We start from the raw sequence: 48,402 nt of genomic DNA, 5'->3' as shown, positions 1-48,402 counted from the left end.
CCGCTCCGGAGCGGTGTCGGGGGTGAGGTGGAGGCGAAGGGCAGGAGGCGGGGGAATGCCCTCGATGTCGGAGAGGGTGCCCGTCAGGCTCTCGACGTGCATGGTCACGTGGTCGCTCCGCAGCGTGGACGTCGAGCCGGACGCTCCATCGATGTGCTGGATCTGCGGGCCGACGGGTACGGCCCGTCTTCAGGTCGCGGATCGTGACACCCGCCGCGGAGGACTTGAGTACCCGCTTGGGTTCGGCGGCCGTGTCCACGGTCACCACGCTGCGGAAGGCGAGGTCGCGCAGTTCGAGGCGGCTGCCCTTCATGGTCCACGACTCGACGGCCGGACGAAGTGGGCCGCAGGGCGGCCATCGAGCCCGCGATGGAGAGCATGCCGACGCGCAGCGGGAGGAAGGCCGCGGCCAGACCGCCGAACGCGACCAGCAGGAACAGGAAGACCACGGGGGCGGAGAGGACCCAGGTGGGCAAGGGGCTGCACCGCATCCCGGTGGGGACGACGCCAGGGAAGACGACGGTCCCGGCATGGCGAAGGCCACCCCTACATCCCGCAGGACGGGGCCATTGCTCGGAGTGGTCCCGGTGTGTGTCTCGGCGACGGCCTTTCCTCAGGCCGTCGCCAGCCTCCGCCCGGACTCCACGCTGGAAACCGATCGGTTTTCATCCTGTTGGAATCGAGTTAACCTCGCAGCATGACCACCCATGTGAAACCAAGCCCCAGGGAGCGGCTGCTGGAGGCAGCGGCCACGCTCACCTACCGGGAAGGCGTCGGCATCGGCGTCGAAGCGCTGTGCAGGGCGGCGGGAGTGTCGAAGCGCTCCATGTACCAGCTGTTCGACAGCAAGGATGAACTGCTCGCGGCGAGTCTGGAGCAGCGCATTTCCGCCTATGCGACAGCACTCCTGCCCGCGGCGGACGACGGCCGGTCGCCCCGCGAGCGGATCCTGTACGTCTTCGAGCAGGCGGAATCGCAGTCGCGCGCGCCCGAGTTCCGCGGCTGTCCCTACCTGGCCGCGCAGATCGAGCTCAAGGACCGGAGTCACCCCGCGAGCCGGGTCGCCCATGAGGCCAAGGAGAAGCTGACCGCCTTCTTCCGCGCCGAGGGCGAGCACGGCGGGGCGAGCGATCCCGATCTGCTGGCCCGGCAGCTCAGCATGGTCTTCGACGGTGCCAGTGCCCGCGCGGGCATCGGAGCGGACAAACTGGCGGGGCTCATCGCACCCACGGTGATCACCCTGCTCGACGCGGCACGTATGCGCTGACGCATCGCCCCTCCAGAACGCTTCCCTACCGCCCGGCGTTAGAGGGGAGCCCCATAGCCGCAAGAGTGTTGCCGAGCATGCCGCAGGCGAAGAAGCCTGCGGTCCGGTCGGCATGGGCGCCCAGCGCCGGGTTGCGCTCTCGCGCCTCTCCTGCGCACTGATCCTGCCCATGCCGTCCTTCTCCCTGCTTGAACTTGCATGCGGAAACCGATCAGTTTACAGTTCTGGAAACCGATCGGTTTTTCAATGAGTGCGGGAGTGCATGATGACGACAGATCGGCCGGTGGCACTCGTGACGGGTGCGTCCTCCGGCATCGGGAGGGAAACCGCGCTCGCACTGGCCGCGGCGGGTTTCGGCGTGGTCGGCACAAGCCGCGACGCCTCACGCGTCACCCTGCTCGACGGCGTGACGTTCCTCGGCCTCGACGTGGCCAGTGACGCCTCGGTCACCGGCGCGGTCCAGGAGGTGATCGCGCTGTTCGGGCGGATCGACGTCCTGGTGAACAACGCCGGTGTCGGCTCGATGGGTGCGGCGGAGGAAACCTCCGTCGAGCAAGCCCAGGCCGTCTTCGACACCAACGTCTTCGGGGTCATGCGCATGGTGACGGAGGTCCTGCCGTACATGCGCGCCCAGAAACGCGGCCGCGTCATCAACATCTCGTCCGTACTCGGATTCATGCCCCAGCCGTACATGGCCGTCTACGCCGCCTCCAAGCATGCGATCGAGGGCTACTCCGAGTCCTTGGACCACGAGGTCCGGGAGTACGGCATCCGGTCGCTTCTCGTCGAGCCCGCCTACACCAGGACCGGATTCGAGGCCAACAGTGCGAAGCCGGAGGCACCCCTGCACGCCTACGCGAAGCAGCGCCAGACCGTCGACCGCGTGCTGGCGCAGGCGATCAGGGACGGCGACGACCCCGCCGTCGTCGCCAAGGCGATCGTCGCGGCGGCGACCGACGCCAGGCCGAAGCTGCGCTACACCGCCGGCCCCACGGCCGGACGCGTGAGCACGCTGCGCCGTCTCGTTCCCGCCCGCGCCTTCGACAAGCAGATCCGCAAGATCAACCGCCTGGCCGGCTGACGCACGGGCTCACACGGAGACGGCCACCCGGCACGACGTTCGCCGCCCACCTCCTCGGCCTTCCGAACAACTGACCCACCCCCACCAGACAGAGGACACCTTGATGCCAGAGCGCAATCCCATCCTGATCACCGGTGCCGCCGGCGAAATCGGTGGTGTGAGCCGGACGATGGTCGACATGCTGCTCGAACAAGGGCACCCCGTCCGCGCGTTCGTACGGCAGGACGACGAACGCGCCCACTCGCTCCGCCAGGCCGGGGCGGAGGTCTTCGTCGGTGACCTGCTCACCATCGCCGACGTGACCGCCGCGCTGAAGGGCGTCCGGCGCATCTACTTCAGCATGAGCCTGTCGCCGTATTACACCGACGCCGTCAGCCTGATGGCCGCGGCGGCGCGGGCCCAGGGTGACATCGAGGTGTTCGTCAACATCTCCGAGTACGAGCAGTCCTTCATGACGTTCGACAGGATGACCGCGCCGGAGGAGGAACGGCGCGTGGCTCGGCGGACTCGTCGCCAACTGGTCGCCGCAGCAACGGGCCCACTGGGTCGCCGAGCAGGTGCTGGAGTGGTCCGGCGTCCCGACCGTCAACGTGCAGGCGGCCTTCTTCGTCGAGAACCCCATCATGACCTGGCTGGCCCTGGGCTCACTGGCCGACGGTGAACTGCGTCTGCCCTTCGGCGATCACCGGCTCGCACCCATCGCCGGTTACGACGTCGCGGAACTGTGCGCGAAGATCCTGGCCGACCCGGCGCCGCACATCTCCAAGTCCTACGCGCTCACCGGCCCGGAGTTGAAGGACATGCACGGGTTCGCGGAGGACTTCGCGGCCGTGCTGGGACATCCGGTCACGTATGTTCCCGAAGACATCGAGACCTGGAACGAGACCTACGTGGACACCAACATGTCCGCGTACCCGCACATTGCGGAGCACCTGAAGACCCTGACCCGGATCATCGGCCGCGGAGGATACGGCGGCATCACCGACGAGCTGGAAACCCTGCTTGGACGCCCGCCGAAGACCGTGCGGTGGGCTCTGGAGAACCACCCGCGCATCCGGAAGCTGGCGGCCGCCTGAGCCGCTGAGCGGCCCGGAACAGAACAACGATGCCACGCCGGAGTCTTCGAGCCGAAGACTCCGGCGTGGCGGGGGCTTCGCCCGGCGTGGTCCGCCCGGCCGAAGCCCTGAAGGCCCCCGGAAGGTCCCGGCGCAGCCCGAACGAACGCCCTCACCGGCGGCGAAGCGGAGACGTGCCGCACGTCTGCCTCGCCGATGGCGAAGGACGCCGGCCGGCTTCTGCACGACGGTCCACAGGCGGCGCCGGCGAGCGGCGTCGTGCGACTGGGCGCTCGGCAACGACCGAGGGATGCCCCCTGAGACTTCCCGTGATCGCGTCCGCAGGAGGCATTCCACTCCCGAGGCCACACCAGCGAGGGCTGCGGCCGATCGTCTCCAGAACGCCGCCCCTGCTGATCACGCAGCTGTCCCGGCGACTGAACACAACCAGGACGGCGAAGATGGCCGTCGGCAGGCGGCGCCGGTTCCGCTAGACGCCCTCGACCGGCAATTCACCGTCCTGCTGGCAACCTCTATGCGGCATCCGACCATGATCGATCTCCGCTGACGCGGGAGTAATTGTCAAGACCTGTGGATTGCTCGACTTGTCTGCTGCGATGAGGACTCGCCAGTCCCAGGCTGCGACGTGAGGGCCTCGGCAAGGCGGTCGACGCCGAATCCGCTGATCAGTAGGCGTTCTTTGCGGTTACCGGTGAGCAGTTGGCTCCATTGGACGAAGCCGCCGTCGCCGACTTCCAGCTGGTGGCCTCCGATGCTGGTGTAGATCTTGAAGCAGATGCCGGTGTAGTAGCCGCGTCCGGTGGTCCGGTCGGGGTCCTGGGAAACCTGTATTCCTGGCAGCCCGGCGAGGTCGTGGCGCATCTGCTCGAGGGTCGGACCAGTCGCGTCCTCCAGAAAGGTCAGTCTGATCTTTGTGTCCTGTGCCCCGACGTCGGCCATGACCCGGGCGGCGTACCGTAGGTGCTCGGCCAAGTGCCGGTGCTCAAAGAGTCGGTTGCCGGTGTCTCGGCCGGCGGTCACCAGACCGAAGAGCTGGAAGTGGGCGAGGTTCTTCGGACCGTTGAAGCTCTGGGCGCGAGCCACTCGCTGGCTGGCCGCCAGCCGGACCGGCGCGTTCGAACGCGGATCGGCGGCCAGCGCCAGGGAGCGCCGGTGCGATGCCTCTAGCGCCAGTGCGTTCGTCGGGTCGGCAGCCACCTCGCTGCCTCGAACAGTCGCGATCACCTTGCGTGGATCGACGGTCGCCACGGCCGAATGCGTGGCCAGCGGCACGACCGGGGCGAGAACGAGGACCTCGAAGCCGTCGGGCAACGCCGACACCAACGCGTCCTCGGTGCGGCGCAGTGCGGTGAACTCGACCGGCGCTGGGGCTACGAACCGATCGCTGCGATAGCGCCGCATCACCTCGGCCGGCGAGAGCCGGTCCGCCCGGCGCCGGAACACCTCCAGCAGCAGCGTGGTCAGATCCGCGCCCGACATCCCGCTGGCCAGCAGTTCCAACAGTTCCGGGCCGTCGGCCGTGGCCAGAACCCGACGCAACGCCGGGTTGACTGGGATATCTCCGGTGAGGTCATCGCGCGTCATAAACATCGAGTATCACGGTTCGGAAATCGGCCGGACCAGTGAGTTTCTGACACTTCGACGGTCATGCCACCGCAGGCTCAGGGCGCTCGACCAGGACGCCGTTCTCGAACCGGGCGCCCGCACGGACCAGGGGCACCAGGTGGGCTCCGGTGATTGCCCGCCAGCGGGCCTGGGCGGACTCGACCAGCTTGAACACCATCGCGAGGGCTGCGGCCGGGCTTCCGGCGCCGCGGGTGACCTTGGTGCGGAGCTTGACCGTGGAGAACGTCGACTCGATGGGGTTCGTGGTCCGTAGGTGGATCCAGTGCTCGGCCGGGAAGTCGTAGAACGCCAGCAGTTCCTCGGCGTCATCAGTGACTGACTACTTCAACTCCTACGTGTGGAAGCCCGCGCTGGCCACGGCGGGCGTGATTGCCCCGCTGGATGAGAGCGCCTCGGCGGGCGCCCGTGTGTGGGAGCCGTCCCGGGAGCACGGATTCCACGCCCTCCGCCACTTCTACGCCTCCGAGGAGCTGGAGGCTGGCGAATCGGTCGTCTCCCTGGCACGCTGGCTGGGGCACTCCGACCCTGGCTTCACGCTGCGGAAGTACTCCCACTTCCTGCCGCGAGCGGGCGCACGGGGCAGCGTCGCTATCGACGCGATCTTCGGGTAGCGGCGGCCGGACGCCGCCGCTCGTGATGCACGGCCCGCGGAAGTCCGCGGCAGGCGCAAAGTCCCAGAGAAGTCCCACGCATGCCGCCGCGCCCCTCCCTGCCCCGCTTCATTGCAGGTCAGAGGGGGTGCGGTGGCATCGTCGTATCAGATATCCCGGAAGATCTCGATCTGTGCCCCGATGGAGTTGAGGCGCTCGGCCAGGTCCTCGTAACCGCGGTTGATGACATAGACGTTGCGCAGCACGGACGTGCCCTCCGCCGCCATCATCGCCAGCAGGACGACCACCGCGGGCCGCAGGGCCGGCGGGCACATCATCTCGGCGGCGCGCCAGCGGGTGGGACCCTCCACCAGGACCCGGTGCGGGTCGAGGAGCTGGAGCCGGCCGCCGAGGCGGTTGAGGTCGGTCAGGTAGATCGCGCGGTTGTCGTAGACCCAGTCGTGGATGAGGGTCTTGCCCTGGGCGACGGCGGCGATCGCCGCGAAGAACGGCACGTTGTCGATGTTCAGGCCGGGGAACGGCATCGGGTGGATCTTGTCGATCGGCGCCTCCAGCTTCGACGGCCGGACGGTGAGGTCCACCAGGCGGGTACGGCCGTTGTCGGCGACGTACTCCGGCGTACGGTCGTGATCGAGGCCCATCTCCTCCAGCACGGCCAGCTCGATCTCCAGGAACTCGATCGGCACCCGGCGCACCGTCAGCTCCGACTCCGTGACGACGGCGGCGGCCAGCAGGCTCATCGCCTCGACCGGGTCCTCGGAGGGGGAGTAGTCCACGTCCACGTCGATGTCCGGCACGCCGTGCACGGTGAGCGTCGTCGTGCCGATGCCCTCGACCTTGACGCCGAGCGCCTCCAGGAAGAAGCAGAGGTCCTGGACCATGTAGTTGGAGGAGGCGTTGCGGATGACGGTCACCCCGTCGTGCCGGGCGGCGGCCAGCAGCGCGTTCTCCGTGACGGTGTCCCCGCGCTCGGTCAGCACGATCGGGCGGTCCGGGCGCACGCCACGGTCGACGACGGCGTGGTACTGCCCCTCCGTCGCCGCGATGTCCAGCCCGAACCGGCGCAGCGCGATCATGTGCGGCTCGATGGTCCGCGTCCCGAGGTCGCAGCCGCCGGCGTACGGCAGCTTGAACTGGTCCATGCGGTGCAGCAGCGGGCCGAAGAACATGATGATCGAGCGGGTGCGTACGGCTGCCTCGGCGTCGATCGCCGCCATGTCCAGCTCGGCCGGCGGCACGATCTCCAGGTCGACGCCGTCGTTGATCCAGCGTGCCCGTACGCCGATCGAGCTGAGCACCTCCAGGAGGCGGTAGACCTCCTCGATGCGGGCGACCCGGCGCAGCACCGTGCGCCCCCGGTTGAGCAGCGAGGCGCACAGCAGCGCCACACACGCGTTCTTGCTGGTTTTCACGTCGATGGCGCCGGACAGCCGTCGGCCACCCACGACGCGCAGATGCATCGGGCCCGCGTAGCCCAGTGAGACGATTTCACTGTCCAGGGCTTCACCGATTCGAGCGATCATCTCAAGGCTGATGTTTTGGTTCCCGCGCTCGATGCGGTTGACTGCGCTCTGGCTTGTTCCGAGCGCCTCGGCCAGCTGCGCCTGTGTCCAGCCCCTGTGCTGCCGGGCGTCACGGATGAGCCTGCCGATGCGTACGAGGTAGTCGTCTGCCATGGGGTTGAGGTTATCTCAGATATGAGATCGCGCCTCTTGGGGGGTCCGATCGAGTGATGCCCCGTCAACGCCGCCTGGCGGTACGGGTGCGACGCCACCCGAAAGGTCCGGGCAAATCCACCGATGTCGTACGACGCCCCGTGCTGCTGCGGGTGTGGCGCGGGCCGTGCGAGCCGCCGGTGGTGATGGACCACGAACGCCGGTTGATGTTCAGCCGCACCCCCGGAAGGATGCGGAAACTCTTGCGGAACGTGAGGGGCACGGGGGTCTCCTTCTCGGTCGGCGCGTTGCGGGCGCCGTGGGGAAACGGCGGGGAAACGCTCCGCTTTCGTCTACCCCCGCTCGGCCGAGCCATGGGCGGTACGCGGCGGGGCGTGGCCGCGCTCCATGGGCAGGGCCGACGGCTGACGTACCAGCAGGTGACGCCATGTCGGAAAAATCCCGAAACGGATTCCACGCCATCCGCGCCATCCGCCGGCCGCGCGCCGCGCGCCGGGTGCCGCACGCCGGGGATCCGGGCGCCGCGAGTCCGCGGTGGCGCGGCGCGGCGGGCCCTGGGCATGACCAACCAGCGCCCATGTACTAGAGTTATCTCGACATCGAGATATCTGCCGAGGCGCACCGCAGCCGCACGCACCGCCGGTCTCGCAGTAAGGGTTACCTAACTTAGCCTGACCTTAGAGGATCGGCCAAGCCAGCGTGACGGCAGGATGCGGTGGAACGCGCACATCAATGAAGGAGACTGTCGTGTCGGCGAACAGCTTCGACGCCCGCAGCACGCTGCCGGTGGGCGACGAGTCGTACGAGATCTTCCGGCTGGACAAGGTCGAGGGCTCCGCGCGCCTTCCCTACAGCCTGAAGGTGCTGCTGGAGAACCTGCTCCGCACGGAGGACGGCGCGAACATCACCGCCGACCACATCCGCGCCCTCGGTAACTGGGACTCGCAGGCTCAGCCCTCCCAGGAGATCCAGTTCACGCCGGCCCGCGTGATCATGCAGGACTTCACCGGCGTGCCCTGTGTCGTCGACCTCGCCACCATGCGTGAGGCCGTCAAGGAGCTGGGCGGTGACCCGGCGAAGGTCAACCCGCTCTCCCCGGCCGAGCTGGTCATCGACCACTCGGTCATCGCCGACAAGTTCGGCACGAACGAGGCCTTCGCGCAGAACGTCGAGCTGGAGTACGGCCGCAACAAGGAGCGCTACCAGTTCCTGCGCTGGGGCCAGACCGCCTTCGACGACTTCAAGGTCGTCCCGCCGGGCACCGGCATCGTCCACCAGGTGAACATCGAGCACCTGGCGCGCACGGTCATGGTCCGTAACGGCCAGGCCTACCCCGACACCCTGGTCGGCACCGACTCGCACACCACCATGGTCAACGGCCTCGGCGTCCTCGGCTGGGGCGTCGGCGGCATCGAGGCCGAGGCCGCGATGCTCGGCCAGCCGGTCTCCATGCTGATCCCGCGCGTCGTCGGCTTCAAGCTCACCGGCGAGCTGCCCGCCGGCACCACCGCCACCGACCTCGTCCTCACGATCACCGAGATGCTGCGCAAGCACGGCGTCGTCGGCAAGTTCGTCGAGTTCTACGGCGAGGGCGTCTCCGCCACCTCCCTCGCGAACCGCGCCACCATCGGCAACATGTCGCCGGAGTTCGGCTCCACCGCCGCGATCTTCCCGATCGACGACGAGACGCTGAAGTACCTGCGCCTGACCGGCCGTGACGAGCAGCAGGTCGCGCTCGTCGAGGCGTACGCCAAGGCGCAGGGCCTCTGGCTGGACCCGAAGGCCGAGCCGGACTTCTCCGAGAAGCTCGAGCTGGACCTGTCGACCGTCGTCCCCTCGATCGCCGGCCCGAAGCGCCCGCAGGACCGCATCGTCCTCGCGAACGCCGCCGAGCAGTTCAAGACGGACGTCCGCAACTACGTCGACTCGGTGGACGAGGCCGGCCAGGAGTCCTTCCCGGCCTCCGACGCCCCGGCCGTCAGCCCGAACGGTGCCCCGTCCAACCCGGTCACGGTGACCGCTCCCGACGGCTCGACGTACGAGATCGACCACGGTGCGGTGACGGTCGCGGCCATCACCTCCTGCACCAACACCTCCAACCCGTACGTCATGGTCGCCGCCGCGCTCGTCGCGAAGAAGGCCGTGGAGAAGGGCCTGACCCGCAAGCCGTGGGTCAAGACCACCCTCGCCCCGGGTTCGAAGGTCGTCACCGACTACTTCGACAAGGCGGGCCTGACCCCGTACCTCGACAAGGTCGGCTTCAACCTCGTCGGCTACGGCTGCACCACCTGCATCGGCAACTCCGGCCCGCTGCCGGAGGAGGTCTCCAAGGCCGTCAACGACCACGACCTCGCGGTCACCTCGGTCCTCTCCGGCAACCGCAACTTCGAGGGCCGGATCAACCCCGACGTCAAGATGAACTACCTGGCCTCCCCGCCGCTGGTCGTCGCGTACGCCCTCGCGGGATCCATGAAGGTGGACATCACGCGCGACGCCCTGGGCGCCGACCAGGACGGCAACCCGGTCTACCTCAAGGACATCTGGCCCACCGAGGCCGAGGTCAACGACGTCGTGGCCAACGCCATCGGCGAGGACATGTTCAACAAGTCCTACCAGGACGTCTTCGCGGGCGACGCCCAGTGGCAGGCGCTGCCGATCCCGACCGGCAACACCTTCGAGTGGGACCCGCAGTCGACCTACGTGCGCAAGCCCCCGTACTTCGACGGCATGACGATGGAGACCACCCCGGTCTCCGACATCACGGGCGCGCGCGTCCTGGCCAAGCTGGGCGACTCGGTCACCACCGACCACATCTCCCCGGCCGGCGCCATCAAGGCCGACACCCCGGCCGGCAAGTACCTCACCGAGCACGGTGTGGAGCGTCGTGACTTCAACTCCTACGGCTCGCGCCGAGGCAACCACGAGGTCATGATCCGCGGCACCTTCGCCAACATCCGCCTGCGCAACCAGATCGCGCCGGGTACGGAAGGCGGTTACACCCGCGACTTCACCCAGGACGGCGGTCCGGTGTCGTTCATCTACGACGCCTCGCGCAACTACATCGAGCAGGGCACCCCGCTGGCCATCCTGGCCGGCAAGGAGTACGGCTCCGGCTCGTCCCGCGACTGGGCCGCCAAGGGCACCGCGCTGCTCGGCGTCAAGGCCGTCATCGCCGAGTCGTACGAGCGCATCCACCGCTCGAACCTCATCGGCATGGGCGTCCTGCCGCTCCAGTTCCCGGAGGGCCAGTCCGCCGCCTCCCTCGGCCTGACCGGCGAGGAGACCTTCTCCTTCACCGGCGTCGAGGAGCTGAACAACGGCACCACGCCGCGCACGGTCAAGGTCACCACCGACACGGGCGTCGAGTTCGACGCGGTCGTCCGCATCGACACCCCCGGTGAGGCCGACTACTACCGCAACGGCGGCATCATGCAGTACGTGCTGCGCAGCCTGATCCGCAAGTAACCAGCAAGCGGTTCGGTGACACAGGCGAGGGCCGTTCCCCCGGTGACGGGGGTGCGGCCCTTCGCCGTGCGCGGTGGCCCGCGAGGGCCCTTCGCCGCTGTGGCCTCAGGGGCCGCCACCGGCGACTGCCGGAGGGGCCGTTGATACGGTCCGGCCATGCCTGAAACACCTGCAGCAAGCGGTCCTGCAAGCGGTTCCGCAACGAGTGGTCCCGTCACCGCGGACGATGTCGCGTACGCCGTCCGGCTGGGCGTGACCGCCCTGCACGGGGCGGACGTGTCGCGCTGGGACGCCAAGGCCGGCTCCCTGGAGTGGACCTGCTGGGAGACCGTCGAGCACCTTGCCGACGACTTGTTCGCCTATGCCGCCCAACTCGGCCCGCGGAACCCGCCGTCGGACACCGAGGTGCCGTTCGTGTGGAGCCGGAGTAAGCCGGGCGGTCCGGCGAACGTCATCTTCGCCGACCGCGCGGCCGGCCCGGCAGGCCTGTTGCTGGTCCTGGAGGCGTGCGGCACCCTGCTCACGGCCGTCGTGCGGACCACGTCGCCGGCCGTACGGTCGCACCACGTCTTCGGCCTGGCCGACCCGGAGGGCTTCGCCGCGATGGGCGTCGTCGAGACGCTGGTGCACCTGCACGACGTCACCGAGGGACTCGGCCTCGACTGGGAGCCCGACGCCGACCTCTGCGGCCGGGTGCTGACCAGGCTCTTCCCGGACGCCCCGACCGGCACCCCCCGGTGGCCCACCCTTCTCTGGGCCACAGGCCGCGCGGAACTCCCCGGTCACCACCGCCTCACCTCATGGCGCTGGTACGGCGCGCCCGCCGGGGAGCGGCAGCGGTAACGGACCCGGAAACCGAAGCGCCGATGTTTCCTCGGCCGGGACTCACACCTCGCCGAGGAACCCCGGGTCCGCAGGGCCCATCTGGAGGGCGAAGTCGGCGGCGACTCCGAGGATCTCGCGCATCGGCACCGCCCGACGGCTGGTGGCAGCGAGATCGGCGTGCGCCTCCTCGGTCCACAGGAAGGGGAACACGGAGATTCCCTCCGAGAGGCTCAGGGCAGCGGCCTCCTCGCGCCAGCCGGGCGGGCGCAGTCCGTCGTAGAACGTGTCGAGCCGCCCGGACAGCAGCCAGGCGACCCATCCGGAGTGGCCCATGTCCATGGCCTCCCACGCCAGTGTGTCGGGGGCGAAGTACGTCATCTGCCCCGGATCCCCGGGCCGGCCCGCGGCGGCCGGATCATGGCCGTTCAACGCGAACACCCCGCCCAGGACGTCCTGGCCCACGACGAGGCCGGTCGCGGGATGCCAGGCGTGGTCGGCAACAGCGGGAAAGCGGTTGACCCGGGCCAGGCTCGGCAGCCCCCCGTGCGCCGGTGAGCCGCCGCCGAACACCCGCACCCACCCTCCGTCCAGCACCAGCCCGCCACAGTTCAGGGCCAGCGCGCCGAGCGTCGAACGGGCGGTGACCTGCAACTGCGCGAGGCACCGGCGCCCTTCCTCGGGTTCGGGGGCCAACACCCGCACGGACACACCGCTGCCGGTGAACGCCTCCTGCAGTTGCGGCCAGGCCGGGTCGTCCACCTGAGTCAATTCGTCGATCTCCCGCATGGGGACATGTTCCCAGCACCGCCACACCGGGATGCGCGCACCCGTGAGCGCCGTACGTGGCCGCTCACCATCGAGGGCCGGCGCTTCTGCAGCATGTCGATCCGCGGCTCGGTCTGCGCGAAGGCGATGTCCGAGACCTTGCCGACTTCAGCCGTGTCCATAGGCATTTCGCCGACCGCCGGATGAGCCCAGCGCCCCTGTCGGGCGCTCGATTCCGGGCAACAACGCTGATTCCGTTTACAAGTCGGCCCGACAGCGCTATCTTCCGGCACAGGTGAGGTGGGAGCGCTCCCATACGGTGGACCGGAACCCGCCGGGTGTCGCTCCCGCCTCAACCCCTCCCTTTCGCAGTCGCGTCGCGCCCGCACCCGCATCGCACCCGCACCGTTCCATGCCCGCACGGTCCGTACGTGGAAGGACGGACTCCCATGCGAGACGTCAAGACTGTCATGATCACGACAAGAGTGAGGGCGAAGTTACGTACCAGGGCCCTCCTCCTTGTCCTCCTCTCCCTCTTCGCCACCCTCCCCGCTGTCGGACTCATCGTCACGACCGGCGGTAAAGCCGAGGCGCACGGCACCCCCATGAAGCCCGGCAGCCGGACCTTCCTGTGCTGGCAGGACGGGCTGACCGACACCGGTGAGATCAAACCGATCAACCCCGCTTGCAGAAACGCGCAGCAGGTCAGCGGGACCACGCCGTTCTACAACTGGTTCTCCGTGCTTCGCTCCGACGGCGCCGGCCGCACCCGGGGCTTCGTACCCGACGGCCAGCTGTGCAGCGGCGGAAACACCAACTTCACCGGTTTCGACGCACCCCGCAACGACTGGCCGCTCACCCACCTCACCTCGGGTGCGAACGTCGACTTCTCCTACAACGCCTGGGCCGCCCATCCGGGTTGGTTCTACGTCTACATCACCAAGGACGGCTTCGACCCCGCCCAAGCTCTCACCTGGGACGCGATCGAGGACCAGCCGTTCCTGAGCGTCGACCACCCGCCACTCAACGGCAGCCCGGGTACGGTCGAGGCCAACTACGCCTGGAACGGCAAGCTTCCCGAAGGCAAGTCGGGGCGGCACATCGTCTACATGGTCTGGCAGCGCTCGGACAGTGCCGAGACCTTCTACTCCTGCTCCGATGTCGTCTTCGACGGCGGCAACGGCGAGGTGACCGGTATCCATGAGCCCGGCAACCCGACCGAGCCCGTCCCCGGCACCTGCACGGCGACCCGCAGGACGACGGGAAGCTGGAACGGCGGTTACCAGTCCGAGGTCACCGTCACCAACTCGGGCGACGTCCCGATGCTCGGCTGGATGGTCGACTGGACACTGACCACCGGCCAGAAGATCGACAGCCTCTGGAACGGCAACGCCACCTACAACGGCCAGGCGGTGATGGTCCACAACGCCAACTGGAACGGCTCCTTGAGTCCGGGGCAGAGTGCCTCGTTCGGCTACGTCGTCGCGGGACCCGGCGGTGACAGTACGACGACCCTTCCCTGTCGGGTCGGCTGAGTCGTCCCGCCCCTCGTGCTGGAAGCGGGGCCCCGGAGCGCTTGCCCGGAGTCACCGCAGTCACCGCAGTCACCGGAGTCACCGGAGTCACCGGAGTCACCGGAGTCACCGGAGTCACCGGAGTCACCGGAGTCACCGGAGTCACCGGAGTCACCGGAGTCACCGGAGTCACCGGAGTCACCGGAGTCTTCGGAGTGCGCAGGGAAACGAAGAGAAACGCGCCAGGCCGTAGCGGGTCCACCCGCCACGGCCTGGCGCCTCCAGCGTCGGCGGGAAGGTACTGGGCCCTCGCCGCCACGGACGCGTGACTCATCAGCCGTCCCCGACAGCCCCGGCCCCCGCCCTGCTCTCTGCCTCTGCCTCGTCCCCGGCCTCCCAGCGCAGAAGGTCGCCGGGCTGGCACTCCAGCACCTCGCAGAGGGCGGCGAGCGTCGAGAAGCGCACCGCCTTGGCGCGGCCGTTCTTGAGGACCGCCAGGTTGGCGGGTGTGATCCCGACGCGTTCCGCGAGTTCGCCCACGGACATCTTGCGCCTGGCCAGCATCACGTCGATGTCGACGACGATCGGCATCAGATCACCTCGGCGAGTTCGGCCCGCATCCGCGTCGCCTCGACATCGCGGGCCACCGCCTGGGCGAGCAGCATGCGCAGCACGAGCACGATGAGCGCCACGCCCAGGATCGCCATGACGGCGCCACCGACCAGCAGGACGACTCCGGGGGCGACGGCCTCGCCCGGCGCCAGCAGGACCCCGAGCGTGAACATCAGGAGGGCAGCCGTCACGAACGCGCCGATCACGATGTGGACGTACCGGAAAGCGGCGTCGGAGAAAACGGTTCCTCGCCGCACCATCGTCACCAGGCGCCACACGCAGACCAGGACGACCTGTGCGGTCACGATGCCCAGGATGACGGTCACCAGGAACGCGGCGGGCGGGTAGGCGAGTTCGGTGTCGGCCTCGTCCAGATCCCTGCCCAACAGCGGGACCATCACCGCCTGGACGAACACCGAGCCGGTGAGCAACGCCACGATCACGCCACGCAGCGCGAGCACGGTCAGTCTTCCCATGATCTTTCCTTCCATCGGCCCAGGGTCGACCCACAGCCCATCCGCGATCGATCCACGATGGAAATCTATCGAAACTCGATAGGTAGAGCAAGTGGATGGCTGTGCCGGGCCACGCTCGGTCCCTCAGTCCGAGAACACCTCGCGCAGCCACACCAGTTGGCGCCCCACCTGTTCCGCCTCGCCCCCCTCGTGACCGTTGTACGGAAACGCGTGCATCGCCTTGCGCACCTCCCCTCCGCGCAACTCCCCGTAGCGGTTGAACGCCGCGTACGCGCCGCTCGGCGGGCAGACCGTGTCGCGCAGGCCCGTGCCGAAGTGTGCGGGTGCGTGGGCGCGGCGGGCGAAGGAGATGCCCTCGACGTGGGCGAGCGTGCGGTACGCGGACCGTTCCGCGCCCCGGTGGACGGAGAGATACGTGGCGATCTCGCCGTAGGGGCCCGCGTCGGTGAGGTCGAGCGCGCGGCGGATTCCGCACAGCAGAGGCGCGGTGACCAGAACGGCGGCCAGGTCGGGGACCAGGCCCGCGACGGCCAGGGCGAGTCCGCCGCCCTGGCTGTTGCCGACGGCGGCCACGCGCGCCCCGTCGACGCCGGGCAGCGCACGGACGGCCGTCACCGCGCGCACCGCGTCCGTGATCAGCCGCCGGTAGTGGTAGTCGCGCGCGTCGAGCAGGCCGCGCACGGCGGGGCCGGGACCGCCTGGCGCGGTGGCGTGCGGGTCGGGGGTCGCGCCGCCGTTCCCGTACTGGTCGCCCTGGCCGCGGTTGTCCATCAGCAGGTGCGCGTATCCGGCGTTCACCCAGGTCAGCCGCTCGTGGGGGAGACCGCGACCGCGGCCGTAGCCGACGAACTCGACCACCGCGGGCAGCGGGTCGCGGACACCTGCCGGGCGGCTGAACCAGGCCCGCACGGGGTCCCCGGCGAAGCCGCGGAACGTCACGTCCCAGGTCTGCGTCAGACGCAGGCCGGTATCGACAGGCCGCACCGACACCAGCGGCTCCCGTTGTCCGGCCTCCTTCAGGGTGTCGGCCCAGAACGCGTCGAAGCCGGCGGGCTCGTCGATGTCGGGCCGGTGTCGCTCCAGCTCCGGCAGGGGCAGGTCGAACGCGGGCACGGGCGGCCACCTCGCAGATCGTCAGCGATCGTTGCGTACATCCGCCAGAAAATTGCGGAGGACGTGGACGGTCAACTATCCGGTTCTACCCCGGCCATTGCCTGTTGCAACGTCTCGTCATCCCCTCCATTCCGCGGTGCCCCACCCATTGACAGCGCTTTCCGTGTGCCCTTACGTTGCCGCAGAGTTACCGGTAAGGGCACGAAAGTTTCGAGACCGTTTGGTTCGAATGACGTCCCCTGGGAGGCCGAGCATGAGCACCTCCGCCCCATCGGCACCACTTCCCGAAGCCCAGGAACCGCCGCCTAAGACGAGGCACGGTCCCATGCGACGCCCCGTGCGACGCGGTTGGCGGCGGGCGCTGCGCCGTGACTGGCAGCTGTACTCGCTGGCCGTGCTGCCGTTGCTCTTCTTCCTGGTCTTCCGCTATCTGCCGATGATCGGCAACGTGATCGCCTTCCGCCGCTTCGAGCCGGGCGGGTCCCTCCTCGGCGAGCACTGGGTCGGGCTGCGGTACGTGGAGATGTTCCTGTCCGACCCCACCTTCTGGCAGGTCTTCCGCAACACGTTGTGGCTCGGCGCGCTCACGCTCGTCTTCTGTTTCCCGATCCCGATCGTGCTCGCCCTGCTGCTCAACGAGGTCCGCCGCACGTCCCTGAAACGGTTCGTGCAGTCGGTTTCCTACCTTCCGCACTTCCTGTCGGTCGTGATCGTCGCCGGCATCACCATGCAGATGCTCGCCACCGACGGACCGGTCAACCACATGCTGGGCTGGTTCGGCCAGGAACCGACCCGGTTCATCCAGGAGCCCGAGTGGTTCCGCACGATCTACGTCGGCTCCGAGATCTGGCAGACCGCGGGCTGGGGCACGATCCTCTACCTCGCCGCACTCACCACAATCGACGACGACCTGTACGAGGCCGCGCGCATCGACGGCGCCAACCGCTGGCAGCAGATCTGGCACGTCACACTGCCCGGCATCCGCCCCACCATGATCACGCTGCTGATCCTCAACATCGGCACGTTTCTCGCCGTCGGGTTCGAGAAGATCCTGCTGCTCTACAACCCGCTGACCTATCCGACCGCCGACGTGGTCTCCACGTACCTCTACCGCACCGGCGTCGAGTCCAACAGCTTCAGCTACGCCGCCGCGATCGGCCTGTTCGAGGCGATCGTCGGACTGGTGCTGATCACCTCCGCCAACCAGTTGTCGCGCCGCACGGTGGGGACGAGCCTGTGGTGAGCCTCCTGACCCCGCGCCCACGCACCTCGGTCGACCAGCCGACGCGCGGTTACCGGGTCTTCCAGGGGATCAACGGCGTGATCCTCACGGCCGTGGTCGTCGTGACCCTCTATCCCTTCGTCAACATCATCGCCCGCTCCTTCAGCGGGGAACGGCAGATCCGCGCCGGTGAAGTGACGCTGTGGCCCAAGGGCTTCGATCTCACGACGTACCGCATCGTCTTCACCGACGACGTCTTCTGGCGCGGTTACGGAAACACGCTGTTCTACACCGTCGTGTCGACCGTGGTGGCGATGGTCCTGACGACCTGTTACGCGTACGTCCTCTCGAAAAAGCACCTCAAGGGGCGCAACGTCCTCGTCGGCATCGCCGTGTTCACCATGTTCTTCTCCGGCGGGCTCATCCCGAACTACGTCCTGATCACCAGCCTCGGGCTGAAGAACTCGGTCTGGGCGATCGCCCTGCCGAACGCGATCAGCGTCTTCAACCTGCTGGTGATGAAGGCCTTCTTCGAGAGTCTGCCCACCGAACTGGAGGAGGCCGCGGAGATCGACGGTCTCAGCACCTACGGCACCCTGCTGCGGATCGTGCTGCCACTGTCCAAGGCGGTCATCGCGACCATGGTGCTCTTCTACTCGGTGTCCTACTGGAACTCCTGGTTCCAGGCCTTCCTCTACATGGACCGGGCCGAGCTGATGCCCGTCACCGTCTACCTGCGCAACCTCATCGCCGGCGCGACCGGCGCCACCAACGCGGGCGCCACCACCGAGCAGGGCAGTCAGGTGGCCGCCAACATCCAGGCGGTCACGATCGTGCTCACCTCGCTGCCGATCCTCTGCGTGTACCCGTTCGTCCAGCGCTACTTCGTCTCGGGCGTGATGCTCGGCGCCGTCAAGGGCTGACCGCACCACTCCTGCGGGAACCGCTTTCGCCAAAGGCCTACGGAAACAAAGGAGTATCCGTGAAGAACCAAGGGCAACTGTCGCGGCGCCAGATCCTGTCCGCGGCGGGATTCATCGGCCTCGCCACCCTGACGGGCTGCGGCAGCGGCGACGACGGGGGCGACAACAAGGACCTGTCGAAGAAACAGGACGGCGCGATGAAGCAGTACCGCGTCGGCGACCAGTTCAAGGCCGGCAAGGCCCTGACGTTCTCCCTCCTCCACAACAGCATGCCCAACTACCCGCTGAAGCAGAGCTGGCTCTTCTGGAAGGAACTGACCAGGAGGACGGGCATCACGCTCAAGGCCACCACCGTCCCCGCGAGCGACTACGACAAGAAGCGCAGCCTCCTCATCGGCGCGGGCGACGCTCCACTGCTGATACCCAAGACCTACCCCGGCCAGGAGACACCGTTCGTCTCCTCCGGCTCGGTCCTCGCGGTCAGCGACTACGTGCACCTGATGCCCAACTTCCAGGACAAGGTCAAGAAGTGGGGGCTGCGACCCGAGGTCGACTCCCTGCGCCAGTCGGACGGCAAGTACTACCTGCTGCCCGGCCTGCACGAGAAGGTCAAGTCGGGCTACTCCCTGGCGCTGCGCACGGACGTCCTCGACCGGCTCGGCCTGGCCCTGCCCACCACCTGGGACGAGGTGTACACGGTCTTCCGGGCGCTCAAGGACGAGTACCCCGACCGCTACCCCTTCTCCGACCGCTGGAGCGCCCCGCCGAACTCGGCGGGGGCCCTGCTGGGCTACCTCGGCCAGGCCTACGGCGTCCGGGCCGGCTGGTCGTACCTCAACGCGAGCTGGGACCAGGCCGGGAGCCGGTACGTCTTCACCGGCGCCACGGACGCCTATCGCCAGGTCGTCACCTACCTGCACAAGCTGGTCGACGAGAAGCTGATGGACCCGGAGAGCTTCACCCAGACCGACGACGACGCGGTGAAGAAGCTCCTCGCGGAGAAGTCCTTCGCCATCAGCGCCAATCCTCAGGAGCTGGTACAGAACTACCGCTACAACCTCCAGCGGCAGGTGAAGGGTTCGGCGATAGAGATGGTGCCGGTGCCGCTCGGCCCGGCCGGCCCGGTGGTGCTGGGCGGCGCCCGCCTGGAGAACGGCCTGATGATCTCCAGCGAGGCCCTCAAGAGCGACAACTTCGTCGCCCTGGTGCAGTTCGTGGACTGGCTCTGGTACTCCGACGAGGGCCAGCGGTTCTCCAAGTGGGGTGTGCGGGACGTGACCTACACCGAGTCCGGCGGTCGCTACCGGACCAAGGACGGCATCACCCTCATGGGCTCCGACCCGGACGCCCCGAAGGACCTCCAGCGCGACTTCGGCTTCTTCAACGGCGTCTTCTCCTACGGCGGCAGCTGGGCCCTCGTCTCCTCCTCCTTCGGCCCGGACGAGCAGAGGTTCCAGGACGCCATGGCCCGACGCGAGCAGCTGCCCGTCGACCCCGCCCACCCCCTCCAGTCGGTGGAGCAGGAACAGGCCACCCTCTGGGACACCCCGCTCAAGGACCACGTCTTCCAGAACACGCTCCAGTTCGTTCTCGGCAAGCGTTCCCTCGACGAATGGGACGACTACGTCTCCGAGTTGAAGGCCAAGAACATGGACCGCTACCTGGACCTCCACAACAAGGCGTACGAGCGTTTCAAGAAGGAGCACGCGTGATCCGCGTCCCCGAGACGGCGAGCGCCCGCTTCTCCGACACCTGGCGCCACTGCGTCGGCACCGGCCGGATCGAACTCGCCCTGCGCCGCGACTACCAGGACTCCCTCGCCCAGCTCCAGCGCGACATCGGATTCCGGCACATCCGCGGCCACGGCCTGCTCAGCGACGGCATGGGCGTCCACCGCCCGTACGACCACGGGGGCGCCCGCCACGTCCACCACTCCTTCACCTACGTCGACCAGGTCGTCGACGCCTACCTCGCCGCCGGGATCCGCCCCTTCCTCGAACTCGGCTTCATGCCCGCCGACCTGGCCTCCGGGGAGCAGACGGTGTTCTGGTGGCGGGGCAACGTCACCCCGCCCCGCTCCCACCGCGAGTGGGCCGGCCTGGTCCGCGCCACGCTGTCCCACCTCGTCGACCGCTACGGCATCGACGAGGTGCGCACCTGGCCGATCGAGGTGTGGAACGAGCCCAACCTGGCCGACTTCTGGCAGGGCGCCGACGAGAAGGCGTACCACGAGCTGTACGAGGTGACCGCGCGGGCCGTGAAGGAGGTGGACGCCGATCTCCAGGTGGGCGGCCCCGCGATCTCCCCGGGCGCCGACGACTGGCTGGTCCGGTTCGCCGAGTTCGCCGAGGCCCGCGAGGTTCCCGTCGACTTCGTCTCCCGGCACGCCTACACCTCGGGGCCGGCCCGTCACCTGCCCTTCGGGGTCCACCAGACCCTGGACCCGGCGACCGCACTGCTGGAACAGTTCGCCGCCCCGCGACAACGGCTCGCGGGCACGCGGCATGCCGAACTCCCCGTGCACATCACCGAGTTCAACTCGTCCTACCGCCCCGACAACCCCATCCACGACACGGCTTTCCACGCCGCCTACCTGGCACCGGTGCTGGCCGCCGGGGGCGACCTCGTCGACTCCTTCTCCTACTGGACGTTCAGCGACATGTTCGAGGAGACCGGCGTCCCCACCGCCCTCTTCCACGGCGGCTTCGGGCTGCTCACCCATCGCCAGGTGCGGAAACCGACGTACCACCTGTACGCCTTCATGGCCCGGACGGGGTCCGAGCTGCTGGCGCGCGGCGACGACCACCTCGTCACCCGCCACCCCGACGGCCGGGTCACCGTCCTGGCCTGGGCGCCCGTCGACGAGACCGGCGAGACCCCCGGCCCGGACCGGCACGAGCTGCACCTGTCCGTCCCCCTCGGCGCCAGGGGGGAGGCTTTCCTACGACGGTCGACGGTCGACGAGGAGCACGGCAACGCCTACACGGCCTGGCGGCACATGGGCAGCCCACGCTCGCCGAGACCGCGGCAACTGGACATCCTGCACGAGGCCGCCGAGCCCGCCCGCCGGCACGGCCGCCTGCCCCTGGAGGACGGCCGCGCCGACCTGCGCCTCACCCTGGCCCGCCACGAGATCACCCTCCTGGAACTCACCCCGCTCACCGACGAGACCCCACCCTGGTGGGACGAACGCCGGCTCCTCGGCGGGGAGGCCGAGTGACCACGGTGCGCACGGACCTCGGCAGGCAGCTCCAGGCGAGCCTCATGACCCCCACCGGTACCGGCACCGTCGCCACCACCGCCCGCACCACCACCAGCCGCCCCCACGATTTCGGAACCGGTCACCTCTCCCGCGCCGCCGCCCTCCTGCACACCCTCCTCACCGTCGAGGCGCTCCTCCTCGTCACCACCGCCCCCGGCCTCCTCGGGCTCCTCATCCTCGGCCCGTGCCCCGCCAACCTGCCCCTCGCCGCACTCTGCCTGCTGCCGCTGGGCCCGGCCGCGTCCGCCGCCGTGTACGCCCTGCACCACCGCAGCCGCGACCTCACGGACCTGCACCCGGCCCGCGTCTACCGGCGCGGCCTGCGCCTCAACTCACTCCCCGCACTGCGGCTTTGGGCACCTCTGCTGGCGTGGCTGACCGTGATCGCCTTCACGCTCACCCACTTCACCGCCACCGGGCTGCCCCGCTGGTGGGCGGCGCTGCTCGCGGTGATCGGCGTGGCCTCCCTCCTCTGGGGCGCCCACGCGCTGCTCCTCACCTCCCTCTTCACCTTCCGCTCCCGCGACACCGCCCGCCTCGCCGCGTACTTCCTGCTCCGGCGCGGCCGTACGACTCTCGCCGCCGCCTCCCTGCTCGTGCTGACCGGTGCCATGACCGCCCTGCTGACCGAGGCACTGCCCGCCCTGCTGGCCGCCCCGTCGCTGCTCTCCCTGCTGTACGCCGGCCGCCCGGTGATCGCCGAGGCCGAGGAGGACTTCACCCCATGAGCCCGACGGGCCCCAAGATCCCCTACGGCGGTGACTACAACCCCGAGCAGTGGCCGCAGGAGGTCTGGGACGACGACCACCGCCTGTTCACCCGCGCCGGGATCGACACCCTCACCGTCGGCGTCTTCACCTGGTCGGTCACCCAACCCGCCGAGGACGTCCACGACTTCACTGTCCTGGACCGTGTGCTGGACCGGGCCGGGGCCGCCCATGCCGCCGCCACCGACCTCCTGACCGGCGAACGGGTCGACGAAGGCGGTTCCCTGACCCTCGGCCCGCTGGACGTGGCGGTCCTGCGCCTTCACCAGATCGTCCGCCCCCGCGCGTCCGGCACCCCCGACTTGCGCAGGAAGTAACTGTTGATCTGATCGCGCCACTCGCGGGCACCACGCACCTGCTCCTCGTACCGCTCCGCCACCCGCGCATGACGCTCCGCCCCGACGAGATCCGCGAGCGAGGCCCACACCCGGCGGGCCTCCTTGACCTCCTCCACACCCTCGAAGTGTGTGTCGTAGATGTGCTGGATCACCGTTTTCCCGGAGTGCAGGACATGCGCGTAGGGCACATGGTGGAAGAACAGCAACAGCTCGTCCGGGCAGGTGGCCGGTGACTCGTACACCCCGGCCCACGGGGCCGCGTACTGCGCCGCGTAACCGGTTCCCGTCGCCGCGCTCCGGTCGACACCGATCCCGTCCCGGTCAGCGAAGTGGTACGTCCCCCACGGGCTGTACTCGTAGCCGTCCACGCTCGGCCCGTAGTGGTGACCCGGCTGCACCATGAACCCCACCCCGAGTGGCGCCGTGTACTTCTCGTACGTCCGCCACGAGCCCCGCAGCAGCGAGCGCAGGCCCTCGGTCAGCCGCTCGGGGGCCGACGGGAAGGTGAGCGCGATCCACTCGTCCAGCACCCGGAGCGGGTCCGCGGAGGGCTGCCAGGCGAGCCGCCCGAAGGTGTAGAGGTTGGCCTGCGCCAGCGGATGCCCGGTCCAGTACGGGTCGTCACCCACGTTCGACACCGCCACCAGCCCACCACCCGTCAACTCGCCCACCGAGGGGCCCCGTTCGCCCGCCGGCCGGATCCGCAGCACCTCGCTCCACATCGGCCCGAGCCAGCACACGTGCCGCTGCTGCCCCGTGTACTCCTGCGTGGCCTGCACCTCCACCGCCAGCCGGGTACGCGGCATCGCCCCGAAGACAGGAGAAACCGGTTCCCGGACCTGGAAGTCCATCGGCCCGTGCTTCACCTGGAGCACCGCGTTGTCCGCGAACTCCCCGTCCAGCGGCGCGAAGTGGTCGTACGCGGCACGCGCCCGGTCCGTCGAACGGTCCCGCCAGTCCTGCCGGTGGTCATAGACGAACGCCCGCCAGTGCACCGTCCCGCCGTGCGGAGCGAGCACCGAGGCCAGCATGTTCGCGCCGTCCGCGTGCGAGCGGCCGTAGGTGAACGGACCCGGCTGGCCCTCCGAGTCCGCCTTCACCACGAACCCGCCGAAGTCGGGGATCGCCGCGTAGACCCGTGCCGCCGCCCCCGTCCACCACTGCCGCACCGCCTCGTCCAGCGGATCGGCGGTCGGCAGCCCGCCGAGGACGACCGGCGCCGCGAAGGTGACCGACAGATGCGTACGGACGCAGTACGGCCTCAACGCCGATGCCAGATCGGCCACTTCACCGAGACGGTCGGTCAGCAGCCGCGCCTCGCTCGCGTGCACGTTGACGTTGTTGACGCAGACGGCGTTGATCCCGCACGCCGCGAGCAGCCGGCCGTACGCCCGGACGCGCTCCAGTTCGCCGCGCGCCCGCCCGTCACGCCAGAACAGTGAGCCGCCCGCGTACCCGCGCTCCACCTGGCCCATGACCGGATGCACGTCCACGTTGTCCCAGTGGTCCAGCATCCGCAGCGCCACCGCCGGACGGTGCTCCTCGCGCGGACGATCCCCCCGAAAGGCGGTTCCGCCGAGCCGCACCACTTGGAACAGGCCGTACAGCAGGCCGCGTTGGCCGGACGCCGACACGGTCGTCCGACCGCCCTCACGCCCGTACGCGAACCCTTCGTCCCCCCACTCGGCGTCCGCCACCACGTCCAGCACGAGGTCGTACCCGGCGTCGTCGGAGCCATCCCGGACGACCTCGCCCCCGAACACCCCACAAGCCCAGGCCACTTCACCGTGCACCGTCTCCACGAGCGGCCCCGATCCCCGGATCAGCGTCCGCCGCTCACCCAGCGGCCGGAACGCCTCCATCGGCAGCCAGGCCGGGTCGACCCCGTCGGGCAGAACGGGCACGGGAAGCGGCATGAACCCCTCCGGGTCAGGCGATGGCGGATCCGGTACCGCGCGCGGCTCCGATCAGGTCGGTCAGACCCGCGTCGTCGTAGACGGAGATGTCCACCGTCGCACCCTCGGGCAGGTCGAAGTCATGGATGGAGTAGTCCACCACAGCGGAGGTGCCGGGGGCGGCGAAGGTCCCCAGGTTGTGGTACGTGCCGCCGGACGAGTATCCGACCTTGACGTAGAAGGTGTCGCCGTCGTTGCTGGTGTCGTACACCCACAGCTTCTCGTCGTTCGGGTGGAACTCCACCTTCCCGACGAAGGCGCCGGACTGCACCAGCTCCATCTTCACGGCGTACCCGCCGGCGTCGTTCTGGAAGTACGTGCCGTCGAACGGGTCGGCGAGATTGCCGCCACTGCACGGGCAGTTGTCGGTGTCGTAGTAGTACGAGCTGAACGTCGGGTTCGGGCTGTACGCCTGTGCCGGAGCCGCCGTGGCGACCAGGGCCCCCGCCCCGAGCGCCGCACCTGCGAGCAGACCCGCGAATCTTCTGATGACGCCCATTCTTTCTGCTCCCCCTCGTGATGACAGGCCGCCCATGTTTCCGCGGGCGGCCTGATCATTGTGGGTCAGGGATCTCGCTCCGTGTACCCACCAAGCGCTGTCAGTTACGGGATCATGACAACAACTCAAGCTCCGCCAGGACGGATTGCCCGTCGAAGACCAACCGGTGGTGCCGATACGCGCCCGACTTGGCTGCACCCTGGCCGCGCGGCGACAGCGCGAAGCCGTACGGGTCGGTCGCCCCGAGCGTGCTCGGAGAGGTTCCGTCCGTGGACGCCAGGTCCACCGACACGTTCGTCGCCGCGTAGTCCAGGTCCTCCTCGGCCACCCCTCACGGTTGGCCCTGCGCCCTCCGGCAGCTCGTGTCCGGCGATTTTCCGGCGAGCAGGTCGCGGTGTGCTCATATTTCCGCCAGGTCTCAACTCGGAAAAGACCCATGGCCAACCTTGCATTCGATCTTGTCCGGTGGCGGGAAGTGGACTATACCTGTCGGCGATTCACCCGATCCGCACGACCCTGCTTGACCTGACCGCGGTGCCGGGAAGGATCCGGTTCACCGCCTGAGTCCTGGAGAAGGCGAGGACTTGAGCATGGGATCCACTTCTGCGCCCGATTCGGCCGAGAACCGTGGTGCGAACGGTGTCGGCCGCCGCGATCTGATCAGGAGATCGGCCGCGCTCGGACTGATCTCCGTCCCCACGGTCGGTTTCCTCTCCGCCTGCGCCAGCAGCGGGGGCGGCGGCGACGAGGGCAAGGCCAAAACCGGCAAGAAGACCGAGAAGAACCCGCTCGGCGTGAATGACACCGCCCAGATGGAATTCGTCCTGTTCGACGGCGGTTTCGGCAAGGAGTACGCCGAGGACGCCGTGAAGATCTACGAGCAGAACTTCCCCAGCGCCAAGGTGAAGTTCGCGGCCACCCAGAAGATCCAGTCCACCCTGCAGCCCCGCTTCAACCAGGGCACCCCGCCCGACCTCATCGACAACTCCGGCGCCGAGCAGATGGACATGGGCGTCCTGGTCGGCAAGAGCCAGCTGGCCGACCTCACCCCGCTGCTGGACGCCCCGTCCTACGACGACCCGGCCAAGAAGGTCCGCGACACCCTGCGCCCCGGCATCGTGGAGATGGGCCAGTTCGACGGCGACCCGGTCTGGATCATGTACTACGCGTACACCGTGTACGGCGTCTGGTACTCGCAGAAGGCCCTGGACTCCCTCGACGCCACGTATCCCGAGACCTGGGACGAGATGCTCGCGGTCTGCGCGAAGGCCAAGAAGAAGGGCATGGCGGGCTGGACGTACGCGGGCAAGTACCCGTACTACATCCCGTTCTCGCTGTACCCGATGATCGGCAAGGTCGGCGGCCGCGAAGTCCTTGACGCCATCGACAACCTGGAGCCGAACGCCTGGAAGCACCCGGCGGTCAAGGCGTGTTTCGACGCCTACTACGAGCTGTACGCGAAGGGCTACATCCTGCGCGGCACCCCCGGCCTGGACCACATCCAGTCGCAGACCGCGTGGGCCAAGGGCAAGGCCCTGTTCATCCCCAACGGCTCCTGGGTGGAGAACGAGTCGGCGAACGTCATCCCCGCCGACTTCGGCCTCGCCGTCTCCGCGCCGACCGGACTCGACGGTTCCGACAAACTGCCGTTCGGCACGATCTGGGCCTCCGGCGGTGAGCCGTTCGTCGTCCCGGCCAAGGCGAAGAACCCGGCCGGCGGCATGGAACAACTGCGCATCATGCTCAGCGAGGCGTCGTCGAAGAACTTCACCTCGAAGGTCAAGTCGCTGACGGCGTACAACGGTGGCACCGACGGCATCACGCTCACCCCCGGCCTCAAGTCGGGTGTCGCCGCACTGGACAAGGCCGGCCAGAACGTGGTGAATCCCCGGCTCCAGGACTGGTACGTGCAGTTGCAGAAGGAGAAGATCGGCGTGTCCGGACTCGGCGAGATGATGGCCGGCCGGCTCACCCCGGCGGAGGCGATCAAAAAGATCCAGGATTACGCCGACGAGGCCGCCAAGGACAGCTCGATCAAGCACTACAAGCACCAGTAACCGGCATTATCACGACACCGGAGTGGCGATGCAGCACGGCAAGTACCGGTTCATCGTGGGGTTCCTGGCGCTGCCCCTGGGACTGTACGCGCTCTTCGTGGTGTGGCCGTTCATCCAGTCCATCTACTACTCGTTCACGGACTGGACCGGTCTGAGCCCCGAATTCAAGATGGTCGGCCTGGACAATTACCGGAGGATGCTGGACGACGAGATCTTCTGGAAGTCCTTGCAGCACAGCTTGATGTTCGCGGTCGTGCTGCCCCTGGTGACGATCGGTCTGGCACTGTTCTTCGCCTTCATGATCAATGTCGGCGGACGGAAGAGAAGGGGCGGCCCGGTCATCTCCGGCGTCAGGGGCTCGTCCTTCTACAAGATCGTGTATTTCTTTCCGCAGGTGCTCTCGATCGCCATCGTGGCGTTGTTGTTCGCCTTCGCCTACAACCCCGACAGCGGCGCCATCAACTCGTTCCTGCGGGGGATCGGCCTGGACGGCGTGCAGCCGCTGTGGCTGGGCGATCCGGATCTGGCGCTGTGGTGCGTCATGGCGGTGCTCGTCTGGTCCACGGTCGGCTTCTTCGTGGTGCTGTTCTCCGCGGGCATGGCGTCGATCCCGGCGGACCTCTACGAGGCGGCACTGCTCGACGGCGCCGGCCGCGCCACCACGTTCTTCCGCATCACCCTGCCGCTGCTGTGGGACACCGTGCAGTCCGGCTGGGTCTACATGGGCATCCTCGCGCTCGGCGCCGAGTCGTTCGCCGTGGTCCAGATCATGACGACCGGGCCCGGCGGCCCCGACTACTCGACCACCGTCATGGTCCTCTACGTCTACCAGAAGGCGTTCCGCGACGGTCAGGCCGCCTACGCCACCACCATCGGAGTCGCCCTGCTCGTCGTGACGCTGGCCTTCGCCGCGCTGGTGATGCGGCTGGGCCGGCGCGAGCGGCTGGAGTACTGATCATGAGCATCGAGAAGACCACAGAGCCCCCGGCGCCCGTTCCCGTCACCAAGACGGACGTTCCGCGAAGCGGCGGACCGCCCCGGCCGAAGAAGGAGGGGCAGGTCCTCAACGCCTTCTCGCACGGCATCCTCGTCCTGTGGGCCGTGATGGTCGTCCTGCCGCTGCTGTGGGCGGTGATGACCTCCTTCAAGGACGACGGCGCCATCTTCGGCTCCCCCTGGTCGCTGCCGGACAAGCTGCACTTCGACAACTGGTCGCGGGCCTGGACCGAGGCCAACATGAGCGACTACTTCCTCAACACCGTGCTGGTGGTGGGGGGTTCGCTCATCGGCACCCTGGTGCTCGGCTCGATGGCGGCGTACGTGCTGGCCCGGTTCGACTTTCCCGGAAACCGCTTCATCTACTACCTGTTCGTCGGCGGCATGAGCTTCCCGATCATGCTCGCGCTGGTCCCGCTGTTCTACGTGGTGAACAACATGGGCCTGCTGAACACGATTCACGGCCTGATCCTGGTCTACATCGCGTACTCGCTGCCGTTCACCGTCTTCTTCCTGACGGCGTTCTTCCGCACGCTGCCCTCGTCGGTGGCGGAGGCGGCGTTCGTCGACGGCGCCTCGCACAGCCGTACGTTCTTCCAGATCATGGTGCCGATGGCCAAACCCGGCCTGATCAGCGTGGGGATCTTCAACTTCCTGGGCCAGTGGAACCAGTACATGCTCCCCACCGTTCTCAACACCGACCCCGACAAGCGCGTCCTCACCCAGGGGCTGGTCCAGCTGGCCGTCAGCCAGGGCTACAAGGGTGACTGGTCGGGACTTTTCGCGGGCCTGGTGATGGCGATGCTGCCGGTGCTCGCGGCGTACATCGTCTTCCAGCGGCAGGTGGTGCAGGGACTGACCGCGGGGGCGCTGAAGTAGCTCCCGCCTTGATTCCTTGATCCCTTGGACGCCTGCGTAGCGCTCCGCAGCCACCCGTACGCGTGCCGTTCCCGACTCCGGGAACGGCACCGCTCGGTGTGTGCTCGAACGCGATTAGTGTTCAACCTCTTGACGGGAGGCAACCCGAACAGCTCAGCTTAGAGTTCACTAGTTGGACATAGACGGGGCCTCATCGAAGCGGTCCCGCGCGCAGGAGGTCGTCGTGGAGACTCCAGGGTCGCAGTCGTCGCTGCACCGAGCCAACCTGGAGCGGGTCGTACGTGCCGTGCGTCTGGCCGGGTCCCTGACGCAGGCGGAGATCGCCCGGTCGACCGGCTTGTCCGCGGCGACCGTATCCAACATCGTGCGCGAGCTGAAGGACGCCGGGACCGTCGAGGTCACCCCCACGTCGGCGGGCGGCCGCAGGGCCCGCAGCGTCAGCCTGAGCGGGGACGCCGGCATCGTCATCGGGGTGGATTTCGGCCATACGCACCTACGGGTCGCCGTAGGCAATCTCGCCCATCAGGTGCTGGCCGAGGAGTCCGAGCCGCTGGATGTGGACGCCTCCTCGACACAGGGCTTCGACCGGGCGGAACAGCTGGTCAGCCGCCTGATCGAGGCCACCGGGGTGGACCGTTCGAAGATCGCCGGAGTGGGCCTCGGCGTCCCCGGCCCGATCGACGTCGTGTCCGGCACGCTCGGCTCGTCGGCGATCCTGCCCGGCTGGATCGGCACCAAGCCCGCCGAGGAGCTGCGGGAGCGGCTCGGCGTGACGGTCCATGTGGACAACGACGCCAATCTCGGTGCCCTCGGCGAGATGGTCTGGGGCAGCGGCAGAGGCGTTCGTGATCTTGCTTACATCAAGGTCGCGAGCGGTGTCGGCGCCGGTCTGGTGATCGAGGGGAAGATCTACCGGGGTCCCGGCGGCACCGCCGGAGAAATCGGACATATTACACTCGATGAGTCCGGCCCCGTCTGCCGCTGCGGAAACCGGGGCTGCCTGGAGACCTTCGCGGCCGCGCGCTATGTGCTCCCGCTCCTCCAGTCCAGCCACGGCACGGACCTGACGATGGAGGGAGTCGTGCGGCTGGCCAGGGACGGAGACCCGGGCTGCCGTCGCGTGATCGCCGACGTCGGCCGACACATCGGCAGTGGAGTTGCCAATCTCTGCAATCTGCTGAACCCGAGCCGGGTGGTCCTGGGCGGTGATCTCGCCGAGGCCGGTGAGCTGGTGCTCGGGCCTATCAGGGAGTCCGTCGGCCGCTATGCGATCCCGAGTGCGGCGCGTCAACTCACCATTCTCCCAGGGGCACTTGGCGGCCGGGCCGAGGTGCTCGGAGCACTCGCCCTCGCGCTCAGCGAGATGGGTGATTCGACCCTTTTGGACGGCACCCTCTCCGCCGCCACGCCTGCCTTCACTTAGAGAACGCATGACGCCGTTGCCATCTCGTTAAGTATTTACTTCTTGACGTCGAACTTGCGGCCGAGTTGACTTCGAGCCACCTCGGCCGCAGCGTTGCGGCCCTGTCAGGGAGGCACAACCCAATGAACGCAACGATGCGTAGAGTCGTCATCGGCGCCACCGCCGTGTCCATGGCCCTGTCGATTGCCGCGTGTGGCAAGGCGGGCGACGACGACTCGGACAGCAGCAGCTCCGACAGCAAGTCCATCGGCCTGCTGCTCCCCGACAGCGTCACCGCGCGCTACGAGAAGTTCGACAAGCCGCTCTTCGAGGCCAAGGTCAAGGAGCTGTGCTCCGACTGCGACGTGCAGTACGCGAACGCCGCCGCCGACCCGGCCAAGCAGGCCCAGCAGATGAGCAGCATGGTCACCAAGGGCGTCAAGGTGATCGTCGTCTCCGCCCAGGACTCCGCCGCCATCAAGTCCTCCATCCAGTCCGCGGTGGACAAGGGCGTCAAGGTCGTCGCCTACGACCGCCTCGCGCAGGGCCCCGTCTCCGCGTACGTCTCCTTCGACAACGTCAAGGTCGGCGAGCTCCAGGGCCAGGCCCTCCTCGACGCCCTCGGCGCCAAGGCCACCCCCTCGGCGAACGTCGTCATGATCAACGGTGACGACGCCGACCCGAACGCCGGCCAGTTCAAGGAGGGTGCGCACAACGCCCTCGACGGCAAGGTCAAGATCGCCTACGAGCAGTCCGGCCTGTGGAAGGACACCGTCGCCGCGCAGAAGATGTCCGCCGCGATCACCCAGCTGGGCGCGAAGAACATCGCGGGCGTCTACGCCGCCAACGACGGCATGGCCGGTGGCATCGCCAACACCCTCAAGGGTGCGAAGATCAGCGGCATCCCGCTGACCGGCCAGGACGCGGAACTGGCGGGCATCCAGCGCATCGTCGCCGGCACCCAGTCCTCCACCGTCTACAAGGCCTTCAAGCCGGAGGCCGACGCCGCCGCCCAGCTCGCGGTCAACCTGCTGGAGGGCAAGGACATCAAGTCCCTCGCCACCACGACCCTGACCAGCGGCTCCGGCGACAAGGTCCCCTCCCAGCTGCTGACCCCGGTGTCGGTCACCAAGGCCAACATCAAGGACACGGTGATCGCGGACAAGCTGTACACGGTCGAGGAGATCTGCACCGCCGAGTTCGCCGCCGCCTGCAAGGCCGCCGGCCTCCAGTAGCCGCCCCGCGCCCCGCGCGCACCCCGCCCGGGTTCCCGGACCGGGACGCGGGCCACCGGCCGCCCAGCGGCCACGTGAGACCCCTCCGACGCCCGCCCCACCTTCACACCCCGCTGCCGGGGCGGGCGTCGGACGGAACCGTTGCCAAGTGCGACGGACTCGCGCATGTTCATCTTGTAAACCTCGTGCGTCAACGCCCCGTACCGTCGGCGTTGCGCACACCCTTCCGCGCCTGTCCCACGGCGCGGCATCCCCGCCGGTCAGGCGGCGAAGGAGATGGTTCACGTGTCCGCTACGCCCGTGCTGGCGTTGCGCGGAGTCTCCAAGCGATTCGGTGCGGTGCAGGCACTCACCGACGTCGAGCTGGAGGTCCACGCCGGAGAAGTGGTCGCCCTGGTGGGCGACAACGGCGCAGGAAAGTCCACCCTGGTCAAGACGATCGCGGGTGTCCACCCCATCGATGACGGCGTCATCGAGTGGGAGGGCAAGCCGGTCAGCATCAACAGGCCCCACGACGCCCAGGGCCTCGGCGTCGCGACGGTCTACCAGGACCTCGCCCTCTGCGACAACCTCGACGTGGTCGGCAACCTCTACCTCGGCCGCGAGCTGCTGCGCCGAGGCGTCATCGACGAGGTGACGATGGAGAAGAACGCCCGCGAGCTGCTGTCCACCCTCTCCATCCGCATCCCGAGCGTGCGCATCCCGATCGCGAGCCTCTCCGGCGGTCAGCGCCAGGTCGTCGCCATCGCCCGCGCGCTGATCGGCGACCCCAAGGTCGTCATTCTCGACGAGCCCACCGCCGCGCTCGGCGTCGAGCAGACCGCGCAGGTCCTCGACCTCGTCGAGCGACTGCGCGAGCGCAACCTCGGCGTCATCCTCATCAGCCACAACATGGCCGACGTCAAGGCGGTCGCGGACACCGTCGCCGTCCTGCGCCTCGGCAAGAACAACGGCTCCTTCCCCGTGAAGGACACCAGCCACGAAGAGATCATCGCCGCGATCACGGGTGCCACGGAGAACGCCGTGACCCGCCGTGCGGGGCGTCGCACCGCGGAGGCGGCAAAGTGAGCGACACGTCCAAGACCGTGAAGAGCGACACCACCAAGGCCGAGAAGACCGAGGGAGTGGTGGAGGCGCAGAACACCGTCGCCCCCGCCGACGACCCCACGGCCGCCCCGGTCAGCGTCGTCGACCCCCGCCTGCTGGTCCGCGAAGAGGGCTTCAAGGGCTACATCACCGAGTTCAAGCGCAAGGTCAAGGGCGGCGAGCTGGGCTCGCTGCCGGTGGTCATCGGCCTGATCGTCATCTGGACGATCTTCCAGCTCAAGAACGACCTCTTCCTGAGCGCCGACAACCTCTCGAACATCAGCTACTTCCTCTCGGCCACCGGCATGCTCGCCATCGGCCTGGTGTTCGTCCTGCTGCTCGGCGAGATCGACCTGTCCGTCGGCTCCGTCAGCGGTCTGGCGTCCGCGGTGTTCGCCGTGTTCGTGGTGGACCACTCCATGAACCCGTGGCTGGCGCTGGTGCTGACCATCGTCACCGGCACCGCCATCGGTGCCCTGCACGGATGGTTCTTCGCGAAGATCGGCGTACCGGCCTTCGTGGTGACCCTGGCCGGCCTCCTCGCCTGGAACGGTCTGATGCTGTGGCTGCTCGGCTCCAGCGGCACGATCAACCTGCCGTCGGACTCCGGGCCCATCAAGCTGTTCGGCCAGAACTCGTTCTTCATGGACCAGGCCATCATCGGTGCGTACCTCCTGGCCGGTATCGCCGTCGTCCTGTCCTTCATCGGCAACTTCGGTGAGCAGCGTCGCCGCCGGGCGGCGGGCGTGCCGTTCCGCACGAACGGCGAGATCCTGCTGCGCGTGGGCCTGCTCGCGCTCGCGGCCTTCGTGTCCGCCTACGTGCTGAACAACGCCTCCGGTGTCTCCAACGCGCTGGTGATCTTCCTGACGGCCCTGGTGATCGTGGACTTCGTGCTCCGGCGCACCACGTACGGCCGCAAGGTGTTCGCGGTCGGCGGCGGCATCGAGGCCGCCCGTCGTGCCGGCATCAACGTTCCGATGGTCCGGATCACCGTGTTCGCCATCTCCGGTGGCTTCGCGGCGGTCGGTGGCATGTTCTTCGCGGGTCAGACCGCGGGCGCGTCGCTGAGCGCCGGCGCCGGTGACACCCTGATGCTCGCCATCGCGGCGGCCGTCATCGGTGGCACCAGCCTCTTCGGCGGCCGTGGCACCGTCTGGTCCGCCCTGCTGGGCATGCTGGTCATCCAGTCCATCCGGACCGGCCTCGACCTCCTGAACATGAACACCTCGATCCAGTACATGATCACCGGCGGTGTTCTGCTCGGCGCGGTCGTCATCGACTCCGTCTCCCGCAGGAGCCAGATGGCCGCCGGCCGCGGCTGACGGCTCACGGACGCGTCGCAGGGCGCGCCCACCGCAGGACCCCACTGTGCCCGGCACTGTGACAGTGCCGGGCACAGCCATGTCGAACAGCCATGTCGAACAGTCACGCCCCTCGGACAGCCATGTCATGGAAGGCCCCCGTCCTGGGTACGGCCGACCCGTGACGCACGACGCACGGGGCGGGCGCCGCCCGCCGGGGCGGAACATTAGACTCGACGAGCCCGGCAACAGCTCGATCAGCTCTACTGCAAGGAGGCACGGGTGCCGCTGCTGACCCGCATCAGGGGACCGCGCGATCTGGACCGGCTCAGCCTGGAGGAGCTGGACCAGCTGGCAGGGGAGATCCGGAACTTCCTCGTCGACGCCGTGTCCAAGACCGGCGGCCACCTCGGCCCCAACCTCGGTGTGGTCGAGCTCACCATCGCCCTGCACCGGGTCTTCGAGTCCCCGAAGGACAAGGTGCTCTGGGACACCGGCCACCAGTCCTACGTGCACAAACTCCTCACCGGCCGGCAGGACTTCTCCCGGCTGAAGATGAAGGACGGCCTGTCCGGCTACCCCTCGCAGGCCGAGTCCGAGCACGACGTCATCGAGAACAGCCACGCCTCCACGGTGCTCGGCTGGGCCGACGGCATCGCCAAGGGCAACGAGATCCTCAAACGCGACAGCCATGTCGTGGCCGTCATCGGCGACGGTGCCCTGACCGGCGGCATGGCCTGGGAGGCGCTGAACAACATCGCCGAGGCCAAGGACCGCCCCCTCGTCATCGTCGTCAACGACAACGAGCGTTCCTACGCCCCCACCATCGGCGGCCTCGCCAACCACCTGGCGACCCTGCGCACGACCGACGGCTACGAGCGTTTCCTCGCCCGCACCAAGGACATCCTCGACCGCACCCCGGTCGTCGGAAAGCCCCTGTTCGACACCCTGCACGGCGCCAAGAAGGGCCTCAAGGACTTCATCGCCCCGCAGGGCATGTTCGAGGACCTCGGCCTGAAGTACGTCGGCCCGATCGACGGCCACGACCTCGAAGCCCTGGAATCGGCGCTGGCCCGCGCCAAGCGCTTCGGCGGCCCCGTCATCGTGCACTGCCTCACCGAGAAGGGCCGTGGCTACCAGCCCGCCCTCCAGGACGAGGCCGACCGCTTCCACGCCGTCGGCAAGATCCACCCCGACACGGGCCTGCCGATCGCCAGCAGCGGCGCCGACTGGACCTCCGTCTTCGGCGAGGAGATGGTGAAGCTCGGCACCGAGCGCGAGGACGTCGTCGCCATCACCGCGGCCATGCTCCAGCCCGTCGGCCTCGACAAGTTCGCCAAGGCCTTCCCCGACCGCGTCTACGACGTCGGCATCGCCGAACAGCACGGCGCGGTCTCCGCGGCGGGCCTCGCCCACGCCGGCGTGCACCCCGTCTTCGCCGTGTACGCCACCTTCCTCAACCGCGCCTTCGACCAGGTCCTCATGGACGTCGCCCTGCACAAGTGCGGCGTCACCTTCGTGCTCGACCGGGCCGGCGTCACCGGCACCGACGGCGCCTCCCACAACGGCATGTGGGACATGTCGATCCTCCAGGTCGTACCCGGCCTCAGACTCGCCGCGCCACGCGACGCCGATCAGGTGCGCGCCCAGCTGCGAGAGGCCGTGCAGGTCGACGACGCGCCGACCGTGGTGCGCTTCTCCAAGGGCGCCGTCGGCCCCGCCGTACCGGCCGTGGGACGCGTCGGCGGCATGGACGTGCTGCGCGAGCCGGGCACCGACCGGCCCGACGTGCTGCTCGTCTCCGTGGGCGCCCTCGCCCCGATGTGCCTGGAGATCGCCGGCCTCCTCGACCGGCAGGGCATCTCCACCACCGTCGTCGACCCGCGCTGGGTCAAGCCCGTCGACGAGGCCATGGCACCGCTCGCCGAACGCCACCGCGTCGTCGTCACCGTCGAGGACAACTCCCGCGTCGGCGGCGTGGGCTCCACCATCGCCCAGGCCCTGCGCGACGCCGGAGTCGACGTACCGCTGCGCGACTTCGGCATCCCGCCCCGCTTCCTCGACCACGCCACCCGCGCCGAGGTCATGGCCGAGATCGGCCTGACCGCCCCCGACATCGCCCGCCAGGTCACGGGCCTCGTCTCCAGGCTCGACGGGCGATACGACAGCGCCGCCGCCGAAGCCGAACCCGCACGCGACTGACGGCGCGCACCCGACAGAACCCGCGCCGACACGCCCGTACCGGGCCGGTTCCACCGCTGACAGAGTGGTGGAACCGGCCCATTTGCGTGAATGAGCCCGTGCCGGGGCATACGCACTACGCCCCCTCTCGATCATGTCGGGGACGACACAGCGTGGGAGGTAAACCCGTGAGCAACGCCCTCTTCCGGACGAAGAAGGTCGAGCAGTCCATCCTCGACACCGAGGAACCCGAGCACGCGCTCAAGAAATCCTTGTCCGCCCTGGACCTGACCGTGTTCGGCGTCGGCGTCATCATCGGCACCGGCATCTTCGTCCTCACCGGCACGGTCGCCAGGAACAACGCCGGCCCCGCGGTCGCCCTGGCCTTCGTCGCGGCCGGCGTCGTCTGCGCCCTCGCCGCGCTCTGCTACGCCGAGTTCGCCTCCACCGTCCCGGTGGCCGGCTCCGCGTACACCTTCTCCTACGCCTCCCTCGGCGAACTGCCCGCCTGGACCATCGGCTGGGACCTCGTCCTGGAGTTCGCGCTGGGCACGGCGGTGGTCGCCGTCGGCTGGTCCGGGTACGTCGCCTCACTGCTGGACAACGCCGGCTGGCACCTCCCCGAGGCGCTCAGCGGCCGGGACGGCGCCGACGGCTTCGGCTTCGACATCCTCGCCGCCGCCCTCGTCCTCGTCCTCACCGCCATCCTCGTGCTGGGCACCAAGCTGTCCGCCCGGGTCACCTCGGTCGTCGTCGCCATCAAGGTGACCGTCGTCCTGGTCGTGATCATCGCCGGCCTCTTCTTCATCAACGGCGACAACTACGACCCGTTCATCCCCAAGGCCCAGGACGTGCCGGCGGGCGACAGCCTCCAGTCCCCGCTCATCCAGCTGATGTTCGGCTGGGCACCGTCCAACTTCGGCGTCATGGGCATCTTCACCGCCGCGTCCGTGGTCTTCTTCGCGTTCATCGGCTTCGACGTCGTCGCCACGGCCGCCGAGGAGACGAAGAACCCGCAGCGCGACATGCCGCGCGGCATCCTCGGCTCCCTGATGATCTGCACCGCCCTCTACGTGGCGGTGTCGATCGTCGTGACCGGCATGCAGCACTACACCGAACTGTCCATCACCGCACCCCTCGCCGACGCCTTCAAAGCCACCGGACACCCGTGGTTCGCGGGCTTCATCAGCTTCGGCGCCGCCGTCGGCCTCACCACCGTCTGCATGATCCTGCTGCTCGGCCAGACCCGCGTGTTCTTCGCGATGAGCCGCGACGGACTGCTGCCGAGGTTCTTCTCCCACGTCCACCCGCGGTTCAAGACCCCGCACCGGCCGACCATCCTGCTCGGCGTCCTCATCGCGGTCCTCGCCGGCTTCACACCCCTGAGCGAACTCGCCGAACTGGTGAACATCGGCACCCTCTTCGCCTTCGTGGTCGTCGCGATCGGTGTGATCGTCCTGCGCAAGAGCCGCCCCGACCTGCACCGTGCCTTCCGCACCCCGTGGGTGCCGGTGTTGCCGATCGTGTCGGTGCTGGCCTCACTGTGGCTGATGCTCAACCTGCCCGCCGAGACGTGGCTGCGCTTCGCGATCTGGATGGCGGTCGGTTTCGCCGTCTACTTCCTGTACGGCCGCTCCCACAGCCGTCTCGGCCGCGGCCAGGAGACGGCCGTCGGCCAGGTGATCAAGCCCGACTCCGGCGAAGGCCGCTGAACGATCCCCGCTCCACGGCCCCGCGCGCCCCGCTTCCGCCGGGGGTGCGGGGCCGAGCCGTGTGCGGCTCGGGGCGGGTGTCGCTCCACAACCGTCCCGGTCGGCGCTCGTCTACGGCCGGACGGTCCGCGGCCCCGTCACCTCGGCACCCAGGGCGGTCACCCGGCGGCGCAGCTCGCGATCGGCCGTGACGACGAGGCGGGAGCGGTCACCCGACCGGGCCACCAGGTCCACGATGTGGTCGTCACCGCTGCCGGGCGCCGACTCCACCCGTACGCCGGGAACCGGTTCCACACCGCGTGCCGCGCCCTCGACGACCAGGACGACCTCCACGGCCCCCGAGCGCCCCGGCAGCCCGTCGGAGGCCAGCCGGTCCCGCAGCCGCTCCGCGGCCCCCCGCCGGTCGCGCCACCATCCGTCGGGCACCGACCCCACCACGTTGGCGGCGTCGACGATCACGAGCAGCGGGCTGTCGGTGTCGTCCATGACGCCCAGGGTGCCACGCGGACAGGCCCGGACGACCCGCCCCGCGCGAGGGCGTCCCGAGGGGGCCGTCATACAGTGATCGGGTGAACGGCGAATGGCTCGTACGCGGCCGCGACGGGCGGCTCTGTGTCTACCTGACGTCGGACGACGCCGTCCTGTGCCGCGCGGAACACACCCCGGGCGGCGCCTGGGACCCGCCTCGCGAGGTGGGCGGCGATCAGAAGGTGCATCCGGTCCTGGCGGTCGGCCGGGGCGCCGACACCTACGCCCATCTGGTGTCCTGGCGGCCCACCGTGCCGGGCCAGGCGGTCCTGGTGCACTCCACCCACTTCCGGCCCCTGCTCGCCGCCCTCGACTGGGCCCCGGCCGGCCACCCGGACACCAAGGGCGACCGCACCGGCGTCCCCGCCGTCGCCGTGGACGCCCAGGGGCGGGCACACGTCTTCGTGGCCCGCGCCGGCACCGGACTCGCCATGGTGGCGCAGAAGGAGAAGGGCGGCTGGGACCCGTGGCGCGACCTCGGAGGCCCCGACGTCCAGGGAACGCCGGTCGCGGTCGCGGGGGAGTCCGGCCGCGTCGAGGCGTACGCGGCCGTCCCCGGCGGACTCCAGCACTGGCGGCAGGACCGGCCGGGCACCCCGCCCGTCCTCGGGGAGGTACTGGAGACACCGGTCCGCGCCGGCACCCTGCGCGCCCTGGCCACCTCGCCGGAGCACACCACGCTCTACTACACCGACGACTCGGGCGACCTGTGCGCCTGGCGTCCCGGCGGCAAGCCCGTCGCCCTGCTCGCCGCGGCCGGCCCCGGCCCGGTGGCGGCCGTCCGCTGCGAACTCGACGGCCACGACTGCACGTTGCTCGCCCAGCGCTCCTCGAGCGGCCGGGTCGCCTTCGCGGCGTACCCCACCGAGGAGGAGGGGGCGGGTGCCTGGTGGACCGAGTCCGGACCCCAACTGCCCGCCGACGCCGAGGTGTCGCTCGCCCGGGACCACGAGGACCGGGTGGTCGCGGTGAGCCTGTCCGCGTCGTCCGGCCGGCTCCTCGTCACCCGCCGCAAGGACGAACCGGGTCTGGCGCTCACGGCGTGGCGGGAGGTCTGACCGGCCGGGGCCACGCCGCGACCGACGACGAGAAGAGGGCCCGCGCCGACCGGCGGAGGCCCTCTCCCCACGCGCGCGTGTGCGCGTACGTGTCCGTGCTACGCCGGGATCGACGCCACGCCCGGAGCCAGGAACTTCTTGCCGTTCACCCGCTCCGACACACCCTCACGGTCCAGGTACGGCGTGATGCCGCCCAGGTGGAAGGGCCAGCCGGCACCGGTGATCAGGCACAGGTCGATGTCCTGCGCCTCGGCTACGACGCCCTCGTCGAGCATGAGCCCGATCTCCTGCGCCACCGCGTCCAGGACACGCGCGCGCACCTGCTCCTCGGTGAGGACGGTGTCGCCCTGCTTCAGCAGCGCGGCGACCTCCGGGTCCAGCTCGGGCTTGCCGCTGTCGTAGACGTAGAAGCCGCGCTTGCCGGCTTCCACGACCGCCTTGAGGTTCGGCGAGACCGTGAAACGGTCCGGGAACGCCCGGTTGAGCGTCTCCGAGACGTGCAGACCGATGGCCGGGCCGACCAGCTCCAGGAGGACCAGCGGGGACATCGGCAGGCCGAGCGGTTCCACCGCCTTCTCCGCGACCTCGACCGGGGTGCCCTCGTCGATGACGTTCTGCACCTCGCCCATGAAACGGGTCAGGATGCGGTTCACGACGAACGCCGGGGCGTCCTTCACCAGGACCGCGGTCTTCTTCAGCTTCCGGGCGACGGCGAAGGCGGTGGCCAGCGACGCGTCGTCGGTCGCCTCGCCCCGCACGATCTCCAGCAGCGGCAGGATCGCGACCGGGTTGAAGAAGTGGAAGCCCACGACCCGCTCGGGGTTCTTCAGCTTCGACGCCATCTCGGTGACCGAGAGGGACGAGGTGTTGGTGGCGAGGATGGCGTGCGCCGGGGCGACCGCCTCGACCTCCGCGAACACCTGCTGCTTGACGCCGATCTCCTCGAAGACGGCTTCGATGATGAAGTCCGCGTCGGAGAAGCCCTCGGCCTTGTCCAGCACACCGCTCACCAGAGCCTTGAGGCGGTTGGCCTTGTCCTGGTTGATACGGCCCTTGCCGAGCAGCTTGTCGATCTCGGCCTGGACGTAGCCCACGCCCTTGTCGACGCGCTCCTGGTCGATGTCGGTCAGCACGACCGGCACCTCCAGGCGGCGCAGGAACAGCAGGGCGAGCTGCGAGGCCATCAGGCCCGCGCCCACGACGCCGACCTTGGTGACCGGGCGGGCCAGGTTCTTGTCCGGGGCACCGGCGGGACGCTTGCCGCGCTTCTGCACCAGGTTGAACGCGTAGATGCCGGCGCGCAGTTCGCCACCCATGATCAGGTCGGCGAGAGCCTTGTCCTCGGCGTCGTAGCCCTGCTGGAGGTCGCCGTTCTTGGCGGCGGCGATGATGTCGAGGGCGCGGTAGGCGGCCGGGGCCGCGCCGTGCACCTTGCTGTCCGCGATGAAGCGGCCCTTGGCGACGGCCTGGTCCCAGGCCTCGCCGCGGTCGATCACCGGACGGTCGACGACGATCTCGCCCCTGAGGACGGACGCCGTCCAGATCAGCGACTGCTCCAGGAAGTCCGCACCCTCGAACAGGGCGTCGGCGATGCCCAGTTCGTGTACCTGCGCGCCCTTGAGCTGCTTGTTCTGGTTGAGCGAGTTCTCGATGATCACCTGGACGGCACGCTCGGCGCCGATCAGGTTCGGCAGCAGGGTGCAGCCGCCCCAGCCGGGGACCAGCCCGAGGAAGACCTCGGGGAGCGAGAAGGCGGGCAGGGCCGCGGACACCGTGCGGTAGGTGCAGTGCAGACCGACCTCGACGCCGCCGCCCATGGCCGCGCCGTTGTAGTACGCGAAGGTCGGCACGGCCAGGCCCGAAAGGCGCTTGAAGACCTCGTGGCCGCCCTTGCCGATGGCGAGCGCGTGCTCGTGCTCCTTCAGCAGCTCGACGCCCTTGAGGTCGGCGCCGACCGCGAAGATGAACGGCTTGCCGGTGACGCCGGCACCGACGATCTCGCCGGCCGCGGCCTCCTTCTCGACCTGGTCGACGGCGGTGTTCAGGTTCGCCAGCGACTGCGGGCCGAAGGTGGTCGGCTTGGTGTGGTCCAGGCCGTTGTCGAGAGTGATCAGGGCGAAGCGCCCGGCACCCTGCGGCAGGTCGAGATGGCGTACGTGCGCCGACGTGACGACCTCGTCCGGGAACAGCTCGGCCGCACCCTTCAACAGCTCAGCGGTGGTGCTCACTTGTCCCCCTCGAAGTGCGGGTTCTCCCAGATGACCGTCGCGCCCATGCCGAAGCCGACGCACATGGTGGTCAGGCCGTAGCGGACGTGCGGCTGCTCCTCGAACTGGCGGGCCAGCTGCGTCATCAGACGGACGCCGGAGGAGGCCAGCGGGTGGCCGAAGGCGATGGCGCCGCCGTACTGGTTGACGCGCTCGTCGTCGTCGGCGATGCCGTAGTGGTCCAGGAAGGCCAGGACCTGGACGGCGAAGGCCTCGTTGATCTCGAAGAGACCGATGTCCGAGATGGACAGACCCGCCTGGGCGAGGGCCTTCTCCGTGGCCGGGATCGGGCCGTAGCCCATGACCTCCGGCTCGACGCCCGCGAAGGAGTAGGCGACCAGGCGCATCTTGACCGGCAGGCCGTTCTCGCGCGCGAAGTCCTCGGAAGCGATGAGGGAAGCGGTCGCGCCGTCGTTCAGACCGGCCGCGTTGCCGGCGGTGACCCGGCCGTGCACGCGGAACGGGGTCTTCAGCCCGGAAAGGTTCTCCAGGGTCGTGCCCGGACGCATCGGCTCGTCGGCGGTGACCAGGCCCCAGCCCGTCTCACCGGCCTCGGGGTTCGTACGCCGCACGGAGACCGGCACCAGGTCGGCCTGGATCTTGCCGTCGGCGTAGGCCTTGGCGGCCTTCTCCTGCGAGCGGACCGCGTACTCGTCGGCGCGCAGCTTGGTGATCTGCGGGTAACGGTCGTGCAGGTTCTCCGCGGTCATGCCCATGAAGAGGGCGGACTCGTCGACCAGCTTCTCGCTGACGAACCGCGGGTTCGGGTCGACGCCCTCGCCCATCGGGTGGCGGCCCATGTGCTCGACGCCGCCGGCGATGGCGATGTCGTACGCGCCGAAGGCGACGGAGCCGGCGACCGCGGTGACGGCGGTCAGGGCACCCGCGCACATGCGGTCGATGGAGTAACCGGGCACCGAGGTCGGCAGGCCGGCCAGGATGCCGGCGGTGCGGCCGAGCGTGAGGCCCTGGTCGCCGATCTGCGTGGTCGCGGCGATGGCGACCTCGTCGATCTTCTTCGGGTCGAGGCCGGGGTTGCGGCGCAGCAGCTCCCGGATCGCCTTCACGACGAGGTCGTCGGCACGGGTCTCGTGGTAGATGCCCTTCGGGCCCGCCTTGCCGAACGGGGTACGGACGCCGTCTACGAAGACGACGTCCCTGACGGTACGAGGCACGATGGCTCTCCTCCAGGTGCGGGATGGCACTGCTGCTTGCGCAAGCGCTGAGCGCGCGCTCAGAAACCATGCTACTTGTGGGTAATGTAGCTGCACAGTCCTACCCGGTGGAGCGGCGAATGTCACACGCCCGGCGGAGCCGTCACGGCCCGCGGCGTCGCTGCCGGCGTGAGCGCCCGGAGTACGCGCTCCGCGCTCCCGGTATGCGCACTCCCTAAACCGGTCGATCGGTGGGTGGGGAGACATTTCAGCATCCTTGGCCGGATGCGGACTTTACCGGTTGAGAAAGCGCTGTCAGAGTGCCGAATCAGCCAACTCGTACGGACTCCACCGACCCGTACGTCCCCGACCGGCCCGTACGCGTTCCCTCACCCCGCACGTGCTCGTCCGTCCCGTGAACGGAGTTGACGCACATGAACCGCCGTACAGTCCTCGCCCTGGTCGCCGGAGCCGCCCTGCTGCTCCCCGGCTGCACCGGTACCGGAGGAACCTCGAAGGGTGCCGACGCCAAGGCGCCCGACGACCCCTCGAAGGTGAGCGGAGACATCACCGTTCTCACCGTCCGCACCGATCTCGTGCAGGACGGCACGATGAAAAAGTACGCCGCCGAGTTCAACAAGATCTACCCGAAGGTGAAGGTCGAGTTCCAGGCGCTCACCAACTACGAGGCAGAGATCAAGATCCGGATGAACACCGAGGACTACGGCGACGTCCTCCTGATCCCGGCCGTGATCAAGAAGAACGACTACCCGAAGTTCTTCGCCTCCCTGGGCACCGAGGCCGAGCGCGCCGCCAAGTACCGCTTCACCGATTTCACCACCGTCGACGGCAAGGTCTACGGCCAGAGCCCGGTCGGCGTGATGCCCGGCTTCGTCTACAACAAGCGGGTGTGGCGGGAGGCGGGCATCACCGAATGGCCCACCACCACGGCCGGGTTCCTCGCCGGCCTGAAGGCCATCAAGCAGAAGACGGACGCGGTCCCCTACTACACCAACTTCGCCGCCCAGTGGCCCCTGACCTCGTGGACGTACGTCAACGGCTCGGTCGGCTGCGACCCGCGGGCCACCACGAAACTCGCCCAGGGCGATCCGTGGGCGCGGGGCTCCGACCTGCGCGTCGGCGACGGACTGCTTTACGACATCGTGCGCCAGGGACTGGCCGAGAAGGATCCGACCACCACCAACTGGGAGCTTTCCAAGCCGCAGTTGGCGAAGGGCGAGATCGCCACCCAGTGGCTCGGCACCTGGGCGATCATCCAGTTCCAGGATGCCGCGAAGAAGGCCGGCGTGAACCCCGAGGACATCGGTTTCATGCCGTTCCCGGCCCAGTCCGACGGAGCCTTCTGCGCCACCGTCGGCCCGGACTACAACCAGGCCGTCAACGTCCACTCCCCGCACAAGGAGGCGGCCCGCGCCTGGATCGACTGGTTCACCGACAAGTCGGGCTACGACCGGGACAACCTGGCCATCTCCCCGCTCAAGGACGCCCCGATGCCCCAGGTGCTCAAGCCCTACGACGACGCCGGCGTGAAGCTGATCGAGCTGGACGACTCGGCGGGCGCCGAGGTCAAACTGATCGACGACGAGTCCGAGGTCGGCATCTACAAGCCCGAGTACCGCCAGGACCTGGTCGACCTTGCGCGCGGCGCGAAGAAGGGCAGCCTGGACGACTTCCTCGCGGACCTCGGCAAGAAGTGGACCGCGACGCAGAAGAGCGTGACCGGCCGATGACGCACACCACCGAGAAGGTGCCCTCCGAGGCCGCGGCGCCGGCCTCGGAGGGCACCACTCCCCTGCCCGCTCCGCGCCGCACCCGGACCTGGCGAGTGCTCACCCCGTGGCTGTTCCTGCTCGCGCCCCTCGCGCTGCTGATCACCTTCACCTACGCGCCGATCGCCAACATGGTCGCGTACAGCTTCACCGACTGGGACGGCGTGAGCCCGGAGCTGCACTACACGGGCGCCGAGAACTACACGGAGATCTTCACCAGGGAGGACCTCTTCCAGGTGTTCTTCGTGAGTGGCTACTACCTGATCGCCTCGGTGATCCAGATCGTGGCCGCGCTGTACTTCGCGACGATCCTGAGTTTCCAGGTCCGTTTCCGCAACTTCTACAAAGGCGTGCTGTTCTTCCCGTCCCTGGTCAACGGCGTCGCCATCGGTTTCGTCTTCCTCTACTTCTTCCAGGACGGCGGCACCTTCGACACGGTCCTCGGCCTCTTCGGGGTCCACACCGATCACGCCTGGCTGGGGACGCCCTTCTCCGCGAACACCTCGCTCGCCGGGGTCTCGGTCTGGCGCTACCTGGGCATGAACTTCGTCCTGTTCCTCGGCGCGATCCAGTCGATCCCGGGAGAGCTGTACGAGGCGTCCGAGCTGGACGGCGCGACCCGCTGGCACCAGTTCCGGTACATCATCCTGCCCGGCATCAAACCGGTGCTGACCCTCACCGTGATCCTGTCGGTCTCGGGGTCCCTCTCGGCCTTCGAGATCCCGTACATCATGACGGGCGGGGCGACCGGCACCGAGACCTTCGTGATCCAGACCGTGAAGCTGGCCTTCCAGTTCAACAAGACGGGGCTCGCCTCGGCGGCGGCCGTCGTGCTGCTGCTGATCATCCTGCTGGTGACCTGGGTCCAGCGGCGCCTCGTCCCCGACGACAGGGTGGACCTCGTATGACGCGCCGAGCCGTTGCCCGCACCCTCGTCCATCTGTCGCTGATCCTCGCGACGGTGGTCGTCCTGCTCCCGCTCGGGGTCGTCCTGCTGACGTCCCTGAAGACCGAGAACGAGACGGCGAACGACGGCGGGGCGCTCACCCTGCCGAACAATCCGCTCAACTTCGACAACTACGTGACGGCGTTCCAGGACGGCGGGATGCTCACCGCTTTCGGCAACACCGCCTTCATCCTGCTGATCTCCGTCGGCGGCACGGTCCTCATCGGCTCGATGACGGCGTACGCCATCGACCGGTTCACGTTCCGGTTCCGGAAACTGGTCGTCGCCCTGTTCCTGGTCGCCGCACTGGTCCCCGGCGTGACCACCCAGGTGGCCACCTTCCAGATCGTCCACAGCTTCGGCCTCTTCGACACCCGCTGGGCGCCGATCGCCCTCTACATGGGCACCGACATCGTGTCGATCTACGTCTTTCTGCAGTTCGTCCGCTCGATCCCGATCTCGCTGGACGAGGCGGCCCGCCTGGACGGCGCCAACGCCTTCACCATCTACCGCAAGATCATTTTCCCGCTGCTGAAGCCGGCGATCGCGACGGTCGTGATCGTGAAGGGGATCGCCGTCTACAACGACTTCTACATCCCGTTCCTCTACATGCCCTCTCAAGATCTTGGCGTGATCTCGACGTCGCTGTTCCGCTTCAAGGGCCCCTACGCGGCCCATTGGGAGACGATCTCGGCAGGAGTGGTCCTGGTCATCCTGCCGACACTGATCGTTTTCCTGGCCCTCCAGAAATACATCTACAACGGTTTCATGCGCGGGGCGACCAGATGAGCCCCCGAGCACGGACACGACACGCGTAGCCGCTTACCGCCAGCCGCCGTACGACAGCGATGTCTACGGCGGCCGGGCGGTCCGGTCCCTTACGCCTCGGGCTGCCGTACTCCGGCTTCCTGCGCGCCGAGTCCCGGCGTACCGGCTTCCGGCGTACCGGCCGTCCGCGGCGTGCCCGTGTCCTTCGCCGACAGGGCCGCCACCAGCACGGGGGTCACCTGCTCCACCTGCCAGGGGCGTGCGCCCAGGGCCGTGAGCGCCGAGGTGATCGACTGCGTGTCGACCGGCTGGGGCGGCTCCCAGCAGACCCGCCGGACGGTGTCCGGGGCGATCAGGTTCTCCTGCGGCATGTTCACTTCCTCGGCAACCGCCGAGACGGCCGCCCTCGCGGCCGAGAGACGGGCCGCTGCCTCGGGGTCCTTGTCCGCCCAGGCGCGCGGCGGGGGAGGCCCCACGACCGACTGCCCCGGCTGAGGCAGCTGTGACTCGCTCATCGCCCTGGCCCGGTCGACGGCCGCCTGCCACTGCTCCAGCTGGCGCCGGCTCATCCTGTTGCCGAAGCCGTTCAGCGCGGCCAGCGCGTGGGCGTTGACGGGGAGGGCGAGCGCGGCCTCCACGATGGCCGCGTCGGACAGCACCTTGCCGGGCGACACGTCCCGCCGCTGGGCGATCCGGTCCCGGGTCTGCCACAGCTCCCGCACCACGCCGAGCTGACGGCGCCGCCGCACCTTGTGCATTCCGGACGTACGGCGCCAGGGGTCCTTGCGGGGCTCGGGCGGCGGCGCCGATGCGATCGCGTCGAACTCCTGCCGGGCCCACTCCAGCTTGCCCTGCCGGTCCAGGTCCTTCTCCAGGGCGTCGCGCAGGTCGACGAGGAGTTCGACGTCCAGGGCGGCGTAGCGCAGCCACGGCTCGGGGAGCGGGCGGGTGGACCAGTCGACGGCGGAGTGTCCCTTCTCCAGGACGAATCCGAGGACGCCCTCGACCATGGCGCCGAGGCCGACGCGCGGGAACCCGGCGAGCCGCCCGGCCAGCTCGGTGTCGAAGAGTCTGGTGGGCACCATGCCTATTTCCCGCAGGCAGGGCAGGTCCTGGGTGGCCGCGTGCAGGACCCACTCCACGCTGGAGAGCGCTTCGCCGAGGGCGGAGAGGTCGGGGCAGGCGACGGGGTCGATCAGTGCGGTGCCGGCGCCCTCGCGGCGCAGCTGCACCAGATAGGCGCGCTGGCCGTAGCGGTAGCCGGAGGCCCGTTCGGCGTCCACGGCGACGGGGCCGGAGCCGGCGGCGAAGGCGGCGATCATCTCGGCGAGGGCGGCGTCGTCGGCGATCACGGGGGGAACGCCCTCGCGAGGTTCGAGCAACGGTGTCGGCGCCCCGGCAGCAGTCGGTCCGTCGTCTTCCGGAGGGGCGCCTCCGGTGGTTCGCAGTGAGCTGGCTGCTGCGGTTTCTTGGGCGTCGGTCACCTGTCAAGGGTATCCGTGTGTGGGCGGCGCCCGTCGACGGAACGTTCCGTCGACGGGCGCCGCAGGGTCGCAAACCGGTCAGGTCGCTGAAGGATCAAGCAAGGGGGAACGAGGTGGGTCGGGGAGACGGAGGCGAGTCGGAGGTGATCGCGTCGGATCGAGGGTGGGGCGAGGGCGGGGCTAGGGCGGATCGGGAGTGGAGCGGGAGTGGATCGAGGAGGACGGGGACGGCGGGCCGTCGGCCCGGCGTCCTCAGTGGATGATGCCGGTGCGCAGCGCCACCGCGACCATCCCGGCGCGGTCGCCCGTGCCGAGCTTGCGGGCGATGCGGGCCAGGTGGCTCTTGACGGTCAGCGCGGACAGGCCCATCGAGACGCCGATCGCCTTGTTGGACTGGCCTTCGGCGACGAGGCGCAACACCTCCACCTCGCGGCCTGACAGCTCGCGATAGCCGCCCGGGTGGCTCGGGGCACCCGGGCGGC

Annotated in this window: 42 protein-coding genes and 1 pseudogene; 27 read left to right on the top strand and 16 right to left on the bottom strand. The window is 68.9% G+C overall.

Annotated features, from left to right (window positions below; translation table 11 throughout):
• Positions 1-697 precede the first annotated feature (697 nt).
• The 4 genes from BZL64_RS09720 (at position 698) to BZL64_RS41025 (ending at position 3,424) form a co-directional block, all read left to right on the top strand.
• Complete coding sequence (locus tag BZL64_RS09720) at positions 698-1,267, top strand: TetR/AcrR family transcriptional regulator (protein ID WP_086768086.1); 570 nt, start codon at positions 698-700, stop codon at positions 1,265-1,267.
• 265 nt (positions 1,268-1,532) lie between these two features.
• The gene (locus BZL64_RS09715; RefSeq protein WP_208639407.1) at positions 1,533-2,348 is read left to right on the top strand and encodes an oxidoreductase; all 816 of its coding nucleotides are present in this window, start codon (positions 1,533-1,535) and stop codon (positions 2,346-2,348) included.
• A 103-nt stretch (positions 2,349-2,451) separates the two neighbouring features.
• Positions 2,452-3,009, top strand: a complete 558-nt coding sequence (locus BZL64_RS41030) for an NmrA family NAD(P)-binding protein (protein ID WP_244205279.1) — start codon at positions 2,452-2,454, stop codon at positions 3,007-3,009.
• Entirely contained in the window at positions 2,972-3,424 is a 453-nt protein-coding gene (locus BZL64_RS41025; protein ID WP_244205278.1) for a Rossmann-fold NAD(P)-binding domain-containing protein, read from the top strand. Before BZL64_RS41030 ends, BZL64_RS41025 begins: the two co-directional genes overlap by 38 nt.
• A gap of 561 nt (positions 3,425-3,985) precedes the next feature.
• Here the strand turns inward: BZL64_RS41025 and BZL64_RS09705 are convergent.
• Together BZL64_RS09705 and BZL64_RS09700 are read right to left on the bottom strand one after the other, a co-directional pair.
• Positions 3,986-5,008, bottom strand: coding sequence for a hypothetical protein (locus BZL64_RS09705; RefSeq protein WP_208639406.1), 1,023 nt, complete (start codon positions 5,006-5,008; stop codon positions 3,986-3,988).
• 61 nt (positions 5,009-5,069) lie between these two features.
• Positions 5,070-5,366: pseudogene (locus BZL64_RS09700) on the bottom strand (transposase); the annotation flags it as partial.
• Between BZL64_RS09700 and BZL64_RS09695 the strand changes: the two are divergent.
• Positions 5,362-5,661 carry a site-specific integrase gene (locus BZL64_RS09695; RefSeq protein ID WP_244205277.1) on the top strand — a complete coding sequence of 100 codons (300 nt, stop codon included), beginning with the start codon at positions 5,362-5,364 and terminating at the stop codon, positions 5,659-5,661. The pseudogene BZL64_RS09700 and the gene BZL64_RS09695 sit on opposite strands and share 5 nt — an antisense overlap.
• Positions 5,662-5,807: 146 nt before the next feature.
• Here BZL64_RS09695 and BZL64_RS09690 read toward each other — a convergent pair whose 3' ends face one another.
• Entirely contained in the window at positions 5,808-7,337 is a 1,530-nt protein-coding gene (locus BZL64_RS09690) for a helix-turn-helix domain-containing protein (protein ID WP_086768082.1), read from the bottom strand.
• Between the two features lie 64 nt (positions 7,338-7,401).
• A complete protein-coding gene (locus tag BZL64_RS09685) occupies positions 7,402-7,599 on the bottom strand; it encodes a DUF4236 domain-containing protein (protein WP_086768080.1) in 198 nt (65 codons plus the stop codon).
• A 485-nt stretch (positions 7,600-8,084) separates the two neighbouring features.
• On the opposite strand from BZL64_RS09685, the gene acnA reads away from it, so the two are divergent.
• Together acnA and BZL64_RS09675 are read left to right on the top strand one after the other, a co-directional pair.
• Entirely contained in the window at positions 8,085-10,802 is a 2,718-nt protein-coding gene (acnA, locus tag BZL64_RS09680; RefSeq protein WP_086768097.1) for an aconitate hydratase AcnA, read from the top strand.
• A 156-nt stretch (positions 10,803-10,958) separates the two neighbouring features.
• Entirely contained in the window at positions 10,959-11,645 is a 687-nt protein-coding gene (locus BZL64_RS09675; protein ID WP_086768078.1) for a hypothetical protein, read from the top strand.
• Positions 11,646-11,687: 42 nt separating this feature from the next.
• On the opposite strand, the gene BZL64_RS09670 is transcribed toward BZL64_RS09675, so the two are convergent.
• A complete protein-coding gene (locus BZL64_RS09670; protein WP_086768076.1) occupies positions 11,688-12,413 on the bottom strand; it encodes a DUF2625 family protein in 726 nt (241 codons plus the stop codon).
• Positions 12,414-12,841: 428 nt separating this feature from the next.
• On the opposite strand from BZL64_RS09670, the gene BZL64_RS09660 reads away from it, so the two are divergent.
• The gene (locus tag BZL64_RS09660) at positions 12,842-13,927 is read left to right on the top strand and encodes a lytic polysaccharide monooxygenase auxiliary activity family 9 protein (protein WP_425276029.1); all 1,086 of its coding nucleotides are present in this window, start codon (positions 12,842-12,844) and stop codon (positions 13,925-13,927) included.
• A gap of 312 nt (positions 13,928-14,239) precedes the next feature.
• Here the strand turns inward: BZL64_RS09660 and BZL64_RS09650 are convergent, their stop codons facing one another.
• From BZL64_RS09650 to BZL64_RS09640, 3 genes are all read right to left on the bottom strand, one after another.
• The gene (locus BZL64_RS09650) at positions 14,240-14,497 is read right to left on the bottom strand and encodes a helix-turn-helix domain-containing protein (protein ID WP_086768072.1); all 258 of its coding nucleotides are present in this window, start codon (positions 14,495-14,497) and stop codon (positions 14,240-14,242) included.
• On the bottom strand, positions 14,497-14,994 hold the full coding sequence (locus BZL64_RS09645; RefSeq protein ID WP_086768070.1) for a DUF2975 domain-containing protein: 498 nt from the start codon (positions 14,992-14,994) through the stop codon (positions 14,497-14,499). Before BZL64_RS09645 ends, BZL64_RS09650 begins: the two co-directional genes overlap by 1 nt.
• A gap of 123 nt (positions 14,995-15,117) precedes the next feature.
• On the bottom strand, positions 15,118-16,107 hold the full coding sequence (locus tag BZL64_RS09640; protein ID WP_086768068.1) for an acetylxylan esterase: 990 nt from the start codon (positions 16,105-16,107) through the stop codon (positions 15,118-15,120).
• A 253-nt stretch (positions 16,108-16,360) separates the two neighbouring features.
• On the opposite strand from BZL64_RS09640, the gene BZL64_RS09635 reads away from it, so the two are divergent.
• Genes BZL64_RS09635 through BZL64_RS42145 form a run of 6 tightly spaced genes read left to right on the top strand, consistent with a single transcriptional unit; the run spans position 16,361 to position 22,598 of the window.
• Positions 16,361-17,350, top strand: a complete 990-nt coding sequence (locus BZL64_RS09635; protein WP_086768066.1) for an ABC transporter permease subunit — start codon at positions 16,361-16,363, stop codon at positions 17,348-17,350.
• The gene (locus BZL64_RS09630; protein WP_208639404.1) at positions 17,347-18,252 is read left to right on the top strand and encodes a carbohydrate ABC transporter permease; all 906 of its coding nucleotides are present in this window, start codon (positions 17,347-17,349) and stop codon (positions 18,250-18,252) included. The genes BZL64_RS09635 and BZL64_RS09630 overlap by 4 nt, the downstream gene beginning before the upstream one ends.
• A gap of 59 nt (positions 18,253-18,311) precedes the next feature.
• The gene (locus BZL64_RS09625; RefSeq protein WP_086768064.1) at positions 18,312-19,964 is read left to right on the top strand and encodes an ABC transporter substrate-binding protein; all 1,653 of its coding nucleotides are present in this window, start codon (positions 18,312-18,314) and stop codon (positions 19,962-19,964) included.
• The gene (locus BZL64_RS09620) at positions 19,961-21,472 is read left to right on the top strand and encodes a GH39 family glycosyl hydrolase (protein WP_244205275.1); all 1,512 of its coding nucleotides are present in this window, start codon (positions 19,961-19,963) and stop codon (positions 21,470-21,472) included. The genes BZL64_RS09625 and BZL64_RS09620 overlap by 4 nt, the downstream gene beginning before the upstream one ends.
• 44 nt (positions 21,473-21,516) lie before the next feature.
• Positions 21,517-22,242 (top strand): hypothetical protein, encoded by a 726-nt coding sequence (locus BZL64_RS09615; protein ID WP_425276030.1) that lies wholly within the window; start codon positions 21,517-21,519, stop codon positions 22,240-22,242.
• Positions 22,239-22,598, top strand: a complete 360-nt coding sequence (locus tag BZL64_RS42145; RefSeq protein ID WP_107430248.1) for a beta-galactosidase — start codon at positions 22,239-22,241, stop codon at positions 22,596-22,598. Before BZL64_RS09615 ends, BZL64_RS42145 begins: the two co-directional genes overlap by 4 nt.
• On the opposite strand, the gene BZL64_RS09605 is transcribed toward BZL64_RS42145, so the two are convergent.
• The 3 genes from BZL64_RS09605 to BZL64_RS09595 form a co-directional block, all read right to left on the bottom strand.
• Entirely contained in the window at positions 22,544-24,535 is a 1,992-nt protein-coding gene (locus BZL64_RS09605) for an alpha-glucuronidase (protein ID WP_086768060.1), read from the bottom strand. The two genes, BZL64_RS42145 and BZL64_RS09605, sit on opposite strands and share 55 nt — an antisense overlap.
• Before the next feature lie 13 nt (positions 24,536-24,548).
• A complete protein-coding gene (locus BZL64_RS09600) occupies positions 24,549-25,073 on the bottom strand; it encodes a hypothetical protein (RefSeq protein ID WP_086768058.1) in 525 nt (174 codons plus the stop codon).
• A 112-nt stretch (positions 25,074-25,185) separates the two neighbouring features.
• Complete coding sequence (locus tag BZL64_RS09595; RefSeq protein ID WP_086768057.1) at positions 25,186-25,401, bottom strand: hypothetical protein; 216 nt, start codon at positions 25,399-25,401, stop codon at positions 25,186-25,188.
• A 262-nt stretch (positions 25,402-25,663) separates the two neighbouring features.
• Here BZL64_RS09595 and ngcE point away from each other — a divergent pair, with 262 nt between their 5' ends.
• From ngcE to BZL64_RS09550, 9 genes are all read left to right on the top strand, one after another.
• On the top strand, positions 25,664-27,130 hold the full coding sequence (gene ngcE / locus BZL64_RS09590) for an N-acetylglucosamine/diacetylchitobiose ABC transporter substrate-binding protein (protein ID WP_086768055.1): 1,467 nt from the start codon (positions 25,664-25,666) through the stop codon (positions 27,128-27,130).
• 28 nt (positions 27,131-27,158) lie between these two features.
• Positions 27,159-28,085 (top strand): carbohydrate ABC transporter permease, encoded by a 927-nt coding sequence (locus BZL64_RS09585; RefSeq protein ID WP_086768053.1) that lies wholly within the window; start codon positions 27,159-27,161, stop codon positions 28,083-28,085.
• Between the two features lie 2 nt (positions 28,086-28,087).
• On the top strand, positions 28,088-29,005 hold the full coding sequence (locus tag BZL64_RS09580; protein WP_086768052.1) for a carbohydrate ABC transporter permease: 918 nt from the start codon (positions 28,088-28,090) through the stop codon (positions 29,003-29,005).
• Positions 29,006-29,228: 223 nt separating this feature from the next.
• Positions 29,229-30,428, top strand: coding sequence for an ROK family transcriptional regulator (locus BZL64_RS09575; RefSeq protein ID WP_086768050.1), 1,200 nt, complete (start codon positions 29,229-29,231; stop codon positions 30,426-30,428).
• Positions 30,429-30,562: 134 nt separating this feature from the next.
• Entirely contained in the window at positions 30,563-31,642 is a 1,080-nt protein-coding gene (locus BZL64_RS09570) for a sugar ABC transporter substrate-binding protein (RefSeq protein ID WP_086768049.1), read from the top strand.
• 276 nt (positions 31,643-31,918) lie between these two features.
• The gene (locus BZL64_RS09565) at positions 31,919-32,710 is read left to right on the top strand and encodes an ATP-binding cassette domain-containing protein (protein WP_073493304.1); all 792 of its coding nucleotides are present in this window, start codon (positions 31,919-31,921) and stop codon (positions 32,708-32,710) included.
• Positions 32,707-34,053: a sugar ABC transporter permease gene (locus tag BZL64_RS09560; RefSeq protein WP_086768047.1), complete on the top strand. Its 1,347-nt coding sequence runs from the start codon at positions 32,707-32,709 to the stop codon at positions 34,051-34,053. The genes BZL64_RS09565 and BZL64_RS09560 overlap by 4 nt, the downstream gene beginning before the upstream one ends.
• 261 nt (positions 34,054-34,314) lie before the next feature.
• Positions 34,315-36,234: a 1-deoxy-D-xylulose-5-phosphate synthase gene (dxs, locus tag BZL64_RS09555; protein WP_086768045.1), complete on the top strand. Its 1,920-nt coding sequence runs from the start codon at positions 34,315-34,317 to the stop codon at positions 36,232-36,234.
• 167 nt (positions 36,235-36,401) lie between these two features.
• Positions 36,402-37,925 carry an amino acid permease gene (locus BZL64_RS09550; RefSeq protein ID WP_086768043.1) on the top strand — a complete coding sequence of 508 codons (1,524 nt, stop codon included), beginning with the start codon at positions 36,402-36,404 and terminating at the stop codon, positions 37,923-37,925.
• Positions 37,926-38,036: 111 nt separating this feature from the next.
• On the opposite strand, the gene BZL64_RS09545 is transcribed toward BZL64_RS09550, so the two are convergent.
• Positions 38,037-38,411, bottom strand: coding sequence for a PIN domain-containing protein (locus BZL64_RS09545; RefSeq protein ID WP_086768042.1), 375 nt, complete (start codon positions 38,409-38,411; stop codon positions 38,037-38,039).
• 83 nt (positions 38,412-38,494) lie between these two features.
• On the opposite strand from BZL64_RS09545, the gene BZL64_RS09540 reads away from it, so the two are divergent.
• Positions 38,495-39,511 (top strand): PLL family lectin, encoded by a 1,017-nt coding sequence (locus BZL64_RS09540; RefSeq protein ID WP_086768040.1) that lies wholly within the window; start codon positions 38,495-38,497, stop codon positions 39,509-39,511.
• 98 nt (positions 39,512-39,609) lie between these two features.
• On the opposite strand, the gene BZL64_RS09535 is transcribed toward BZL64_RS09540, so the two are convergent.
• Positions 39,610-41,739, bottom strand: a complete 2,130-nt coding sequence (locus BZL64_RS09535) for a 3-hydroxyacyl-CoA dehydrogenase NAD-binding domain-containing protein (protein WP_086768038.1) — start codon at positions 41,737-41,739, stop codon at positions 39,610-39,612.
• Entirely contained in the window at positions 41,736-42,953 is a 1,218-nt protein-coding gene (locus BZL64_RS09530) for a thiolase family protein (RefSeq protein WP_086768036.1), read from the bottom strand. The genes BZL64_RS09535 and BZL64_RS09530 overlap by 4 nt, the downstream gene beginning before the upstream one ends.
• A gap of 413 nt (positions 42,954-43,366) precedes the next feature.
• Here BZL64_RS09530 and BZL64_RS09525 point away from each other — a divergent pair, with 413 nt between their 5' ends.
• Genes BZL64_RS09525 through BZL64_RS09515 form a run of 3 tightly spaced genes read left to right on the top strand, consistent with a single transcriptional unit; the run spans position 43,367 to position 46,457 of the window.
• Positions 43,367-44,683, top strand: coding sequence for an ABC transporter substrate-binding protein (locus tag BZL64_RS09525; protein WP_086768034.1), 1,317 nt, complete (start codon positions 43,367-43,369; stop codon positions 44,681-44,683).
• Entirely contained in the window at positions 44,680-45,630 is a 951-nt protein-coding gene (locus tag BZL64_RS09520; protein ID WP_107430252.1) for a carbohydrate ABC transporter permease, read from the top strand. The genes BZL64_RS09525 and BZL64_RS09520 overlap by 4 nt, the downstream gene beginning before the upstream one ends.
• Complete coding sequence (locus BZL64_RS09515) at positions 45,627-46,457, top strand: carbohydrate ABC transporter permease (protein ID WP_086768032.1); 831 nt, start codon at positions 45,627-45,629, stop codon at positions 46,455-46,457. The genes BZL64_RS09520 and BZL64_RS09515 overlap by 4 nt, the downstream gene beginning before the upstream one ends.
• 89 nt (positions 46,458-46,546) lie before the next feature.
• Here the strand turns inward: BZL64_RS09515 and BZL64_RS09510 are convergent, their stop codons facing one another.
• Together BZL64_RS09510 and BZL64_RS09505 are read right to left on the bottom strand one after the other, a co-directional pair.
• Positions 46,547-47,920, bottom strand: coding sequence for a ribonuclease D (locus BZL64_RS09510; RefSeq protein WP_086768031.1), 1,374 nt, complete (start codon positions 47,918-47,920; stop codon positions 46,547-46,549).
• 252 nt (positions 47,921-48,172) lie between these two features.
• The coding region (locus tag BZL64_RS09505; RefSeq protein WP_143663065.1) for a response regulator transcription factor at positions 48,173-48,402 on the bottom strand (230 nt) is incomplete at its 5' end.

The sequence above is a fragment of the Streptomyces bobili genome (genome assembly GCF_002154575.1).
Classification (GTDB): Bacteria; Actinomycetota; Actinomycetes; order Streptomycetales; family Streptomycetaceae; genus Streptomyces; species Streptomyces bobili.
The sequence above is the reverse complement of the archived record's forward strand: the minus strand, read 5'-3'. Positions and strand labels throughout refer to the sequence as shown.

Coding starts and splice junctions, on each gene's coding strand:
- BZL64_RS09545 (WP_086768042.1), bottom strand. CDS start 38,411: ATGGACGACACCGACAGCCCGCTGCTCGTGATCGTCGACGCCGCCAAC.
- BZL64_RS09660 (WP_425276029.1), top strand. CDS start 12,842: ATGCGAGACGTCAAGACTGTCATGATCACGACAAGAGTGAGGGCGAAG.
- BZL64_RS09715 (WP_208639407.1), top strand. CDS start 1,533: ATGACGACAGATCGGCCGGTGGCACTCGTGACGGGTGCGTCCTCCGGC.
- BZL64_RS09615 (WP_425276030.1), top strand. CDS start 21,517: ATGACCCCCACCGGTACCGGCACCGTCGCCACCACCGCCCGCACCACC.
- BZL64_RS41025 (WP_244205278.1), top strand. CDS start 2,972: ATGACCTGGCTGGCCCTGGGCTCACTGGCCGACGGTGAACTGCGTCTG.
- ngcE (WP_086768055.1), top strand. CDS start 25,664: ATGGGATCCACTTCTGCGCCCGATTCGGCCGAGAACCGTGGTGCGAAC.
- BZL64_RS09635 (WP_086768066.1), top strand. CDS start 16,361: ATGAGCACCTCCGCCCCATCGGCACCACTTCCCGAAGCCCAGGAACCG.
- BZL64_RS41030 (WP_244205279.1), top strand. CDS start 2,452: ATGCCAGAGCGCAATCCCATCCTGATCACCGGTGCCGCCGGCGAAATC.
- BZL64_RS09670 (WP_086768076.1), bottom strand. CDS start 12,413: ATGCGGGAGATCGACGAATTGACTCAGGTGGACGACCCGGCCTGGCCG.
- BZL64_RS09645 (WP_086768070.1), bottom strand. CDS start 14,994: ATGGGAAGACTGACCGTGCTCGCGCTGCGTGGCGTGATCGTGGCGTTG.
- BZL64_RS09585 (WP_086768053.1), top strand. CDS start 27,159: ATGCAGCACGGCAAGTACCGGTTCATCGTGGGGTTCCTGGCGCTGCCC.
- BZL64_RS09570 (WP_086768049.1), top strand. CDS start 30,563: ATGCGTAGAGTCGTCATCGGCGCCACCGCCGTGTCCATGGCCCTGTCG.
- BZL64_RS09515 (WP_086768032.1), top strand. CDS start 45,627: ATGACGCGCCGAGCCGTTGCCCGCACCCTCGTCCATCTGTCGCTGATC.
- BZL64_RS09600 (WP_086768058.1), bottom strand. CDS start 25,073: ATGGGCGTCATCAGAAGATTCGCGGGTCTGCTCGCAGGTGCGGCGCTC.
- BZL64_RS09580 (WP_086768052.1), top strand. CDS start 28,088: ATGAGCATCGAGAAGACCACAGAGCCCCCGGCGCCCGTTCCCGTCACC.
- BZL64_RS09690 (WP_086768082.1), bottom strand. CDS start 7,337: ATGGCAGACGACTACCTCGTACGCATCGGCAGGCTCATCCGTGACGCC.
- BZL64_RS09605 (WP_086768060.1), bottom strand. CDS start 24,535: ATGCCGCTTCCCGTGCCCGTTCTGCCCGACGGGGTCGACCCGGCCTGG.
- BZL64_RS09565 (WP_073493304.1), top strand. CDS start 31,919: ATGGTTCACGTGTCCGCTACGCCCGTGCTGGCGTTGCGCGGAGTCTCC.
- BZL64_RS09520 (WP_107430252.1), top strand. CDS start 44,680: ATGACGCACACCACCGAGAAGGTGCCCTCCGAGGCCGCGGCGCCGGCC.
- BZL64_RS09650 (WP_086768072.1), bottom strand. CDS start 14,497: ATGCCGATCGTCGTCGACATCGACGTGATGCTGGCCAGGCGCAAGATG.
- BZL64_RS42145 (WP_107430248.1), top strand. CDS start 22,239: ATGAGCCCGACGGGCCCCAAGATCCCCTACGGCGGTGACTACAACCCC.
- BZL64_RS09675 (WP_086768078.1), top strand. CDS start 10,959: ATGCCTGAAACACCTGCAGCAAGCGGTCCTGCAAGCGGTTCCGCAACG.
- BZL64_RS09705 (WP_208639406.1), bottom strand. CDS start 5,008: ATGACGCGCGATGACCTCACCGGAGATATCCCAGTCAACCCGGCGTTG.
- BZL64_RS09720 (WP_086768086.1), top strand. CDS start 698: ATGACCACCCATGTGAAACCAAGCCCCAGGGAGCGGCTGCTGGAGGCA.
- BZL64_RS09525 (WP_086768034.1), top strand. CDS start 43,367: ATGAACCGCCGTACAGTCCTCGCCCTGGTCGCCGGAGCCGCCCTGCTG.